The organism is Stenotrophomonas maltophilia group sp. SKK55, from assembly GCF_057179845.1.
This window is the reverse complement of the sequence record NZ_JBXUHP010000048.1, coordinates 1-57211: the sequence shown is the minus strand read 5'-3', so window position 1 is coordinate 57211 and position 57211 is coordinate 1. Positions and strand designations below refer to the sequence as shown.

The window sequence follows — 57211 nt, the reverse complement described above, 5'->3', positions numbered from 1 at the left end:
CCGGTGCCGGCGATGCGATCGCGCGCTACGCCGGGCGCGGCATGGACGGTGCTGCGTTCGAACGCACCAGTTATGCCGCGCGCTTCGAGAAGCGCAACCTGCCCGGTGCGTGGGATACGTTGCAGGCCAACGTGTACTACAACGAAGCCGACCACGTGATGGACAACTACACGCTGCGCACGCCGAACCCGCACAGCATGATGCCGATGCCGATGGCCTCGAACGTGGACCGCCGTACCCAGGGCGGCCGGGTCAGTTCCGAGTGGCGCTGGCAGGACGTGCAGCTGGTGGCCGGTGTGGATGGCGAAGACAGCCGCCATCGTGGCCGCATGGGCATGGGCCGCGACACCTACCGCCAGGCCGCCTGGGAGACCGATGCCAACTTCCGCCGCTATGGCGTGTTCACCGAGTTGACCCTCGGCGCCGGCACCGACCAGCGCTGGATCAGTGGCCTGCGCATCGACCGTGCCAGCGCCCGCGATGAGCGGCAATCGATCCGCGGCATGATGGGCAACCGGCCCAATCCCAGCGCCGGGCAGACGCGCAAGGAATGGCTCGGCAGCGGTTTCCTGCGTTACGAGCAGGACCTGGCCGATGGCCTGACCTGGTACGCCGGGCTCGGTCACAGTGAGCGCATGCCCGACTACTGGGAGCTGTTCTCGCCCAACCATGGCCCGGCCGGTGCAGTGAACGCGTTCACCGGCGTGCAGCCCGAGCGCACCACCCAGCTCGACGTCGGCCTGCAGTACAAGGGACCGCGCGTGCAGGCCTGGGTCTCGGCCTATGCCGGGCAGATCCAGGACTACATCCTGTTCACCTACCACGGCAGCGGCATGATGGGCATGAGCCAGGCCAGCAACGTCGAGGCGCGCATTGCCGGTGCCGAGGCCGGGTTGGAAGTGAGCCTGACCGAGCAGTGGAGGCTGGGCGGCACGCTGGCCTATGCCTGGGGAGAGAACCGCGACCAGCAGCGTCCGCTGCCGCAGATGCCGCCGCTGGAAGCGCGCCTGAGTGCGAACTGGGAGGGCCAGCGCTGGAGCGCCGGTGCGCTGCTGCGTGCGGTGACCCATCAGCATCGTGTCGCAGATGGACAGGGCAACGTGGTCGCGCAGGACCTCGGGCCGAGCGCTGGATTTGCCACCTTCGCGCTCAATGCGGCGTACCGTTTCAGTTCGCAGCTGCAGCTCAGCGCCGGCGTCGACAACCTGTTCGACCGCGCCTACAGCGAGCACCTGAACCTGGCCGGCAGCGCCGACTTCGGCTTCCCGGCCGACCCGGTGCGCTTCAACGAGCCGGGGCGCAGCGTGTGGATGAAGTTGAACTACCGGTATTGATCCGCCGAGGATAAAAAAACGGGGCCGGATCCCCGCCAGGATCCGGCCCCGCCCGACGCCCTCGGTCGGGCAGGTTCGACTCTACGATGACGGCCGCGGTGGTGCACCACTGGATACACCCCGACACACGCCGACACTGCCCACGGCAGCCTTGCACGGAACGGGTTCAAGGCGCTATCGCAGCCTTGGTTCCACGCCGGTAAACGCTTGGCACATACCGCTTTTATGGGCACTTGCCTACACTCGGCGGCCGTGGATCAATCAGGACCGTTCATGTTGGCTCGTATCGCTTCGACCCTGGCCCTCGGCCTCAGCCTGGCCGTGCTGGCCGGGTGCGCAGGCAAACAGGAGGCCGCCGCACGTCGGCAGGGCGAAGCGGTGCCGGTCACCGCGCAGGTCGTGCAGCCCACGCAGTGGAACGACACCCTGCAGGCACTGGGCACGGCCAAGGCGCGCGAGTCGATCAGCGTCACTGCCAAAGTCAGCGAGATCGTCGAGAAAGTGCACTTCGAGAGCGGCCAGCACATTGCTGCCGGTGCGCCGATCGTGACGCTGCGCGGGCAGGCCCAGGAAGCCGCACTGGTGCAGGCGCAGGCCACCTTCCATGAAGCCGATCAGCTGTACAAGCGCCAGCGCGAACTGGCCGCCCAGCGTCTGGTCTCCAGCGCCACGCTGGATACGCAGAAGTCGATCCGCGACGCCGCCGAGGCACGCGTGATGCAGATGCAGGCAGACATTGGTGACCGACGCGTGCGCGCGCCCTTTGCCGGTGTGCTCGGCATCCGCCAGGTCAGCCCGGGATCGCTGCTGACCCCGACCACGGTCATCACCACGCTCGACGACATCGAGCACATGCATGTCGATTTCCAGGTGCCGGAAGTGGAGCTGGCTGCGCTGGGTGTTGGTGACAAGGTCAGTGCCACCAGCGTGGCCTGGCCGGGCCGCACCTTCGAGGGCGTGGTCAGCACCATCGATGCGCGCATCGATCCGGCCACCCGTGCAGTGACCGTGCGCGCCGATTTCGCCAATGGCGACCATGCATTGCGCCCGGGCATGCTGCTGGACGTGCGCCTGTTCCGCCCCGAGCGCCCGGCGCTGGTGGTCCCGGAAATCGCCGTGGTACAGGTTGGCCGCGATACCTTCGTGTACCGCATCAAGGCCGACGACAGTGTCGAGCGGGTGGACGTGGCCACCGGCGCGCGCCGTGCCGGCGTGGTCGAGATCCGGCAGGGCCTGGAAGCGGGCCAGCGCATCGTGGTCGATGGCACCGGCAAGCTGCGCCCGGGCCTGAAGGTTGCTGCGAAGGACGCCGCACCGGCCTCCGGCGCCAAACCGGCTGACGCGCCGGCGCCGGTCGCGGCCGAGGGCCACGGCGGATGAAGCTGTCCGACATCTCCATCCAGCGGCCGGTGTTCGCCGTGGTGATGAGCCTGTTGCTTCTGGTGCTGGGCGTGATGTCCTTCACCCGCCTGACCCTGCGCGAGCTGCCCGCCATCGACCCTCCGATCGTCTCGGTGTCGGTGGACTACACCGGCGCGTCGGCGGCGGTCATCGAAAGCCGCATCACCCAGGTGCTGGAAGATGCGCTGGCCGGCATCGAAGGCATCGATACGATCAACGCGCGCAGCACCAACGGCCGCTCGCAGGTCAGCATCGAGTTCACCTCCAACCGTGATATCGAAGCGGCGGCCAACGACGTGCGCGATGCGGTCAGCCGTGTCGCCGACCGCATGCCGGAAGAGGCGCGGCCACCAGAGATTGCCAAGGTCGAGAGCGATGCCGACCCGATCATCTGGTTCAACATGGTGTCCTCGACCATGGACACGCTGGAGCTGAGCGACTACGCCGACCGCTACGTGGTCGATCGTTTCTCCAGCCTCGATGGCGTGGCCCAGGTCCGCATCGGCGGCCGCCAGCGCTATGCGATGCGGATCTGGCTGGACCGTGACCAGCTGGCCGCGCGCGGGCTGACCACCGGCGACGTGGAAACCGCGCTGCGCAACGAGAACGTGGAGCTGCCGGCCGGCCGCATCGAGTCGACCGACCGCGATTTCACCCTGCGCGTGGAACGCAACTACATCAAGCCCGAGGATTTCGCGACCATCCCGCTGGGCAAGGGCCGCGACGGCTACGTGGTGCGCATGGGCGACGTGGCGAAGATCGAGCTGGCCTCGGCCGAACGCCGCGCGTACTACCGCAGCAACGGCGAGCCCGGCATCGGCCTGGGCATCGTCAAGACCTCCACCGCCAACTCGCTGGACGTGGCACGCACGGCGCGCGCCGAGGCCGAGCGGGTGGCGCTGACCCTGCCCAAGGGCACGCAGATCTTCGTCGCCTTCGACAACACCACCTTCATCGAAGCTGCAGTGGACCGCGTCTACGCCACCCTGGTGGAAGCGATGATCCTGGTGCTGGCGGTGATCTGGCTGTTCCTCGGCAGCTTCCGCGCCGCGTTGATTCCGGCGGTGACGGTGCCGGTCTGCCTGGTGGCGGCGTTCATCGCGTTGTATGCGTTCGACTTCTCGATCAACCTGCTGACCCTGCTGGCGCTGGTGCTGTGCATCGGCCTGGTGGTGGACGATGCGATCGTGGTGGTGGAAAACGTGCAGCGCCGCATCGACCTGGGCGAGCCACCGCTGGTGGCCTCCAAGCGCGGCACCGCGCAGGTCGCCTTCGCGGTGATCGCCACCACCGCTGTACTGGTGGCGGTGTTCCTGCCGGTCGGCTTCCTGGAAGGCAACACCGGGCGCCTGTTCCGCGAACTGGCCGTGGCGCTGGCCGCTGCCGTAGCGTTGTCCGCGTTCGTTGCGCTCACACTGACGCCGATGATGGCCTCCAAGCTGCTCAAGCCGCACACCGGGCAGGCCCCGCGAGGCCTGCACGGCTTCATCAACCGCAACCTGGAACGCCTTGCGGGTGCCTATGGGCGGGTGCTCGATCACCATGTCGATCGCACCTGGATCTACCTGCTGGTGATGGTGGCCGCACTGGCTGCCAGCTGGGGCCTGCTCAAGCTGCTGCCGTCGGAACTGGCGCCGGCCGAAGACCGCGGTTCGTTCCAGATCATGATCGACGGCCCGGAAGGCGCCGGCTACGACTACACCGTGCAGCAGGTGCAGCAGGTGGAATCGCTGCTGGCGCCGCATGTCGGCCCGGACAAGCCGATCGTGCGTGCCAACCCCCGCGTGCCGGGCGGCTGGGGCGCCAGCGAGGAAATGCATACCGGCCGCGTCAGCATCTTCCTGCAGCCGTGGCGCCAGCGCAGCGAGGGTACGCCCGAAGTCGCCAACGAACTGCAGAAGGAACTGGATACCATCCGCGGCGTGCGCGTACGCACGCAGGTGGGTGGTGGCCTGGTGCGCAGCGGCGGCCAACCGTTCCAGATCGTGCTGGGCGGTCCGGAATATGCCGAGATCGCGCAGTGGCGCGACCGCATCCTGCTGCGCATGGCCGACAATCCCGGCCTGGTCGGCCCCGATTCCGATTACAAGGAAACCCGGCCGCAGATGCGGGTGAACATTGACCGCCAGCGTGCGGCCGATCTCGGCGTGCCGGTCACCGCGATCGGTTCGGCGCTGGAAACCATGATGGGCTCACGTCGCGTCACCACCTTCGTCGACAACGGCGAGGAGTACGACGTGCTGGTGCAGGCCGGTCGCGATGGTCGCGCCAGCCCGGCCGACCTGGCCGCGATCCGCGTGCGCGCCAACTCCGGCGAGCTGGTGCCGCTGTCCAACCTGGTCACGCTGAGTGAAGTGGCCGAGGCCGGCACCCTGAACCGCTTCAACCGACTGCGCTCGATCACCATCAGTGCCGGCCTGGCGCCGGGCTATCCGCTGGGCGAAGCCATCGCCTGGGCACAGAACGTAGCCCAGGAAGAGCTGCCGCAGTACGCACAGGTGAACTGGAAGGGCGAATCGCGCGAGTACCAGAGCGCCGGCGGCGCGGTGTTATTGACCTTCGCGATGGCGCTGCTGGTGGTGTACCTAGTGCTGGCGGCGCAGTTCGAGAGCTTCATCCATCCGCTCACCATCATGCTGACCGTGCCGCTGGGCGTACTCGGCGCGCTGGTCGGGTTGTGGGTGAGTGGCGGTACGGTGAACCTGTTCAGCCAGATCGGCATCGTGATGCTGGTCGGCCTTGCCGCGAAGAACGGCATCCTCATCGTCGAATTCGCCAACCAGCTGCGCGACGATGGGCGCAGTGTGCGCGAGGCGATCATCGAGTCGGCGATGGTGCGCCTGCGCCCGATCCTGATGACCTCGATCGCCACCGTGGTCGGCGCGATCCCGCTGGTGGTCGCCGGTGGTCCTGGTTCGGCCAGCCGTGGCACGATCGGCATCGTGATCATTTTCGGCGTGACTCTTTCGACGTTCCTGTCGCTGTTCGTGGTGCCGGCGTTCTACGCGCGGCTGGCGCCGTACACCCGTTCGCCGGAAGCGGTGAAGCGCGAACTGGAGAAGCAGGAAGCGGAATCGCCGTCGGTGGGCGGGCATGCCTGACCCGCGCGCCGACGGGGGCGGCCCAGGGGGCGGATCCCTTTCCGGAACGGAAAGGGCTCTGACCCCGCCACTACAGGGTGACGGTTTCCAGCTGCGCCCCTGGCGCCCGGATGACCTGGACTCCCTGCTGCGCCACGCCAACGACGCCGAGGTATCGCGCGGTCTGCGCGACCGCTTCCCTTACCCGTACACGCGCGGGGATGGCGAGGCCTTCCTCGCCGGCCGCGTGCTGGCTCCCGGCACCCTGAACCTGGCCATCGAGATCGACGGCCAGGCCTGCGGCAGCGTCGGTGCCCAACAGGGCGTGGCCGAGCGTGGGCATACCGCCGAACTGGGTTACTGGCTGGGCCGGGCCTATTGGGGGCAGGGCCTGATGACCCGCGTGGTCGGCCTGTTCGCCCCGTGGGTGATGGATGAGCTGCGCCTGTTCAGGCTGCAGGCGACCGTGGTCGACTTCAACCTCGGCTCGGCCCGGGTGCTGGAGAAGAACGGCTTCCAGGAAGAAGGCGTGGAGCGTTGCGCGGTCTACAAGCGCGGCGTGTTGCACGACCTGCGCCGTTTCGCCCGGGTGCGCACGCAGCTGCCCTGAACGCGCGGGCGGGCCGCTGTAGCGCCGAGCCCATGCTCGGCTGCCCTCGGGGGGGCCAAGCCGAGCATGGGCTCGGCTCTACAAGACAGCGCTACCGCAGCGGCCTGCGATCAGGGAGAATCGACCGGTCCCCTCCAGCCGACGGGACGTCCTTACAACCCGCCGACTGGAGAGAGCGCGCGTGGAAGCAACCGTACACTTCATCAACAGCATCATCTGGAGCAAGGCATTGATCTTCGTGTGCCTGGGCGCCGGCCTGTTCTTCAGCCTGCGCACCCGCTTCATGCAGATCCGTGGCTTCTTCGAGATGTGCCGCCTCACCGTCAGGGGTGAGAAATCCGACGCCGGTGTGTCCTCGTTCCAGGCGCTGGCCATGTCGATGGCCGGCCGCATGGGCATCGGCAACATCGCTGGCGTGGCCACCGCCATCGCCTTCGGCGGTCCCGGTGCGATCTTCTGGATGTGGGTGATGGGCTTCCTTGGCGCATCCACCTCGTACGTCGAATGCACCCTGGCGCAGATCTACAAGACCAAGGACGCCGAAGGCCGCTACCGCGGTGGCCCGGCGTACTACATCGAAAAGGCCATGGGCCTGAAGTGGTATGCGCTGGCCTTCGCCGTCGCCACGATCATCGCCGCAGGCTTCCTGATGCCGGGCGTGCAGGCCAACGCCATCGCCGACAGCATCATCAACGCCTGCCGTGGCACCGCGCTGTGCGGTCCGCTCGATGGCCAGGCTTTCGGCATGGAATCGGTGCAGGCGCTGAAGCTGGGGATCGGCATCGTGGTGGCGCTGCTGCTGGGCGTGGTCATCTTCGGTGGCGTCAAGCGCATCGCCAACTTCGCCGAAGTGGTGGTGCCGTTCATGGCCGCCGGTTTCATCCTGATGGCCATCATCATCATGATCATCAACTACGACCGCGTGCCGGAAATGTTCGGCATCATCTTCAAGAGTGCCTTCGGTACGCATGCCGCATTCGGCGCCATGATGGGCCTGGCGGTGGAGTGGGGCATCAAGCGCGGCATCTACGCGAACGAAGCCGGCCAGGGCTCGGGCCCGCACGCTGCGGCTGCCTCGGAAGTCTCGCACCCGGCCAAGCAGGGCTATGTGCAGGCCTTCGCGATCTACTTCGACACCATGATGGTGTGCACCGCCACCGCGTTCCTGATCCTGGCCAGCGGCACCTACAACGTGTACTCGCCGGTGGAGGGCGCCGCGCCGATCTTCCAGGGCCTGGCCGGCATTCCGGAAGGCGCCGGTTACGCGCAGGCCGGCGTGGAAGCGGTGCTGCCGGGCTGGGGTTCGGCGTTCGTATCGGTGGCCATCTTCTTCTTCGCCTTCACCACCATCATGGCGTACTACTACATGGCCGAGACCAACCTCAGCTATGTCAACCACAACAGGAAGCGGCCGCTGACCGTGCTGCTGCTGCGCCTGGGCATCATCGGCATGGTGGTGTTCGGCGCGTTCCACAATGCCACCCTGGCCTGGGCGCTGGGCGACATCGGCGTCGGCCTGATGGCCTGGCTGAACATCATCGCCATCCTCATCATCCAGAAGCCGGCGATGCTGGCCCTGCGTGACTACGAACGACAGAAGAAGCTGGGCCTGGATCCGGTGTTCGACCCTGATGCCCTGGGCATCAAGAACGCCGATTTCTGGCGCCAGCGCAAGCAGGAGAGTGTGTAAGTGAACAACCCTTGGAACAACCGCCGCCCGTCCGCCCGTCCGCCGCGCGCAACGCCGTTGCCGCGCCCGGAGGTGCCGGCCACGGGCGGTGGTGGGCGCGGTGGCAGCGATGAGCTGCGTCTGTACGGCCTGAATGCCGTGCTGGCTGCGTTCGAAGCGCGGCCGCAGGCGCTGCGCAAGCTGTACCTGCTGGAAGCACGCATTCCGCGCCTGCAGCCACTGTTGAAGTGGTGCGTGGCCAACCGCGTGGGCTACCGAGTGGTTGAAGACGGCGATCTGAACAAGCTGGCCGGCACCACCCACCACGAAGGCGTGGTGGCCGACGTGCTGCGCGCCCCGGCGCTGCCGCTGGCGCAGTGGCTGCAGCAGGTCGGTGACGGCCCGGCGCTGGCGCTGTGGCTGGATGGTGTGGGCAACCCGCACAACCTCGGCGCGATCCTGCGCTCGGCCGCGCACTTCGGTGCCAAGGCGCTGCTGTTGCCGGCTGGCAGCACGCTGGCCCTGTCCGGCGCCGCCGCGCGCGTGGCCGAAGGCGGTGCCGAAGCGGTGCCGCTGGTGCAGCTGCCGGAGACCGCTCAGGCAATGGCGCAACTGCGCGCAGCCGGTTTCGGCCTGGCCGCGACCCTGGTCGAGGGCGGGGATGACGTGTTCCGCGCGTCCCTGCCGGAGCGGCTGGTGTACGTGATGGGCGCCGAAGGCGAGGGCATGGACCGCAGCCTGGCGGGTGCGTGCGACCTGCAGGTCTCGATTCCCGGCAGCGGCGCGGTGGAGAGCCTGAACGTAGCCTCGGCTACGGCGGTACTGCTGGCGCAATGGGCCAGTCGCCGCGATTGAACCCTCTGGGCGGGGTCAGAGCCCTCGCCCCGCGAGGACTCTGACGCTGCCGGATTCCGGTCCAGAACCCGCCGTGGTGGGTGCGAACCTTGGGTCGCACCGCTCCTGCCGCTGCGCTCGCCGGGCATGGCCCGACGCTACAGCATCATTCGTTCGGCGGCGTGGTCGCCTTGGCCTCGCTACCGAAACTGCCATCGGCTTCCGCCGCCAGATACGCGAACACGGTGTACGCGGCCACGTTCTGCGCCAGGGCCTTCGGGTCGATCTTGTCCAGCGTGTCGTCGGCGGTGTGGTGCAGGTGGAAGTAGTCCGAGCCATCCTGCGCCAGCCACGCCCACGCACCGCCCTTGGCGGCCAGTGGGCCGACGTCCGGGCCCGGGCCACCCTTGTCGGCCTGGTACTCGATGCCCAGCGGCTTCATCACTTCGGCAATCTGCTTCGTCGCTTCGCGCGAGCCTTCCGGATTCGGCGAACCGGTATTGAAGGCGTAGATGCGGCCTGCGCCGAAATCGCTCTCGGCGGCCAGCTGGTGCAGGGCCACGTCCTTCGCGTGCGCTTCGGCATAGGCCTTGCCGCCATACAGCCCCTGTTCCTCATTGGCGAAGGCGATCACGCGGATGGTGCGCTTCGGTGCCTGCTTGAGCTGGCCGATCAGGTGGCCGGCGGCCATGGTGATGCCCACGCCCGCGCCGTCATCCACCGCGCCGGTGCCCAGGTCCCACGAATCCAGGTGACCACCGATCACCACCACTTCCTTCGGCAGGCTGCGGCCGGTGATCTCGCCGATCACGTTGTAGGAGGTGGCGGTGCCGTCCCAACCGCAATCCAGTGCCACCTTCACCGTGGTGCTGCCACGCGCCAGCAGGCGGGCCAGCTGGTCGGCATCGGGCACCGACAGCGCGGCCGACGGCACCGGGGTCAGGCCGTCATCGAAACGGGTGATGCCGGTGTGCGGCACGCGGTGCGAGTCGGTACCGGCCGAGCGCATCAGGAAACCGACCGCGCCCTTGCGGATCGCTTCGGACGGCCCCTTGCTGCGGATCGCTCCGCCGCGGCCGTAATCGCGGCCATCGCGGAAGGGCAGCATCTGGTAATCGACGAAGGCGATCTTGCCCTTCAGCGAACCCGCCGGTGCGGCCTGCAGCGCAGCCAGGTCGGCAAAGCGCACCACTTCGGCTTCCACGGTGCCACCCGGGCTGCCGCCCAGTGCGGTGATCTGCAGCGGCTGCGGGTTGCTGCCGGTCACGGCGGCGTGTTCACTGCGGCGTTCCCACTTCGGGAACGTCACCGGCTCCTTCCACACCTTGTCGAAGCCCAGGGCCTTGAACTTGGCTTCGGCCCAGGCCACGGCGCGGGCATCGGCTTCGCCGCCGGCAATGCGCGGGCCGATCTCGGTGGTGAGCGACTCGACCACCTTCCAGCCGGTGTCATCGGCCAGCGCCTGGTCGCGCAGCTGTGCGGCGGTGGCCAGCGACGCCGGGGGCAGGGTAGTGGTGTGCGGCGCCGCGAAGGCCGGGGCGGCCAGCAGGGCGAGGGAGGATGCGATGGCAAGGACGCGGCGACGCATGGACAACTCCGGGAAGGGACCTAAGCCTTGGAGCTTAACAGTCGTTCAGCCCGGCGCATGGGCGGGAGGTCATGGCAGGCGCGGATGCTGTTTTCCGCCAGATGCAGCAAAGCGAAAGCCCCGCCGGGGCGGGGCTTTCGCCTGCTTCTGTAGAGCCGAGCCAATGCTCGGCTGCCTTTTGCAGATCAGCCGAGCGTGGGCTCGGCTCTACAGGTGGGAGGGGCGCCCATAGGCGCCCGATACCTTACTTCTTCAGGCTGTCGCGGATCTCGCGCAGCAGCACCACTTCTTCGGCCGGCGCCGCCGGGGCAGCTTCCTTCTTGCGAGACAGCCGGTTGATCGCCTTGACCACGATGAAGATCGCGAAAGCCACGATCACGAACTGGATGACGGTGTTGATGAAGTCGCCGTAGCCAACCACCACCGCCGGGATCTCCTTGCCATCCGGTCCGAGCCGGGCTGGCGACAACGTCCAGGCCAGGCTGGAGAAATCCACGCGCCCGATCAGGTAGCCCAGCGGCGGCATGATGATCTTCTCGACCAGCGCCGTCACGATCTTCCCGAAGGCCGCGCCGATCACCACGCCGACGGCGAGGTCGATGACGTTGCCGCGCATGGCGAATTCCTTGAACTCGGTGAGCATTCCCATTGTTGTTTTTCTCCGGTGGGGAAGTGGACAGCGCGCAGGGTAGCGCAGGTGATGTCAGCCGGCGATCACGCCGTGGCGCTCGGCCACGTTTTCCAAGCGGGCACTGAAGCGGTCGCCGGGCTTCAGTGCGGCCACACCGGACGGGGTGCCCATGAACACCAGGTCGCCGGCACGCAGCTGCCACAGCTTGGACAGCTCATGCAGGATCTCCGGCACGTTCCAGATCATCTGGTCGAGCAGTGCCTGCTGGCGGACTTCGCCGTTGACCTCCAGCGACAGGTTCAGCGCGGCCAGGTCGCCGACTTCCTCGGCGTGGACGATTTCGCTGATCGGCGCGGAGGCGTCGAAGCCCTTGGCCGCGTCCCACGGGTGGCCCTTGTCCTTGGCCGCGGCCTGCAGGTCGCGGCGGGTCAGGTCCAGGCCGACGGCGTAACCATAGACCAGCGCATCGGCGTCGGCCACGGCCAGCTCGCCTGCGGGCGCGTCGCGGCCGATCGCCACCACCAGTTCCACTTCGTGGTGCAGGTTGGCGGTTGCCGGCGGATAGGGTATGGCATCGTCGTGGCCGACCACGATGGCGTCAGCCGGCTTGCTGAAGAACATCGGGCGGCCGCGGTCATCGGCCGCCGGCACCGCCGCGCCCATTTCGCGGGCGTGGTCGGCGAAATTGCGGCCGACGCAGTAGATGCGGTGCACGGGGAAGCTGCCGCCACCGGCTACCGGTACACGCGGCAGGGCTACGGCAGGGATCACATCGGAGACATCGGACATGCGGGCATCCAGGAAGGGCGTGCCCGCAGTCTAGAACGCATGGCGCCCGCCGTCAGCGGGCGCGGAAGGCCTGGATCAGCGCGAGGCCGGCAACACCGGCTTGCGCACCACGCGGTACTCGCCTTCAACCACGGTCGGGTCAACCGGACGCGCAACGCCCGGCTTGCGCGAAGCCAGCAGCTTCCACGCCAGGCCGACCAGGATCATCGCCGCGCCAACGAACACACCGATGAACACCATCGCGGCCAGGATCGCCAGGCCGAGCAGGCCCACGGCGACGCGCACCAGCGGGTGACGCGGCTTGCGCGGCGCGAACAGGGTGCGGAACTGGTTGAAGGCGGATGCGCGATTGAACATGGCGGCTCGATAGGCTGGGATCAGCGAAACCAAAGTATCGGGACGCGCCACTGTCATTGAGTGAAAAACTCGTTAAATATAGCCTGTGCTTATTACGGATCAATGACTTGTGTTCATGTCGCAGCCAGTCACCTGAGCAGGCATGCGACAATTCCGGTTTACCGTCCGAGCCTTCGCCATGACTATCGCTGCTGCCCTGATCGCCCTTGATGCCATTGCCGATGGCGCGTTTGCCGAGGTCGAAGCGCTGGTCGATGGCGATGCCGAGTCGCTGCTGCTGTATCGCGACGGCGAGCAGGTGCGCGCGTTCCTGAACATCTGCCCGCACGCTGGTCGCCGCCTGGACTGGGCGCCGGGACAGTTCCTCAAGAGCCGCGAGGGCCACCTGGTATGCGCCGCGCACGGCGCCTCGTTCACGCTGGACAGCGGCGACTGCATCGCCGGTCCCTGCAAGGGCGACCGCCTGCGCGCAGTGCCGGTGGACGTGCGCGACGGGCAGGTTTACCTGGCCTGAGGCCGGAAGCAGTCGAGCACGGCTCGACTCTACAAAAGCCGTGCCGACCAACGGTCGGCACCCACCATCAGCCGCGTGAAACTGTCGAAGGCGGGGTGGGTCCGGTTGCGGGGGGCGTGAGCCGCATGGATGCGGCGACCGAGCTTACAGGGACGTACTTGCAGCGGCCCCCGCAACCGGACCCACCCCGCCATCCCACAGGAAGCCAGCTGTTGCTTCGGCTTCTGCGGGTGCAGGGCGCAGCCCTGCCAACAAACCCAACCCTCAGAACATCAGGTTGATCATCAGCACCACCACGCAGGTATAGATCAGCGACAGTGGGCCGCCGACCCGCCACATCTCGCGCGGGGTGTAGCTGGCCGGGCCAGTGATCATCGAGATCACCGGGTTGGAGGCCGTCATCAGGTTGTTGGACGCCGACAGCGCCACGATCAGCGCGAACGCGGTCGGGTTGCCCCCCGCTGCCAGTGCCAGGTTCACCGCGATCGGCACCATCACGATGGTCGCACCCACATGGCTGATCACCAGCGAGAACGCCGTGGTCAGCAGCGCCAGCGCCACCTCCAGCACCCACACCGGAATGCCGGTCGGCAGCTTGTCGATGGTATGGCCGGCCACCCATGCGGCCGCGCCGCTGGAGTCCATCGCCCAGCCAAGCGGAATCAGCCCGGCCATCATGAACACCGTCTTCCAGTTGATCGAGGCATACGCCTCGTCCATGCGCAGCACGCCGGTCAGCAGCATGCCGGCCACGCCGGTCATCAGCGTCAGCGCCACCGGCAGCTTGCTGGTCAGCGCGATCAGGATGGTCAGCGCGAAGATCGCCATCGCAATCTTGAACTTGTGCGGGCGCTGCTCGCCGGTCGGGTAGTCGGTCACCACCACGAAGTCGCGGCTGCGCGCGGCCTGCGCCAGGTCGGTCCAGATGCTGTGGAACACCAGCATGTCGCCCGCGCGCAGCTGCACGTCGCGCACGTCCTCGCGGATCACCTGCTTGTCGCGGTTGATCGCCAGCAGGCTGATGCCGCGCTCCTTGCGCAGGCGCAGATCGGCCGCACTCTTGCCGATCACGTTCGAGGTCGGTGGCACCACTGCCTCGGAAATGCCGGCGCGGCTGGGGTTGAACAGGTCACCCAGGTGCTTCAGGCGCGAGGACATGCGCAGGAACTGGTTCTGCGCGAAGTCGCTGATCTGCTGGCGCGGTCCCATCGCACCAAGCACGCTGCCGACCCAGATGCGCATCTCCGCCGGCGGCGCCAGGCGGGTGTCGTTGCCGGTCTTCAGCGCCAGCAGCAGCGGCGCATCGTGCAGGGTCTCTGCCTCGCCCAGGGTCATGCCCACCAGCGGGCTCTCGGCGGTCACCACCAGCTCGAACACATCGCCTTCGATGCCATAGGTCTTGGCGAAGTAGCTCTCGGTGCGCGCCGGGGTGACCCCGTCATTGACCAGGCTTTCCTCTTCGATCAGCTTGCGGTCACCGTAGTAGCGGAAGTACAGCAACGAAGCGATCAGCAACGCCACGCCAATCGGCAGCGGCGCGAACATGCGCAGCGGCTCGATGGTGGCCAGGCCGGAAGGCAGGTTGTTGTTGGCCGAGGCCAGCAGATCGTTCAGCAGGATCAGTGGCGAATTGCCGACCATGGTCAGCGCGCCGCCCATCACGATCGCCGCCGAGATCGGCAGCAGCAGGCGCTGCATCGTCAGCCCGGTGCGCGCCGCCAGTCGCGAGGCGACCGGCAGATACAACGCCATCACCGACGGGTTCTGCATGAAGGACGAGTTCAGGCCGGCGATGGCGGTGGTCATCATCAGCAGCCGTTGCTCGACGCCGTGGCCGCGCCGCAGCAGCCAGGCCGCCAGCCGGTTCAGCGCCCCGGTGCGGTCCAGGCCCGCACCGAGGATGGTGGTGGCGATGATGCTCATCACCGCGTTACCGGAGAAACCGCCGAAGATCTCCTCCGGTGCGATCAGGCCGGTGACACCGAGCACCACCAGCACCACCAGCGCGACCACGTCGGCGCGGATGCGCTCGAACAGGAACATCGCCATCGTGAAGCCGACCAGCCCGAGCACGAGCTTCATGTCGTTGGTCAGCGTCAGCGCGGTATCCATGTGGGGCGCGGCGTCCTCAGGCGATCGTCAGGTGCGGTCGTACAGCAGGTCCCAGACGCCGTGGCCGAGCTTCTGGCCGCGGGTCTCGAAGTGCGTCTGCGGGCGCCAGTCCGGGCGCGGCACGCTGCCTCGCGGGCCGGCGCGGTTGACCAGCCCGGCGGTGGCGTCGAGCACGTCCCACATCTGCTCGGCGTAGTCTTCCCAGTCGGTCGCGCAGTGCAGGCGGCCCCCCGGGCGCAGCTTGCGCACCAGCAGTTCGGCGAATGCCGGCTGCAGCAGGCGGCGCTTGTTGTGGCGCTTCTTGTGCCACGGGTCCGGGAAGTAGATGCGCACTTCATCGAGCGCGCCGTCGGCGATCTCGTTCTGCAGCACTTCCACCGCGTCGTGGTGGTACAGGCGCACGTGGTCGGCATTGTCCTCGGCCAGCGCGTTCAGCAGCCGGCCCACGCCCGGGGCGTGCACCTCGATGCCGATATAGTCGCGCGATGGGTCGTGCTGGGCCGCGAAGCGCAGCGCGGCACCATTGCCGAAGCCGATCTCCAGCACCTTGTGTGCCGGGCGGCCGAAGGTGGCGTCCAGGTCACGCGGCTGGCCGTTGTAATCGATGCCGAAGCGCGGCCAGCGTTCGTCGAATGCGCGCTGCTGGGCGGGAGTGAAACGGCCCTGGCGCAACACGAAGCTGCGCACCTCGCGGCGGCCCTCGCTCACGGTGAAGGGCTTGGGCGGGGCCTTGGAACCTGCGCTGTCAAAAGGATTGGTCATCAGCCGATCAGCCCGTCCACCGGCGAGGAGGCGCTGGCGTAGCGCTTGCGCGGGATGCGCCCGGCCAGGAAGGCCTCGCGGCCGGCCTCGACCGCCTTGCGCATCGCGCTGGCCATCAGCACCGGGCTGCGCGCACCGGCAATGGCGGTGTTCATCAGCACGCCGTCGCAGCCCAGCTCCATCGCGATCGCCGCGTCCGACGCGGTACCCACGCCGGCATCAACGATGATCGGCACCTTGGCGTCTTCGATGATCTGCAGCAGGTTGTACTTGTTCTGGATGCCCAGGCCCGAACCGATCGGCGCGGCCAGCGGCATCACCGCAGCGCAGCCGATCTCTTCCAGGCGCTTGGCCAGGATCGGGTCGTCGGAGGTATAGACCATCACCTCGAAACCGTCCTTGACCAGCTGCTCGGCGGCCTTGAGGGTCTGCATCACGTCCGGGTACAGGGTCTTCTGGTCGCCCAGCACTTCCAGCTTGGTCAGGTTGTGGCCGTCCAGCAGCTCACGGGCCAGGCGGCACGTACGCACCGCGTCCTCGGCGGTGTAGCAGCCGGCGGTGTTGGGCAGGATGGTGAAGCGCTCCGGCGGCAGCACGTCCAGCAGGTTCGGCTCGCCCGGGTTCTGCCCGATGTTGGTGCGGCGGATGGCCACGGTGACGATCTGGGCGCCAGCGGCCTCGGTGGCCAGGCGGGTTTCTTCCAGGTCCTTGAACTTGCCGGTGCCGGTCAGCAGCCGCGAGCCATAGGTCTTGCCGGCGATCACCAGCGAATCGGGGGAGACATGAACGTTCATGGCGCGATTATCGCTTATCCGCCTGAAGATGGGGTCACGTAGAGGGCGGGGTCGAGCGTGGGGTCAGATCCCTTTGCCACCGGCAAAGGGATCTGACCCCTGAACACCCGCGCAGGTCTCAGCCCCCACCCAGCGCGTGCACGATCTCCACCACGTCGCCTTCGGCCAGCACGTGCTCGCCGTGGCGGCTGCGGCTGACGATTTCGCCGTTGACCTCGACCGCGACCCGGCGTTGCAGCAACTGCTCGGCCTGCAGCAGATCGTGGAGGGTCGCCGAGGCGGGCAGGGTACGGGGTTCGCCGTTGAGCTGGATGTTCATCGCCGCATTGTCGCCTATGGCCTTCGCGGATCGGAACCCTTGCAAATTGCCTCGGCCGCCAGCCCCGGCACAGCGTTGTCCGACGCTGCCGGGCGACAATCCATGCGGCGGCGCAGCGTGAGCAATACGCGGCGCAGTGAAACCATTCACCGTGCGCCGGCGTACGTCCGCCGGGTCCTCAACGATATCCCCACAGGAGTTTCTTACATGCTGCTCAGCAAACGCCCGATCCGCTCCCTGATGGCGGCCGCGATCGCGCTGGCCGCGGTTCCGGCCATGGCAGGCGAATCCCCGTATTCCAAGGCCGTGTTCTTCGGCGACAGCCTGACCGACGCCGGCTATTTCCGCCCGCTGCTGCCGGCCGATGTGCGTCCGGTCACCGGCCAGTTCACCACCAACCCCGGTTGGGTGTGGGCGCAGCAGGTCGCCAACTACTATGGCCTCAATGGCGCCGCCAACGGCAACGGCCAGAGCGGTGACAACTATGCAGTCGGCGGTGCCCGCGTGTCGGTGGACGAGGCCGGTGGCCTGGGCGTGATTCCGTCGCTGAAGTCGCAAGCAACCCGCTACCTTGCCGCGAACGGTGGCAAGGCTGACGGCAACGCCCTGTACACCGTATGGGGAGGTGCCAATGATCTGTTCGCGGCCACCCGTGCGGCGGCAGGTGGCGCTTCGCAGGCCCAGGTGCAGGGCATCATCGGCGCAGCGGTCACCGACCAGATCGCGCTGGTGGGTGCGCTGAAGCAGGCCGGCGCCCAGTACGTGCTGGTACCGAACCTGCCGGATGTGGGCATCACCCCACAGTTCCGCGGCCCCAATGCCGCCGCCGCCACCGCACTGTCGGCCGGCTACAACAAGGCCCTGTACGGTGGCCTGAAGCAGGCGGGCATCGAGTTCATTCCGCTCGATACCTTCAGCATCCTGCGTGAAGTGACCGCCAACCCGGGCATGTACGGTTTCACCAACGTCACCAGCACCGCCTGCAAGATCGATCCGGCCAACTCGACGCAGAGCATCCTGACCTGCAACCCGACCAGCTACGTCAGCCCGGATGCGGCCAACACCTACCTGTTCGCCGATGGCGTGCACCCGACCACCGCCGGCCATCAGCTGCTGGGCCAGTACGCGGTCTCGGTGCTGGAAGCGCCGCGCCTGCAGCAGGTGCTGAGCCACTCGGCGCAGACCATCGGCCGCTCGCGCGCCGACCAGGTCAGCATGCACCTGGGCGGTCGTCCGGCTGACGGCCTGTCCTGGTGGGGTGGCGTGCGGGGCGACCTGCAGCGCTACGACCACGCCGACCTGTACGACGGGCTGGCCCCGGCCGGTCTGTTCGGTATCGACTGGGCACGCGACGGCATGGTGTTCGGCGGCTTCGCCGGTTTCGGTCGCCTCAACGCCGACTTCGGCAACAACCGCGGCGACTTCACGCAGAAGGACACCACGGCCGGTCTGTTCGCTGGCTGGTACGGCGACCGCATCTGGGTGAACGGTCAGGTCAGCTACACCTGGCTGTCCTATGACGTGAACCGCAAGGTCCAGCTGGGCCCGGCCACCCGTGAGCACGGTGGTTCGCCGGACGGCAGCAACCTGACCGCCGCCCTGAACGCCGGTTACGAGTTCGGCACTGAAGGCGGCTTCCGCCACGGCCCGATCGCTTCGGTGATCTGGCAGAAGGTGAAGATCGACGGTTACACCGAAAGCGCCGCGGCCGGCACCCTGGCCACTGCACTGGGCTATGACCGCCAGAACGTCGATTCGACCGTCGGCCGCATTGGCTGGCAGGCCCGCTTCGATGGCGGCACCCTCAAGCCGTATGCGCAGGTGACTTACGATCACGAGTTCGAGGACACCAAGCAGGCCAGCGCCTGGCTGCAGACCCTGCCGGAACTGGGCAGCTACCGCGTGCCGGGCCTGAAGTTCGACAAGAACTACGCCACCGTCGTGCTGGGTGCCCGCACCGAACTGTTCGGCCTGCAGAGCAACTTCGGCCTGAGCGCGTCGACCGGCCAGAAGCGCGCGCAGGACGCCACCCTGTTCGCCAACTTCAGCGGCACGTTCTAAGCAGCAACCGCCGGGGTCGGATCCCTTTCCGCAAGGAAAGGGCTCTGACCCCTCGCGGATGCGGTGGCCACCATTGCGCTCTACCGGCCCAACCGCATAGACTTTCACCGCGCACTGCGGGCGTAGCTCAATGGTAGAGCTGTAGCTTCCCAAGCTACTGACGTGGGTTCGATTCCCATCGCCCGCTCCATCCTTCAAGACCGCGCCGCGTTTCCGCCGCGCAGGTTCCTTCAGACCGCCTCAGTACGCCGCGAACACCGCGGCCAACGCGTCCGCGTCCAGCACGCGTCCCTGGGCGCGATCATGCGTGTGCAGGTACCAGACCTCGTCCGGCTCCAAGTGCCGTGTCAGGTGCCACTGGTTTTCCCGGGCCAGAATATCCACCCGTCCCTGGCAGCCGAAGCAGAAGCGGGCCAGAGGCTTGATCGCGGCGGCCTTGCCATTGACGTTCAGGGTCAGTGCGGGGGCCGCGTAGGTTTTCAGTTCCCCGGATGACGGATTCTCGGTGATGGTGACCGTGTCCCGACGCAGCGTGGCCACCTCCGCCTGCACCAACGGTTGCAGCCACCGTTCGAGGGTGTCGAACAACACATGCAGCGATTGGATCCAGTCCTGGTACTGCTTTTCGACAGCGGCGGCCCTGGCCTGCTCCGCGTGTGCGGACTGCTGCAGCTTCTGTGCAAGTTGCTCCATTTTCGACATCGGGATTTCCGCTTTGGGAGGAGCTTCCATGGTGATCGGCACGCTCGCCTGCTTCCAGCCGAAAGCGACATTTTCGTAGAAGTCCTAGAGGCGCTGCGGAGGGGCGCGTAACGCTTCAAACTTTTCCCATGGGCAGGCCGGCGCTGAGCAGCTAGCGTGAGCGGATACTGATCAGGAGCTGCCTTCCATGAACTGCCGGAACGACGTCGTCGAGCGCATCCATCGGATCTTTCTTTCAGCCGGCGTCGGCTCGAACAAGCAGCTTGAGGCCGTGCGCGCGCTCGGGCGTGCCGGTGGTCCCAAGGCCGCGAAACTGCTCGAGCAGATCTACCAGCAGGCGTTCAGCAATTCTGCCCTGCAGATGGCCTGCGTGGCGGCGCTGGGCGAAGCGGCCCGTGGCTTCCAGGCCAGTGCTGAACGGGACAGCTGAAGCTTCATCCACAACGTTCGAGATCGTCGGCGACGGGCATCATCCGCCCGCCACACGCCCGCGCTATGCTTCGCGCCTGCCGACCGATCCCGCCGCGATGAAGCTCGCCATCCTGTCCCGCAACAGCTCCCTGTATTCCACCCGTCGGCTGGTCGAGGCGGCGCGCGCGCGCGGCCATACCGTGCGCATCCTCGACCCGTTGCGCTGCTACATGCGCATCGCCGCCGATGGCTTTTCCATGCACTACAAGGGCCGGCCGATGACCGGCGTGGACATGGTCATTCCGCGCATCGGCGCCTCGATCACCCGCTACGGCACCGCCGTGCTGCGCCAGTTCGAACTGATGGGCGCACGCACGCCCAATCCGTCCGATGCCATCCTGCGTTCGCGCGACAAGCTGCGCGCGCACCAGCTGCTGGCGGCCAAGGGCATCGACATGCCAGTCACCGTGTTCGGCGACAACCCCGATGACACCGTCGACCTGCTGTCCATGCTCGGTCCGCCGCCGCATGTGGTGAAGCTCAACGAAGGTACCCAGGGGCGCGGCGTGATCCTGACCGAGAAGGCCAGTGCCTCGCGCGGCATCGTCGAAGCGCTGCGCGGCCTGTACGCCAACTTCCTGATGCAGGAATTCATCGGCGAGGCCAAGGGCGCCGACTTGCGCTGCTTTGTGGTGGGCGACCAGGTGGTGGCGTCGATGCAGCGGCAGGCACCGGAGGGTGATTTCCGCTCCAACCTGCACGCTGGCGGCACCGCCGTGGCGGCCAAGGCCAGCCGCGCCGAGCAGCAGGTGGCGGTGCGTTCGGCCAAGGCGTTGGGCCTGTCGGTGTGCGGCGTGGACCTGATCCGCTCCGCGCGCGGCCCGCTGGTGCTGGAGGTCAACTCCACGCCCGGTTTGGAAGGCATCGAAGCGGCCTGCGGGGTCGACGTGGCCACACGCATCATCGAACACGTAGAGAAGATCAAAAAGCCCTGATTATTCATGGGGTTGAGATTCTCATGGGTGAATGAGCCAAGGCTTTAACGAGGCTTTAATCGGCGTCGGCGTAGGCTTCAGCGAACCGCAGCTCTGCCTCTCAGCAGGATCGGTATCGGGATACGACTTCAGGCCCAGGCGGGTGCACCGTCTGGGCCTTTTTTATGCCTGTCGGCTCTGTGCCCAAGGTCTCTTGTGGAGGCCGCGTGACGGTCGTAGAGTTGGCCCTTCGTTCCGGGATGGATCGGGAGGTTGGCGATGTACCGCATCATGACGATCGCGTTGCTGCTGGGCCTGTCTGGCGCTGTTGCCGCCAAGCCGGAGAAGGTCGCCGTACAGATGGAGCGGCAGGGCTCGGTCGCCGAGCAGATGCGCCAGGTGGAAGCCGCGCTGGCCGCCCCCGACTACGCCGAGCTGTCTGCCGAGGATCGCGGCCAGGTGCAGCAGTCGCTGTCGCGTATCCGCCAGCACCTGGGCGAACGCCAGACCGTGCAGGAGCTGCCGCCGCAGCTGCAGGCCGAGGTCTTCAACGAGCAGGAACGCATCAACACCCTGATGGCGCGTGGCCATGACGACAGCCGGCAGATCTGCAGGTACGAACGCACCACCGGCAGCAACATGCCCAGGAGCCGCTGCCTGACCGTGGCCGAACGGCGCCGGATCGAAGAGAAAGGCAAGGCGCTGATCAACGACCAGCGCAGCTACAACACGCTCAGCCCACCGCCCGCTGGGCGTTGACCGCACCGCCTTTCGGTCCACCGGGGTGCCGTAACGGCGTATCGGTGGCACCGCAGGGCCGATGTTCCACTCATGGAAGAACCTGGAGGTAACGATGCAGCGCATGACCCCCTTCGCCCTGATGCTGGGCCTGGCACTGGCCACCACCGCGCACGCCAAGCCCGAGAAAGGGCAGGTAAAGTTCGACGCCAACGCACCGGTGGCCGAACAGATCCGCAACGTTGAGACGGCGATCAACACCGAGGACTACAGCGAGATCGGGCTGGAAGACAAAAGCCGCGTGCAGCAGGCACTGGGCCGCATCAAGATCAAGATGGGCGACCACGAACGGGTGGAGCAGTTGAGCCCGCAGGACCGCACCGAGATCTTCAACGACCAGGAAGTGATCAACACGATCATGACCCGCGCCCATGCCGACAGCCGCATGGTCTGCCGCCGCGAGCGCACCACCGGCAGCAACATGCCGCAGAGCGTCTGCCTGACCGTGGCCCAGCGCCGCAAGGCGCAGGAAGACAGCCGCAAGACGCTCAACGACAACCAGCGCTTCAACAACTACAAGCCGTAACCGTGGTTGGGCCGGTCGCAGGCCGCCATCGGTCACCCTGCCGTGCGTCCCTTGTGGACGCATCGGCGCAACCGTAAAGTCGAGACCCTATTCATGGACGAACATGGAGCTCGTCATGTACCGCAACACTACGCTCGCCCTGATGCTGTCGCTCGGCCTGGTGGCCACCGTGCAGGCCAAGGCGCAGAAGGACACCGTGCAGATGGATGCCTTCACCCCCGTATCCGAACAGATCCGCCGCGTTGAAACGGCCATGGGCAGCGAGGACTACAGCGAGATCGGGCTGGAGGACAAGAGCCGCGTGCAGCAGGCGCTGAACCGGATCCGGATCAAGATGAATGGCCGTGAGAAGGTGGATGAGTGGCCCCGCAGGAGCGCAACGACCTGTTCAACGAGCAGGAGATCGTCAACACCATCATGACCCGCGCCCAGGCCGACAGCCGCATGATCTGCCGCCGCGAGCGCCTGACCGGCAGCAACATGCCGACCAGTGTCTGCTTGACCGTGGCCCAGCGTCGCAAGGCCCAGGAAGACAGCCGCCAGGCGCTGACCGACCAGCAGCGCATCAGCCGCTGACCCGCCGACGCAGGGGCCTTGCCCGGTGTCGCCCCGTCGGTACGAAATGTTAAGAATGGAACCTGTATCGTTCAGCAGGTAGACGTCGCGTCCACCCGCACAGGGGCATCCTGAGCGGGTGGGCCTGGCCCCCCGACGACCCTTCAAGAACCAGAGGTCCCAGTGCGCATTCTCGTAATCGAAGACAACAGCGACATCGCCGCCAACCTTGGCGACTACCTTGAGGATCGTGGCCACACCGTGGACTTCGCCGCCGACGGCGTGACCGGCCTGCACCTGGCCGTGGTCCACGAGTTCGACGCCATCGTGCTGGACCTGAACCTGCCGGGCATGGATGGCATCGAAGTGTGCCGCAAGCTGCGCAACGAGGCGCGCAAGCAGACCCCGGTGCTGATGCTGACCGCCCGCGACTCGCTGGACAACAAGCTGGCCGGTTTCGATTCCGGCGCCGACGACTACCTGATCAAGCCGTTCGCGCTGCAGGAAGTGGAAGTGCGCTTGAACGCGCTGTCGCGCCGCGGCAAGGGCGTGCAGACCCGCGTGCTGGAAACCGGCGATCTGGAATACAACCTGGACACGCTGGAGGTGCGTCGCCAGGGCAAGCTGCTGCAGCTCAACCCGACCGCGCTGAAGATCCTGCAGGCCCTGATGGAGGCCGCGCCGGCCGTGGTTACCCGCCAGGAACTGGAGACCCGCGTCTGGGGCGAAGAGCTGCCCGATTCGGATTCGCTGCGTGTCCACATCCACGGCCTGCGTGCGGTGGTCGACAAGCCGTTTGAAGTGCCGCTGATCCAGACCCGCCATGGCATCGGATACCGCATCGCCACCCCGGAAGCCTGATTCCGTGGCAACCAAGGGGGAGCGCCGGCGTTCGCCGTATCGGCGGCGCCTGCGCAGCCGCATCATCGTCTCGTTCGTGTTGTTGGGCTTCTGCCTGACGACACTGTTCGCGTTCGCCACCAACTGGGCCCGCATGCGCGTGGAAAACCAGCTGGTCGAAGACGTGATGAACCGCAACATCAACGAATATGTGCGGCGGTTCTACGAGAGCCCGGATCGCAACCCCGACCTGCCCGTGCAGCAGATGCGTGCGCGCCTCGTCAAACCCGACAAGTTCGAGGCGTTGCGCGAGGAAGAGCCGGACTGGGCCGCGCTGCCCGATGGCAACCACAACATCTCCGGGGTGGACGAGCGCGGGCAACCTTATGCGTACAAGCTGGCCGTGCGCAAGACGCCCGACGCCTGGGCATTCCTGGCCTACGACATGACCGACAGCGTGCGCGGCGGGCAGCAGCTCAACCGCGCGCTGGTACTGTCGGTGCTGGTGTTCAGCCTGTTGTCGCTGGTGCTGGGCTGGTGGTCGGCCTCGAAGGTGATGAAGCCGGTTTCGGACCTGGCCGCGCGGCTGCGTGCCTATCGCGGCGGCACGAGCGAGCCCGAGCCGCTGGCGCCACGTTTCCCCGATGACGAAGTGGGGCAGCTGGCGCAGGCGCTGGATGACTATTCGTCGCGGCTGACCGAAGTGGTGCAGCGCGACCGTGAGTTCAATGCCGACGTCAGCCACGAGTTGCGCACGCCGCTGGCGGTGATCCGTGGCGCCACCGAACTGCTGCTGACCCGGCCCGGCCTGGATGAGAAGGTGCTGCAGCGTCTGCAGCGCATCCAGCGTGCCGAACAGCAGTGCAGCGACCTGATCGGCGCGCTGCTGCTGCTGTCGCGCAATGAACGCGGGCAGGGCACCAGCAACGTCGCGCGCGTAGCCGAACAGCTGCTGGACGCCCACCGCGCCCAGTTGGGTGGCAAGCCGTTGGAGCTGGCGCTGGAAGGCGAGCGCAACCTGGTGATCGATGCGCCGGAGGCGGCGTTGTCGGTGGCGCTGGGCAACCTGATCGGCAACGCGGTGAAGTACTCGCAGGATGGCGAAGTGCGCGTCTTTGTCGGCAGCAATTCGGTGTCGGTGACCGACAGCGGACCGGGCCTGAGCGAAGAGGATGCCGCCAAGCTGTTCCAGCGCGGCTATCGCGGCACGCACGCCGGCCATTCGCAGGGCGGTGGCATCGGCCTGTCGATTGTCAGCCGCCTGTGCGATCTGTACGGCTGGCAGGTGAGCGTGCGCCCCGGTGGCGAGCGCGGCGTGATCGCCACCCTGACATTCTCGCCGAAGCCGTTGTAAGGGCCCCTGCTTTGGTGGGTTCTCCACTTTTGTAGAGCCGAGCCCGCGCTCGGCTGCGGTGGCTTCCCGGAGCCGAGCATTGGCTCGGCTCTACACCGGTTTCGTGTTGCGCCCTGTGTCGCTTGTGCCATCGAATTAACTTCGTAGACGTGATGGGCCAGAAGCCCAACACGACATCACCGTGATCGCCGCCACGCCGCGCGCGTGTCCGCATGCACGCATTCGTGCACCCAACTGCGGCTTGAGAATTTCCTTACAGATCACAGCGCTGCGTGATGGCCAGATGGGGCGGCCGGGGCAGGTGCCCTGGCCGGGATTGGCGTCCTGAAAAAAATCCAACATTCAGCAATCTTCGACTGACCCTCGGTCAGTCGTCGAAAATGCACCGCGTGCCTTGCTTCGGCGGGCGGTGCGTGGGGATTCATCAGAATCCGCTGGAGTCTTTTTGCTGAATGTCGGACCTCCGGTACGCCAACCCGCACCGTCCGCCACCTCGCATCCGCAGGTGGCCCGCCGACTGCGAGGAGATTCACCATGTCCGCACGCCCCTTGTTTCCCCAGCTGCACGCCCTGATCGGCGAAGCCGCCGACCTGCTGCCCGCCGACGTCGCCGAGCGCATCGAAACCCTGCTCGATGATCCCAGGGATCTGCTGCCCGCGCTACTGGCCCGCATGGACGGGCGCGATGCAGCCGACGGCCGACGGCTGGAGGCCGAGGGTCTCAGCCCGGCCCAGGCGGCCACCATGGCCGGCCTCAGTCGCACCCTGGCCGGCTTGAATGCACTCATGCAGGTCTTGCACGCCGCCGAAGCCGCCCGCGAACAGGGCGGTGCCCACCAGCAGCTCAGCCCGGATGTCGTCGATGGATTGCTGCTCGGCGCCCGGGAACTGGCTCGCTACGCCCGCCTGCAGCTGGAGTAGGTCCACGCCACGCGTGGATGCAGAACACTTTGTAGAGCCGAGCCCATGCTCGGCCTGATGATCGCAGCCGAGCATGGGCTCGGCTCTACAGCAGTTCCACGCTGGCGCCCGGTAGATCACCGCCGTGCGTGGAGTCGCTCCGGTAGTGCCGGCCGCTGGCCGGCAACCCGGCCTCAACTCCCAGCCAACCTCAGGTACCGCTCATGCAGCGCTTCCACCTGCGCCTGCAGGTCTTCCGGGTGGCCATCGTTGACCACCACATCATCGGCCAGTGCCAACCGCTGCGTGCGGCTGGCTTGGGCGGCGATCATCTTGTCGGCCAGTGCGGCGTCGATGCCGTCGCGCTGCATCAGCCGGGCGTGCTGCACGGCTTCGGGGGCATCCACCAGCAGCACCCGGTCCAGCCACGGGTAGGCGGTCCGCCCACCGACCTCGGTCAGTAGCGGAATGGCGGCAATCGCGTAGGGGCTGGTGGCCTGCTCGCACTGCTGTTGCATCAGAAGGCGGATGGCCGGATGGGTGATCGCTTCCAGCGCGGTCCGTTCGGCCGGATCGGCGAATACGTGGGCACGCAAGCGCGCCCGGTCAAGGCTGCCGTCCGTCAGCAGCATGTCGGCGCCGAAGCGCTCGGCGATGCGGCCCAAGGCAGGGCTGCCGGCAGCAACCACCGCGCGGGCGGCCAGATCGGCGTCGGCCACCACGATGCCCAGCGCCTCGAAGCGCCGGGTCACCTCGCTCTTGCCGGCGGCAATGCCGCCGGTCAGGCCCACCACATACCGGCTCATGGGGATTCCCCTCAGCGCAGTCCGCTCATCACCAGGTACTGCTCGACCACGGGCGCGCCCCACATGAAATACAGCCAGCCTGCGATGGCCAGGTAGGGGCCGAACGGGATGGGCGTGGCGCGGTCACGGCCCCGGGTGTACAGCCAGATCGAGCCGATGATGGCACCCAGCACCGACGACAGCAGGATGATCGGCAGGATGCCCTTCAGCCCGCACCAGGCGCCGAGGGCGGCCAGCAGCTTGAAATCGCCGTGGCCCATGCCTTCCTTGCCGGTCAGCTGCTTGAACAGCCACCAGACCATCCACAGCGACAGATAGCCCACCGCCGCGCCGACCAAGGCGGGCTTGGCCGGCATGTACAGGTTGTCGATGTTGCCTATCAGGCCCAGCCACATCAGGGGCAGGGTCAACTGGTCGGGTAGCAGCTGGGTGCGCAGGTCGATGCCGGACAGGGCGATCAGGAAGCAGGTCAGCACGATGGCGCCGAAGCCCTGCCAGCCGAAGCCGAACTGCCAGACGCAGGCCAGCACGAGCACCGAGGTCAGGGCCTCGACCAGCGGATACTGCAGCGAGATCGGCGCCTTGCAGTGGCGGCACTTGCCGCCCTGGATGAGCCAGCTGAACAGCGGGATGTTCTCGTACCAGCTCAGCTTGTGCTTGCAGTGCGGGCAGTGCGAGGGCTCGACCACGATCCCCGGTGGTGGGGGCTCGTAGAAGTCCGGTTCCTCCAGGACCTCGCGCGCATCACGCTTCCACTGCCATTCCAGCCGCTTTGGCAGGCGCAGGATGACGACGTTCAGGAAACTGCCCAGCAGCAGTCCAAAGGCGGCCGCGGCGGGGTAGCCGAGGCCGGGATGCTGGTCGAGAAAAGCCATGTATGTGTTATCCGACGACGGCGCCGAGTTTGAAGATGGGAAGGTACATGCCGATGACCATACCGCCAACGACGACGCCGATGAAGACCATGATCATCGGTTCAAGCAGGCTGCTCAGGGCATCCACGGCGTTGTTGACTTCCTGCTCATAGTACTCGGCCACCTTGAACAACATGGCATCAAGAGCGCCGGCCTCTTCGCCGATGCCCGTCATCTGGATGACCATGTGCGGGAACAGTGCGGTCTGTTTCATGGCCATGTTGACCGGATAGCCCACCGAAACATCGTCGCGCATCCGTAGAACGGCCTCTTCGTAGATCTTGTTGCCAGTGGCGCCTGCCACGATACCCAGCGCCTCCACCAGCGGTACGCCGGCTTTGAAGGTCACCGCTGTGGTGCGGGCGAAGCGGGCGATCGAGCTGTTGTGCATGATCTGGCCGATCACCGGCACCTTCAGGATCAGCCGGTCCATGGTGTGCTGCATCTTTGGCGATCGCTTATAGGCCATGGTGAATCCAACCCCAGTGCCTATTACGATGATTGCCATCAACCACCACCAAGAAACCATGAATCGCGAAAGGCCGACGATCATTTGAGTGAAGGCTGGCAAGTCTGCGCCGAAGCCGCGAAATACTTCCTCGAACTGCGGTACCACAAAGATGAGCATGATGGCGCTAACCAGTAGTGCTACAACAACTACCATCGCCGGATAGAACAACGCCTTCTTGATCTTGCCTTTGAGGCCTTCGATGTTCTCTTTATAGGTGGCAACGGTGTCCAGCACCGTTTCCAGCACGCCGGCCCCTTCGCCAGCGCGTACAAGATTTCGATAGAGTTCGTCGAATTGGACCGGATGCTTGCTCACGGCCTCGTACAGCGAGGAGCCGCCCTCGATATCGGTCCGGATGCCATCGACCATCTTTTTCATACGCGGGTTCTTGTGCCCGCTACCGATGATGTCCAGTGCCGAGACAATCGGCACGCCGGACTTCATCATGGTCGCCATTTGCCGGCTGAAGAAGGCGATGTCCTTGGCGCCTACCGCTTTGCCGGCGGCCCCGAACAATGGCTTTGGCTTGGGCTTCACCTGTCCGGGATTGATTCCCTGGCGGCGCAGCTCAGCGCGCAGCAGATTGGCATTCTTCGCCAGCTGCTCACCCTTCATTTTAACGCCCCGCTTGTCGGTCCCCTCCCAGACAAACGGTTGCAACTCCATGGTGGCGCGAGCCACCGGCTCCTTCTTGACCGCACTGCGACTGACAGACATGTTGGCTCCCCAAGGCCCGCCATCCCCAGGCGGGCGTCTAACCGCCGATGGTAGCGGGTTCAGGGCCGTCTGGGCAGTTGGTGGACAGCACAATGCGCAAATCCGTGCCGGGCGCCGACCAAAGGTGACGCACTGCGTCACATTGCCGGGTCCATCGCAGATTCGCACACGGGGGGTTCCCATCCGTGAAATTGATGCCATCATGGGCATGGGGAAATTCAAGGGGAGGCGTGCCGGGGTTGGCACGCAACCTGCGTTGATCCACCCGCAGGGCACAGGACCCGCTCACCCGGCCTACGGGCCGGAAGATCCTGATGCGCTGATCATCAACCATCACTATCTTGGGGATGTACCAAATGAAGAACCAGAAGGGCTTCACCCTTATCGAACTGATGATCGTCGTTGCGATCATCGCCATCCTGGCGGCCATCGCGATTCCGCAGTACAACGATTACACGGCGCGCGCCCAAATGTCGGAGGCGTATACGTTGGCCAGCGGTCTGAAGACTCCGATTGCCGAAGCTTTCGCTCAGGATTCCGATCCGGCTGCCTCTTGTGTGGTTCCGGCGAACGCTGTGGAAACCGGCAAGTATGTTGCTTCGGTCGAAGCCGGCGGTAACAGCCCGTGCACTATCATCGCCACCATGAAGGACGACGGCGTGAATGCGAAGGCTGCCGGCAAGACTGTCACTCTGACCTTCACTCCGGGTACTGGCGCTTGGGCGTGCTCTACCAATGCCGCCTCTGAAGTGCAGCCTAAGGCTTGCGCCACTGCTCCGTAAGCTGGGGCTTCGCAGCCAAAAAAGCCCCGGCGCTGCCGGGGCTTTTTTTTGGGGTAGGGTCGATCCAAACATTTGATCTGCGCATTGGGGAGCGCCATGAACAAGCAGACCGGTTTCACGTTGATTGAGTTGATGGTCGTAGTCGCCGTTATAGCCGTTCTTTCGGCAATCGCAATTCCGCAATACAACGACTACACCGCTCGTACTCAATTGTCTGAGGCTGTAGTCCTGTTGGGCGGGCTTAAAACACCCGTCGCCGAACAATTTGCCAACAATAATGGCGCAAATTCCTGCGTTCTGCCTGATAGCGCGGTCTTGGCGGGCAAATATGTTGAAGGCATAGAGGCGGTAGATGGCGTCCCGTGCGTGATTATTGCGACCATGAAGGCTGTAGGCGTTAACAGCAAGGTGGAATCAGCGACAGTGACTATCATCTACGCCGCTGACACCGGCACGTGGGCTTGTACAACCAGCGCGCCAGTTGAGGTCGCGCCGAAAGGCTGCCCGCATGGTTGAAGCATCCAATGGTTCCGGCCTACCTATGGTTGGGGTAGTCTGCCGAGGAGTAGGAGCGCACCCATGAACGCCGTAACCACCGCCAATCTCGTCGGCATCACCGGCCTGGCCCGTCGCCTTGTCCAGGATGGTGCGCTGGACGAGGCTTCCGCCCGCGACGCCATGGCCAAGGCCGCTGCGGCCCGGCAGCCGCTGCCCACCTGGTTCGCGCAGAACAAGGTGGTTGGGGCGGCCCAGCTGGCGGCCGCCAATGCGGTCGAGTTCGGCATGCCGCTGTTCGACGTGTCCACGTTCGACGCCAGCCAGAACGCGATGAGCTTGGTCAGCGAGGAGCTGCTGCGCAAGCACAACGTGCTGCCGCTGTTCAAGCGCGGCGGCAAGCTGTTCGTGGGTACCAGCAACCCGACCCATTCGCTGGACGAGATCAAGTTCCACACCAATCTGGTGGTGGAACCGATCCTGGTCGATGAAGACCAGATCCGCCGCACGCTCGAGCAATGGCATGCCAGCCATGACACGCTGGGCGACGCGCTGGGCGGTGACGACGATGGCATTGGTAACCTGGATGTGTCCGGCGGTGACGAGGACATTTCCGGGGGCGGCGACGCCGGCATCGATGCCAAGGGCGATGACACCCCGGTGGTGAAGTTCGTCAACAAGGTGCTGGTGGACGCGATCCGCAAGGGCGCCTCGGACATCCACTTCGAGCCCTATGAAGACGACTACCGCGTGCGCCTGCGCATCGACGGGTTGCTGAAGATGGTGGCGCGCGCGCCGGTGAAGTTGAACCAGCGCATTGCCGCGCGCCTGAAGGTGATGGCGCAGCTGGACATCGCCGAGAAGCGCGTGCCGCAGGACGGACGCATCAAGCTCAATCTGTCCAAGACCAAGCAGATCGACTTCCGCGTGAGCACGCTGCCGACCCTGTTCGGCGAGAAGGTGGTGCTGCGTATCCTGGATGGCAGCGCGGCCAAGCTGGGCATCGACAAGCTGGGTTACGAACCGGACCAGCAGAAGCTGTTCCTGGACGCCATCCACAAGCCGTACGGCATGGTGCTGGTGACCGGCCCGACCGGTTCGGGCAAGACGGTGTCGCTGTACACCGCGCTGGGTATCCTCAACGACGAGACGCGCAACATCTCCACCGCCGAAGACCCGGTGGAAATCCGCCTGCCCGGCGTCAACCAGGTGCAGCAGAACAACAAGCGCGGCATGACCTTCGCCGCGGCCCTGCGCTCGTTCCTGCGACAGGATCCAGACATCATCATGGTCGGCGAAATCCGCGACCTTGAGACGGCCGAGATCGCCATCAAGGCTGCGCAGACCGGCCACATGGTGCTGTCCACGCTGCACACCAACGATGCGCCGCAGACCATCGCGCGCCTGATGAACATGGGCATCGCGCCGTACAACATCACCAGCTCGGTGACGCTGGTGATCGCCCAGCGCCTGGCGCGCCGGCTGTGCAACAACTGCAAGCGCCCGGCCAATCTGCCCGAGCATGCGCTGCTGGCCGAAGGCTTCACCCAGGCACAGCTGGACGCGGGTATCGAGCTGTACGAGGCGGTCGGCTGCGATGAGTGCACCGAGGGCTACAAGGGCCGTACGGGTATCTACCAGGTGATGCCGATGACCGACGAGATCGCCACGATCGTGCTGGCTGGCGGCAATGCGTTGCAGATTGCCGAGGCCGCACAGCAGATCGGGGTGAACGATCTGCGCCAGTCGGCGTTGAAGAAGGCGGCGGCGGGCATTACCAGCCTGGCCGAGATCAACCGCGTTACCAAGGACTGAGGTAGAGCCGAGCCCATGCTCGGCTGAGGTACCGAAGAGCAGCCGAGCGTGGGCTCGGCTCTACAGTAGATCCACGCCATGCGTGGATGGCGCGGTCCCGACCACCGCGCAGCCGGGCATGGGCTCGGCTCTACTCCATCCCCAGCTTCTTCAGCTTGTAGCGCAGCGCGCGGAAGGTGATGCCCAGCTGCGCGGCGGTGCGGGTCTTGTTCCAGCGGTTTTCTTCCAGCGCGCGCTGGATGGCACTGCGCTCGAGCTGTTCGATGTACGAGGGCAGGGCGGCGCTGCCGGGCTGCAGGTCCACCACGGCTTCGGCGTGTGCTGCGCTGCCGGGCGTGCGCGGGGCATGCTGCGGCAGGCGCAGGTCGTCGGCGCCGATGCGGTCATCTTCGGCTAGGGCCAGCGCGCGTTCCAGGATGTTCTCCAGTTCGCGCACGTTGCCGGGGAAGGCGTACTGGGCCAGTGCATCCAATGCCGACGGCGCCAGCAAAGGCGTCGGGCGGCCGTGGCTGCGGGCCAGCCGTGCCAGCACCGACGCGGCCAGTCCCGGCAGATCCTGGCGACGCTCGCGCAGCGGCGGCACCTTCAGTTCGATCACGTTGATGCGGTAGTACAGGTCGTGGCGGAAGCGCCCGTCCTCGACCAGCTCGGCCAGGTCCTTGTGGGTGGCCGAGAGGATGCGCACGTCCACCGGCTCCTCGTTGGCGGCGCCGACCGCGCGCACCGACTTTTCCTGGATCGCGCGCAGCAGCTTCACCTGCATCTGCAGGGGCAGCTCGGCCACTTCGTCCAGGAACAGGGTGCCGCCATGCGCGGCCTGGAACAGCCCGGGCTTGTCGGCGTGGGCGCCGCTGAAGCTGCCCTTGCGGTGGCCGAAGAATTCGCTCTCCATCAGCTCGCCGGGAATGGCGCCGCAGTTGACCGGCACGAACGGGCCGGCCGCGCGGGCGCCCTGGGCGTGGATGGTGCGTGCGACCAGCTCCTTGCCCACGCCGGATTCACCGAGGATGTAGACCGGCGCCTGGCTGCGCGCGACCTTGCCGATGGTGGTGCGCAGCACGTCCATGGCCGGCGAGTCGCCGAGCAGTCGCGCCCCTTGTTCGGCGGCAGGGCCGGGCACGGGCCGCTCGGTGTTGTTGAGTTCCAGCGCGTGCTTGACCAGGCCACGCAGCACGGCGATGTCCACCGGCTTGCTGACGAAATCGAAGGCGCCGGCCTTCAGCGCTTCCACCGCCAGGTCCATGCTGCCAAAGGCAGTGATCATCGCCACCGGCGTGCGCGGGTAGTGCTGGGCGATCTCGCTGACCAGCTCGATGCCGTTGCCGTCGGGCAGGCGCATGTCGGTGATGCACAGGTCGTACGGATTGCTGGCCAGCAGTTCGCGCGCTTCGGCAAGGTTGGCTGCGGTACTGATGCGCAGCCCCATGCGGCCGAGCGTCAGTACCAGCAGTTCGCGGATGTCGCGTTCGTCGTCGACGACGAGGGCGCTGCGGGTTTCGTTCATGGGCGTGAAAGATAAACGAGGGGGCTGGAAGCGACAAATGTTTGACGCACAGAATGGAGATCAGGTGGGCAACAGCGTGTGCGGGCCGGGCAACACCAGGCGGAAGCAGGAGCCGCCGGCGGGTACCGGGATGTAGTCCAGCCGTGCCTGGTTGGCTCGGCACAGCTCGCGGGCGATGTACAGACCCAGCCCGGTGCCGTGCTCGGACGTGGTGAAGAACGGCCGGAACAACTGCGCGGCCACGCTCTCTGGGATGCCGGGGCCACGATCCATCACGTCGATGACCGCACTGCGCTCGTGCTGCGCCACGCGCAGGCGCACCCGCGCCGGTTGCTGGCCGATGCGGCCATACTTGAGCGCGTTGTGCACCAGCACGGTCAGCACCTGGTAGAGGTGCTTGCTGTCGACCTGGGCCAGCACCGAGGTGTCGTTGATGATCGGTTCGATGCTGTCGGTCTCCAGCGTCTGCCCCTGCTTGTACTCCAGCACGAAGCGGCGCACGAAGGCGGCCAGGTCGACGTTTTCGGGCGTGGCGCGCTCGCGCCGGGCCAGGCCCAGCACGCTTTCGACGATGCCGTTGGTGCGCTGGCACTGCTGGCGGATGATCTGCAGCAGGCGGCGGTCGCTTTCGTTGAAGCCGGTGCCTTCTTCCAGCAGCTGCACCGCGTAGTTGATCGCGGCCAGCGGGTTGCGGATCTCGTGGGCGAGGCTGGCCGAGAAGCGCCCCATTGCTGACAGGGTGAGCGATTCGGCACGGCGCGAGACCACGCTGGAGTCGTCCAGGAACACCAGGGCCAGCTCGCTGCCGGCCAGCAGGCGCGCAAAGCGGGGCTGCACTTCGGGCTGGTCGGGGTTGAGCTGCAGCGGCAGTTCGTCCTGGGCCCAGCCGTTGCGCCAGCGCTGCAGGCGACGGGCGAGTTCCGGGGCGGCGCTGGCCAGGTCCAGGCGGCCGCTTTCGCCGCTGCCGTCGCTGTCACCGAGCAGCATCGAGGCGGCCTCGTTGGCCAGGGTGACACGGTTGTCGGCGTCGACCACCAGCACGCCGGTGCGCATGCGGCGGATGATCAGCTCGTTGATCTGGAACAGGTTGGCTACTTCGTCGCCGCGCTGGTTGGCCAGCTGCTGGTTGCGGCGCGCGCGGCTGCCGACCTGGTAACTGATGAAGGCCAGCGCCAGGTAGCTGGTGGCGAACATCGCCAGTTCGGCCAGGGTGCGGGTGGGGTCGCCGCCTTCCAGCAGCTTCCAGGTGTATTCGACGCCGGTGGCGAGGCTGGCGGCCAGTGCCAGGCCCAGCCCCAGGCTGAGCGGCAGCAGGGTGGCGGCAGCGGCGATGTTGAACAGCAGCGACATCGAGATGCCGGCGCTGGCACCGGGCAGGGCATGCGACAGCAGGGTGGCGGCGACGATGTCTACCAGCACGCCGCTGACCACGATCGGGCGCAGCCAGCGTTCGTTGCGGCCGATCACCAGCGCCAGCAGCGACAGCACCAGGTAGATGGCAGCGACGGTGTCGGCCAGCCGCGGGTGGTGGGCTTCGCCGACCATCGCCGACAGCGGGCTGTAGAGCAGGGCGGCGATGACCGAGGCGATCAGCACCCGGTACAGCGCGAAGAAATACAGCTCACGCCGCGGAATCGATTCGATGCGGTCGATCAATGAAGCGCTGGGTGACACGCCGGAACTCCCCTTCTGGCTGCCTGGGTCTGGAATCTGCGGCGGGCCTGCCCGGCGTCCCCTGAGGCCGGGCGGTACGTCGCTTCGATGTGGCCTGCGGTGGAAGCCGTCGAGCACCCCCGACGCTGCACACCCTGGTTGACCAGTATAGGGCCCCCGGCAGGCGCCCGCCGGTGCGGCCCGGATCGCGCATTTGGCCTGGGATGGATACCGCTGGCCAGCCGGCCCCCGGGCGCAACTGCCTGAATGACGGCGAAAATCTGGCCGGGTCTGGCGTTTTGTACAGACTTCTTTGCGCCCCGGCGCCGGCTCGGCCACAATAGTGGGCCCGCCGCGGTCCGTGCCGGTGCCTCTTTGAGGGGGCCCTGAGGAATTGCGTGCGGTCGTTCCTATTCCCACGGTGACGCATGAATTTCCACGAATACCAGGCAAAACAACTGCTTGCCGAATACGGCATCCCGGTCCCGGCCGGCAAGGTCGCGGCGACCCCGGACGAGGCGGTTGAAGTCGCCCAGTCGCTGGGCCAGGGCCCCTGGATGGTCAAGGCGCAGATCCACGCTGGCGGCCGCGGCAAGGCTGGCGGCGTCAAGTTCTGCAAGACCGTCGACGACGTGAAGGCCGCAGCGGCCAAGATGCTCGGCACCAAGATGGCCACCTACCAGACCGCCGGCGTCGAGCTGCCGATCAACCTGGTGCTGGTGACCACCGCCGGTGAGATCGTCAAGGAGCTGTACCTGTCGGTCCTGGTGGATCGCGGCACCCGCACCATCAGCTACATCGCCTCTTCCGAAGGCGGCATGGAAATCGAGCAGGTCGCTGCCGAGACCCCGGACAAGATCCACACCCTGAACGTGGACTTCGTCGAGGGCGTGCAGGGTTACCACGGCCGTGACATCGGCTTCAAGATGGGCCTGACCGCCAAGCAGGCCGGCCAGTTCGCCAACATCATGGTGAACCTGTACCGCATCTTCAACGAGAAGGACCTGGCGCTGGTTGAGATCAACCCGCTGGCGATCCTGGACGACGGCAACCTGTACGCGCTGGACGGCAAGTTCAACAGCGACGACAACGCCAACTTCCGCCACAAGGAACTGGTCGCGATGCGCGACAAGTCCCAGGAAGATGAAACCGAAGTGACCGCTTCGGAGCTGGACATCAACTACGTCACCATGGACGGCAACATCGGCTGCATGGTGAACGGTGCCGGCCTGGCCATGGCCACCATGGACGTCATCAAGCTCAACGGCGGCGAGCCGGCGAACTTCCTGGACGTGGGCGGCGGTGCGAACAAGCAGCGCGTCATCGAAGCGTTCAAGCTGATCCTGTCCTCGGACAAGGTTGAAGGCATCTTCGTCAACATCTTCGGCGGCATCGTCCGCTGCGACATGATTGCCGAAGGCATCATCGCCGCCGTGAAGGAAGTGGGCGTCAAGGTTCCGGTCGTGGTGCGCCTGGAAGGCACCAACGTGGAAGAGGGCAAGCAGCTGCTGCGTGACAGCGGCATGGCCATCATCCCGGCTGACAACATCAACGACGGCGCCAAGAAGGTCGTTGAAGCGGTCAAGAACGCCGCCTGATCCACGACACCGAAGGAAATTCCCATGTCTGTTTTGATTAACAAGAACACCAAGGTGATCGTGCAGGGCTTCACCGGCCAGCAGGGCACCTTCCACGCCACTCAGATGATCGAGTACGGCACCCAGGTTGTTGGCGGCGTGACCCCGGGCAAGGGTGGCACCACCCACATCGACCTGCCGGTCTTCAACACCGTTGCCGACGCCGTGCAGAGCACCGGCGCCAACGCTTCGGTCATCTACGTGCCGCCGCCGTTCGCGGCCGACGCGATCCTGGAAGCTGCGGCTGCCGGCATCAAGGTCATCGTCTGCATCACCGAAGGCATCCCGGTGCTGGACATGCTGCGCGTCAAGAACGTGCTGACCCGTTCCTACCCGGACACCGTGCTGATCGGGCCGAACTGCCCGGGCGTCATCACCCCGGGCGAGTGCAAGATCGGCATCATGCCGGGCCACATCCACAAGCCGGGCAAGATCGGCATCGTGTCGCGTTCGGGCACCCTGACCTATGAAGCGGTCAAGCAGACCACCGAAGTCGGCCTGGGCCAGTCCACCTGCATCGGCATCGGCGGTGACCCGATCAACGGCCTGAACTTCGTCGACTGCCTGAAGCTGTTCAACGAAGACCCGCAGACCGAAGGCATCATCATGGTCGGCGAAATCGGCGGTGACGCCGAAGAAGCCGGCGCCGAGTACATCAAGAACCACGTGAAGAAGCCGGTCGTCGGTTTCATCGCCGGTGCGTCGGCTCCGGCCGGCAAGCGCATGGGCCACGCGGGCGCGATCGCCTCGGGCGGCAAGGGCACCGCGGAAGGCAAGTTCGCCGCGATGGAAGCCGCTGGCGTGGTCACCGTCCGCTCGCCGGGCGACCTGGGCGCTGCCATCGCCAAGCTGGTGAAATAAGATCGGCTGCCTCTGGCAGCCGATTCTGTAGAGCCGAGCCCACGCTCGGCTTGCTTTGGAAAAGCCGCCCTCGGGCGGCTTTTCTGCGTCTGTCGCCCCGGCCATCCCGGCAACCCCATCCACGCATGGCGTGGATCTACTGAGCCAGGGCTGTCCACGCAGTGAGCGCGCCCGGCGTGCGCATGGCGCAGCGCTACAATGGCGGCATTGCAACCACAGGCTGGATTCCCATGGCTTCGATCCGCATCGCGATGGCGCAGTTCGACTTCCCGGTCGGCGACGTCGCCGGCAACACCGAGCGCATCATCGAGATGATCGGCCAGGCGCGCGATGAGTACGGCGCCGAGCTGGTGATGTTCCCCGAGCTGGCGGTGAGCGGCTACCCGCCGGAGGACCTGCTGCTGCGCCCGGGTTTCCTGTACGAGTGCGAGCAGGCGTTGACCCGCATCGCCACCGCCTGCCGTGGCATCACCGCCGTGGTCGGCTGGCCACAGGCGGCTGGCGCGGTGGTCTACAACGCTGCCAGCGTACTGCGTGACGGCCTGGTCGAGCAGACCTACCGCAAGCGCGAACTGCCCAACTACGCGGTGTTCGACGAGCGCCGCTACTTCGACGTCGATCCGGATGGTGGCAGCTGCGTGTTCGAGGTCAATGGCATTCCGGTCGGCCTGCTGATCTGCGAGGACCTGTGGTTTGCCGAGCCGCTGGCCGACACCATGCGCGCGGGTGCGCAGCTGGTGGTGGTGCCGAATGCTTCGCCCTACGAGCGTGGCAAGCACGCCCAGCGCGACGCCGTGCTGGCCGCGCGTACCCGCGAGAGCGGGGCGGCCATCGCTTACCTCAACGTGGTGGGCGGCCAGGATGCGCTGGTGTTCGACGGTGCTTCGGTGGTGGCGGATGGTGATGGCACGGTGCACCCGGCCGCTGCTGCCTTCGTCGACCAGTGGCTGGTGGTGGAGTATGACGGTGAGACCCGCCGCTTCATGCCGCATGTGTGGATGGACGACGGCGACGAGAGCATGGACGCGCTGGCCTGGCGCGCGGTGACCCGTGGCATCCAGGACTACTGCCGCAAGAACGGTTTCAGGAAGGTGTGGCTGGGCCTGTCCGGTGGCATCGACTCGGCCCTGGTGCTGGCATTGGCCGTGGATGCGATGGGCGCGGAGAACGTGACCGCCGTGCGCCTGCCGTCGCGCTACACCGCCGGCCTGTCCAACGACCTGGCCGCCGAGCAGTGCCGGGCGCTGGGGGTGAAGCTTGAGGCTGTGTCGATCGAGCCGGCGTTCAAGGGCCTGATGGAATCGCTGGCGCCGATGTTCGAAGGCACCGCGCCGGACGTGACCGAAGAGAACCTGCAGTCGCGCAGCCGCGGCGTGATCCTGATGGCGCTGGCCAACAAGTTCGGCGGCCTGCTGCTGACCACCGGCAACAAGAGCGAGTACGCGGTCGGCTACGCCACCATCTACGGCGACATGTGCGGTGGCTACGCGCCGCTGAAGGACCTGTACAAGACCGAAGTATTCGGCCTGTCCAAGTGGCGCAATACCGTGGGCGGCGCACCGGTGATCCCGCCGGCGGTGATCAGCCGCCCGCCGTCGGCCGAGCTGCGCGAGAACCAGCTGGACCAGGACTCGCTGCCGGCCTATGACGTGCTGGACGGCATCCTCTACCGCTACATCGACCAGGAGCAGTCGCGCGGCGAGATCGTGGCCGCCGGCTACGACGCAGCCGTGGTCGACCGCGTGCTGCGCCTGGTGCGCATCAGCGAGTGGAAGCGGCACCAGGCCGCGCCGGGGCCGAAGGTCTCGCGCCGCGCGTTCGGCCGCGAGCGGCGCTACCCGATCAGCAACGGCTACAAGGGCTGAGGCAGCGCTTGGCGGGTCGTGCCGGCCGCTGGCCGGCAACCCGTTGGCCCCTCCCCGGTGGGTGCGGAGCTTGGTCCGCACGATGGTCGAAGATCATCCACGCTTGGCGTGGATCTACCGGACTCCGTCGAGCAACTGTTCGAGGCCGGCGGTTTCCGCAGCGTCGTTGAAGGGATCGTCCCCCAGTCGCGCACGTACGAACCCCACGCCATCGACCGCCGCTGCGTCCAGCGTGCCCCGGTGGTCGACGGGGTAGCGCCGGAACGCGACCGGCTCGCCTCGCAGGGCCAGCCCAGCGGCGTACAGCAGGGTGGTCAGGTAGGGCACATCGCGGTCCTGGCTGCCATGGCCCAACATCAGCGGTTGGCTGAAGCCGCGGCGCGGTACGCCGAGATAGTCGTACAGCACCGCCCAGATGCCCGGCACGCTGGCCAGCGGCGCAGTGGACATGCTGCCGGTGTCGGCGCCGTCCAGCGTGGTGGCCAGTTCGCCCAGGCACTGCTCGCGTGCCAGGGCCACACGGGCGCGGCCGGCGTCGCTGAGGACGCGGTCGATCTGTGGCGCGACCTGCAGCAGGCCATCGAGCAGATACGCGTGATACGCGTTGAGCGCGCCCGGATTGGCGGCGCGGTTGTCCGGCTTCATCACCAACGCGGTCAGTTCGACTGCGGTGGGCGTGCCGGTGGTGAAGCTGCCGCGGTACTGCAGTGACGGTCCACCATAGGTGGGGGCCATGTGGCCCGCCGTGAGCGCGGCGGCACCGCCCTGCGAATGGCCGACCGACACCCAGCGCGGCGACAGCGTCCCGTTGCCGAGGTACTGGCGGCTGGCCTTGATCATGTCGATGGCGTTGCGCGCGGCAGTGCGCACATGCAGATAGGCATGGTCGCCTGAGCTTCCGAGGCCCTGGTAATCCGCGGCGACCACGGCATAGCCCTGCGCCAGGAACCGATCGAGAAAGCGCCCGTCGCGTTCGGGTTGGTAGGGGCCGGAGACCGAGGGCGCACAACGATCCGCAATGCCCTGGGTGCCATGCGCCCACGACACCACCGGCCAACCACCGATGGGCGGCGTGCCGGCGGGCAGGTACAGCAGGCCGGTGCCTTCGGCCAGCTGCCCGCGGTGGTCAGGAGTGCGGTAGTGCAGTTTGTAGGCCTGGGCGGCCTGGGACGGCACCCAGGTGGCGCGATAGGGGGCTGCGGACAGCAGATCGCCCGGTGCGCCCTGTGCGGCGGCCGGCGGCGCCGAGGCCAGCGCCAGCAGCGCGATGGCGAGGAGGCAGGACAGAGGGCGGATACTGCGGGGCAGTGAGGCCATGGGGCGCTCCGTGATGGCCGGTGTGGCCGTGGCGCTGCAGTGTGGATGGCCGTGCCCGGGCGGGCTGCGACCGGCGTCGCATCCGCCGTGGATTCGTAGCATTCCTAGGTGCCGCCCCGGCGCGGGGAGGCGGACGAGGAAAGCAGTCGAGCATGGCTCGACTCTACAAAGAAGAAGGGCCCCTTTCGGGGCCCTCGCTTACTTCTTTTCCAGTCGCGCGTTGCGCTGGCCGGTGCTGGCGGACTTCTCGCCGGCGAACGGGTTCAGCTTGCGGATCATCCACGGGTACTTCGGCCACTTGCCTTCCAGCCACGGGTGGTCCGGCTGGTTCAGCTGCAGGACGCGGCGGGCGTCGTCGGCCAGGGTCTTGTTGCCCAGGTGGGTGTAGGAATCGGCCAGCACGGCCACGGCGTCGTACTGGAAGGCGCTCTGCGGGTAGGTTTCCAGCAGGTAGTTGGCGCGGCCCACGGCTGACACCCAAGCGCCGCGGCGCATGTAGTACAGCGCGTTGTCCAGCTCGTGCTGGGCGAACACGTCACGCAGCTCCAGCATGCGCTGGCGCGCATCGGCGGCGTAGCGGCTGTTCGGATAACGATCAACCACGATGTTGAAGTCCGAGTACGCCTGGTGCGGCGTGGACAGGTCGCGGCGGCTGGCATCCAGCGACCATACGCGGCGCAGAAAAACCGTACTGCGGTTGGAGTTGGCCAGGCCGCGCAGGTAGTACAGATAGGCAATGTTGCGGTGGGTCGGGTAGGTACGGATGAAGCGGTCGATGCTGGACACCGCGTCATCGTGCTTGCCGGCCTTGTACTGGGCGTAGGCGGTTTCGATCATCGCCTGCTCGGTGTACGGACCGTACGGATACTGGGCCACCAGGCGGCGGAAGCTGGCTTCGGCGCCGCTCCAGTTGCCGCCCTGCATCAGCTTGTGGCTTTTCTCGTACAGCTGTTCGACCGGCACGCCTTCATCGGGGCGATCACCCTTCTTGGCGCCGCGATGGCAGCCGGTTGCGGCGATGACCAGCACCAGCAGCAGGGCGGTGAGGCGGACGGGCGCGGAGAGCATGGCGGAGCGTCGGATCATGGGGTCGAGGCGGGACGCGGCTGGAATACGAAGGGTCGATGATAGCCTAGTGTCCTGTCCAGCGACTGAAACCGGCCGCCGGGACCCCAAAATTTCAAAGAATGCCCCCTGCCATGTCTGAACAACCCTCTGAATCGGCCCGCCAGGCCATTGTCCCCGACACCGCTGCCGGCCGTCGTTTCGACGCGGTCGTGGCCGAACTGTTCCCCGAATACTCGCGCTCGCGGTTGACCGAGTGGATCAAGGCCGGTGAGGTCCTGCTGGACGGTGCCCAGGTGCGCCCGCGCGATCCGCTGCGTGGCGGCGAGGTGGTGACCCTCAACGCGGTGCTGGAAACCCAGACCGACGCCCAGCCGGAGGACATCCCGCTGGACGTGCTGTTCGAGGACGAGCACCTGCTGGTGATCAACAAGCCGGTGGGCCTGGTGGTCCATCCGGGTGCCGGCAACCACAGCGGCACCCTGGTCAACGCGCTGCTGTTCCGCGATCCGTCGGTGGCGGTGCTGCCGCGCGCCGGCATCGTGCACCGCCTGGACAAGGACACCAGCGGCGTGATGGTGGTGGCCAAGACCCTGGAAGCGCAGACCGCGCTGGTCGAGCAGCTGGCGGCACGTGACGTGCACCGTCAGTACCTGGCCATCGTGATGGGCGCGCTGGTGGCCGGTGGTACTGCCGATGCCCCGATCGACCGCCACCCGCGCGATCGCCTGAAGATGGCGGTGCGTGAGGACGGCAAGGAAGCGGTGACCCACTACCGCCTGCGCGAGCGCTTCCGGGCACACACCGCGCTGGAGTGCCGCCTGGAAACCGGCCGTACCCACCAGATCCGCGTGCACATGGCGCACGTGCGCCATCCGATCATCGGCGACCCGCTGTATGGCGGCGCGCTGAAGCTGCCCAAGGGCGCCAGCGACGAGCTGGTGGCCGCGCTGCGCGGCTTCAAGCGCCAGGCCCTGCACGCCGAGACCCTGGAGTTCACGCACCCGATCACCGGTGAACCGGTGCGCAACACCGCGCCGGTGCCGGAGGACATGCTGCACCTGCTGAAGGTGCTGCGCGAAGACAGCGAAGCCTTCGCCGCCCGCGAGCGGGACCGCTGGTGATGGCGGCCGCGCTGCCGTTGCTGCAGGCCGACTGGCCGGCGCCCGCAGGCGTCCATGCGCTGACAACGCGCCGGCACGGCGCGGGCATCTCGCCGGCGCCGTTCGCGCAGTTCAACCTGGGCAACCGGCACGCGGCCGATGGTGATACCCCGGCCAACGTTGAGCACAACCGTCAGCTGCTGCAGCAGGGGCTGGCGCTGCCGTCGGCGCCGCACTGGCTGCGCCAGGTGCACAGCAGCACCGTGCTGCGCTTCGATGCACCGCCGGTGCCCGGCGCGAGCGAGCCGGTGGCCGACGCGGCGGTGACCTCGGTGCCGGGCGTGGTGCTGGCGATCCTGACCGCCGACTGCCTGCCGGTGGTGTTCGCCGCCGCCGACGGCAGCGAGGTGGGCGCGGCCCATGCCGGCTGGCGGGGGCTGGCCGACGGCATGCTGGAGGCCACGGTAGCCGCCCTGCAGACGCCGCCGGCGCAGCTGCGGGCCTGGTTGGGCCCGGCCGCCGGGCCGTCCGACTATGAGATCGGCGAGGAGGTCTATCACGCCTTCGTCGGCCATGATCCCGCTGCTGAGCGGGCGTTCGTCGCGACCCGTCCCGGACACTGGAAAGTGGACCTGTTCGCGCTGGCGCGGCAGCGCCTGCAGTCTGCGGGGATGGACCCGGCACAGGTGTATGGCGGCACGGTGTCGACGATGGCCGACCCGGACCTGTATTCGCATCGGCGCGATCGTCGCACCGGGCGCATGGCGACCCTGGCCTGGATCGCGCCCTGACTCCGCCGCTGTTCGCGCGTGTGCTGGGGCCGGCCTTCGCGACCCTGGCAGGACCGGTGCAGGCGCTGCATGCCGCGCCGTTGCCGTGCCGCTACGCAGGGCAGGCCCGCATCGTGAGGGGGCGGCACTGGCTGGTGCCGCTGCTGGCTGCGTTGGCGCGGTTGCCACAGGACGGTGACGCGCTGCCCACCGAGGTGGCGTTCAACCGCTACCGGCAGGGCGAGCAGTGGGCGCGGCGGTTCGGGTGCTGGCCAATGGTGTCGCGGCTGTGGGCGCACGACGGGCATCTGCGCGAGCAGCTGGGCGCGGTGCGCTTCGAGTTCGCGCTGCGGGCCCGCGACGGTGGTATCGACTGGTCGGTGCGCCGGGTCTGGGCGTTCGGGCTGCTGCCGCTGCCGACGCGTTGGTTCGGCGGTGTGCGCTGCCGTGAAGCCTGGCAGGGTGAGCGCTACACTTTCCTGGTCGATGTGACGCTGCCCTGGGCCGGAGCCCTGATCCGCTATGAAGGTTGGCTCGAACCGCAGTGACGCTGCCGCCGAGGCTGGCAGCGCGGTGATCGTGTTCGATGGCGTGTGCGCACTGTGCAATCGCTGGGTGCGGTTCCTGCTGCGTTTCGACCGCAGGGGGCGCTACCGCTTTGCAGCGATGCAGGGGCAGAAGGGCAGCGCGATGCTGCGCGCGCACGGGCTGGATCCGCAGGACCCGATGTCGTTCCTGCTGCTGGACGCACAGGGTGCCTGGACCGATACCGATGCGATCCTGCGCGTACTTGCGGGGCTGGGTGGCGCCTGGCGCCTGGCCGGCGTGCTGCGGCTCGTGCCGCGCGGCTGGCGTGATGCGGCGTATCGCGCGCTGGCACGCAACCGTTACCGCTGGTTCGGTCGGCATGACACCTGCCATCTACCCGCACCGGAACAGGCCGCGCGGTTCCTGGATTGACGAAAAAGGGGACGGAGGGGATTAAGTCGTTTGTGCACAAACGACTTAATCCCCTCCGTCCCCTTTTTCTTCAGCCTTCGAGTGCGTCGAGGTAGCTGCGGCGCCAGTGGTTGATGTCGTAGGTGCGCAGATGTTCCATCATCGCGTGCCAGCGTTCCTTGCGCCTGCTCAGCGACATCGTCGCTGCGGTGGCGATCGCATCGGCCACGCCGTCCAGATCATGCGGGTTCACCAGCAGTGCCTGCTTCAGTTCGTCGGCGGCGCCAGCCAGCAGTGACAGCACCAGCACGCCGGGATCCTCCGGGTCCTGCGAGGCCACGTATTCCTTGGCCACCAGGTTCATGCCATCGCGCAGCGGCGTGACCAGGCCGACCGCCGCCGCCCGGTAGAAGCCGGTGAGCGTGGCATGGGTGAAGTTCTGGTTGACGTAGCGCAGCGGCGTCCAGTCCGGCTCGGCGTGGCCACCGTTGATGTGGCCGGCGATCTGTTCCAGTTGGCTGCGCAGCTGCCGGTACTCGGTGACGTCGCCGCGCGAGACCGGCGCGATCTGCAGGTAGGTGAGCGAGCCGCGCTGGTCCGGGTGGCGCTGCAGGTAGCGCTCGAAGCCGAGGAAGCGTTCGGGCAGTCCCTTGGAGTAATCCAGGCGATCCACGCCGATCGCCAGCTGGCGGTCCCGCAGGCTGCTGCGAAGGTTCTTCACTGCGGTCTTGGTCGCGGCGGTGCCGGCCTGGCGTGCGATCAGGTCGGTGTCGATGCCGATCGGGAAGGCCGCCGCGCGGAATCGGCGCCCACCGGGTGCTTCCAGCTCACCGTTGTCGAGCACGCGGCCACCACCGAACAGGCGCAGGTAGGTCTGGAAGCGATCGGCATCGCGCTGGGTCTGGAAGCCGACCAGGTCGTAGGCGTACAGCGCGGAGAACAACCGCAGATGATCGGGCATGGCCTGCAGCAGGTCGGCCGACGGCATCGGGATGTGCAGGAAGAAGCCGATGCGGCAGCCGATGCCGCGCTCGCGCAGCAGTGCGCCGAGCGGGATCAGGTGGTAGTCGTGGATCCAGACGATGTCGTCCTCGCGCAGCAATGGCGCGAGCTTGTCGGCGAACAGCGCATTGACCTTGTGGTAGGTCTCGCGGGTGCCGCGGTCGTAGTCGACCAGGTCCAGCCGGAAGTGCAGCAATGGCCACAGCGTGCGGTTGGCGAAACCATTGTAGTAGCCATCGACCTCGCGCTTGCTCAGGTCCATGGTGACGTAGTCGATGTCACCGTCCTTCTGCCGGTGCAGCGTGCCGCTGCCTTCCTTTACGGTCTTGCCGCTCCAGCCGAACCACAGGCCGCCGCGCTCCTTCAGGGCGGCCAGCAGGCCGACCGCCAGGCCGCCTGCGCGGTTCTCGCCGGGCACGGCCACACGATTTGATACCACGACCAGACGACTCACGATGCCTCCTGCCAGGACCGCGACAGGCGCATCGCGGCGGTGATCAGGCCGACATGCGAATAGGTCTGCGGGAAGTTGCCCCAGGCCTCGCCGGTGTCGAAGGCCAGATCCTCCGACAGCAGGCCCAGGTGATTGCGCTGCTTCAGCAGCAGCTCGAACATCTCGCGCGCCTCGTCCAGGCGCCCGATCGCCGCCAGCGCATCGATGTACCAGAACGTGCAGATGGTGAAGCTGGTTTCCGGTTCACCGAAGTCATCCGGAGCGACATAGCGGTACAGCGAATTGCCATGCTTGAGGTCACGGCCGATGGCTTCGACGGTGGCGATGAAGCGGGCGTCCATCGCGTCGATGAAGCCGATGTCGGCCAGCAGCAGCAGCGAGGCGTCCAGGCGATGGCCACCGAAGGTATCGGTGAAGTGGCCCAGCTCTTCGCTCCAGGATTCGGCCATGATGCGCGCGTGGATGGTGTCGGCACGTGTGCGCCAGTAGTGGGCGCGGTCGTCGCGCTTCAGCCGTACGGCGATCTTGCACAGGCGGTCACAGGCGGCCCAGCACATCGCGCTGGTGTAGGTGTGCACCTCGGTGCGGCCGCGGAACTCCCACAGGCCGGCATCGGGTACGTCGTGCAGGGCGAAAGCCTGCTCGCCGAGGGGTTCGAGGCGGGCGAAGGTGTGCGCATCACCCGGGTCCTGCAGGCGCCGGTCAAAGAACAGCTGCGTGGACGCCAGCACGACGCTGCCGTAGACATCGTGCTGGCGCTGCACCCAGGCCAGATTGCCGCGCCGTACCGGGCCCATGCCGCGGTAGCCGGACAGGCTGGGGACCTCATCTTCGTCCAGCTTGGCTTCGAAGCCGATGCCGTACAGCGGCTGCAGCGTGCCGTCGGTGGTGGCCAGGTTGAAGATGTAGCCGAGGAACTGTTCCATCGTGCGCGTGGCGCCGAGGCGGTTCAGCGCCCGCACCACGAATGCCGCATCACGCAGCCAGCAGTAGCGGTAGTCCCAGTTGCGCACGCTGCCGGGGGCTTCAGGAATAGAGGTGGTCATTGCCGCGATGATCGCGCCGCTGTCCTCGTACTGGCACAGCTTCAGCGTGATCGCACTGCGGATCACCGCGTCCTGCCATTCCAGGGGAATGGACAGGTAGCGCACCCATTCGCGCCAGTAGTCGCGGGTACGCTGGAAGGCCTCCTGCACATAGCCGCTGATCGAACGGTTGAGCGATTCATCCACGCCCAGGATCAGGTGGATGGGATGGTTGAGCACGAACGGCAGGCCGTCGCGCACGAAGCGCACCGGCACGTCGGTGGTCAGCCGCAGCACGTGTTCGGGCAGCACCCAGCGCACATGGTTGCTGCCCCAGGTGGATTCCGGAACGCGCGCGCCCCAGTCCGCCAGCGGGCGTGCGCGTACGGTGATGCGCGGGCTGCCGGCCAGCGGACGCACCTGGCGGATCAGGCTGACCGGGCGGTAGAAACGGTCGTTCTGGCGCCAGCGTGGGGCGAAGTCGAGGATTTCCAGTTCGCCGCCGTGCGCGTCGCGCAGCACGGTGCGCAGGATCGCCGTGTTGGTCAGGTATTCCTGCTCGCTGCTGGCGAAGTCTTCCAGCTCGATGGCGAAGTCGCCACCGGTCTGCTGGTTGGGGCCGAGCAGCGCACAGAAGGTAGGGTCGCCGTCGAAGGTGGGCAGGCAGCTCCAGACAACGCGGGCACGTTTGTCGACCAGGGCGCCGAAGCTGCCGTTGCCGACCACGCCCAGATCAAGATCGGGTTGGGTCATCACGCGGTACATCTCGGTTGCGGCCGTGGGGGGTGGCCGGGTCAATAGGCATTCTCACGCAGCCAGGCGTGCACGCTGCGTATGTCGGGCAGCGCGAACACCGCCGCGCTGGGTTCACGTTCACCCACCAGCACGCTCCAGCCATGCTGGCCGTTGGCGGCATCGAAGCCGAACTCATCGGTCAGGTCATCGCCGAGGAACACCGGCAGGCGACCACGGAAGGGCAGGTACTGCATCATCCGAAGCACCGCACGGCCCTTGTCGGTGCCGACGGGCACGAATTCGACCACATGGTCGCCGGGCTGCAGGCGGTAGCTGGCACGGCCCCGCACGTGGCGGTCGGCGAAGGCGCGGACGTCCCTGGCTGCATGCGGCGCGCCGCGCCAGTGCAGGGCCAGGCCGACACCCTTGTCTTCCACCAGCACGCCGGGATGGCCGTGGGCGAAGCGCATCGCCTGCTGGTGCAGTGCGTGCAGCCATTCGGCGGTGTCGTCATCGTGTTCGTCGCGCAGTACGCGACCATCCTGCCCACGCAGTTCATGGCCATGCAGGCCCGCAGCAGGCAGTTGCAGCGGAGCGAACAGTTGATCCAGCTGTTCGAGCGGGCGGCCACTGACCAGTGCCACGGCACCTTCCAGGCGGTCGCTGATGCGGCCGATGGCTTCGCGCACATCCGGCAGCAGCTGCACGGCATCCGGGCGTGCAGCGAATTCGATCAGGGTGCCGTCGACATCGAGGAACAACGCGCAGGCGTCATCCAGCAATGGCGGCGGCGGACGCAGGGGGAGCGGTTCAGCCATGAAGCCCAGCTTGCCAGCGTGGGCGTGTACGTGGGGTCGAGGGCAGGCTACGGCCTTGCTTCGGTGGGTGCCGACCGTTGGTCGGCATAAAGGGTCAGCCTGCATTGAACCCGGGCAGTGCGGACCAACGGTCCGCACCCACCCAAGGCAATTACACCCAGAGCAATCAGAAGGTATAGCGGACGCGGCCGTAGTAGTACGCACCGTTGCTGCCGATCGGCGACAGCACGTCGTACGGCAGGTTGCCGAAGTAGTGGATATCGCTGTTGGATCGATCCGGATAGTTGTCGGTCAGGTTCTGCCCACCGAGGGCCACGCTCCACTGCGGGGTGATGCGGTATTCGACTTCCGCATCCAGCTGCCACTCGGCCTGGTAGGTCTGGCGCGGGATGTAGCCGTCACCGAAGTTGAACACGCGGGTGGCGCTGCCATAGCGGTTCACGCGGGTGCTCAGCGACCAGTGGTCGTTGCTCCATGCGGCCGAGAAACTGCCACGCGTGCGCGGTGTGGCATCGGTCAGCGTGTTGGTCTCTTCAATCCCGAACAGCACATAATCCGGGTCCAGCGCCTGCAGCTGGGCCGGCGTGGCCAGCACGTTCTTCAGCGTGGTCTTGGTATAGGCATAGGTGCCGGTCAGCAGCAGCTGGCCATCGCCCAGCGACTGCCGCCAGTTGGTGACCAGTTCGGCACCGCGGGTGCGGGTGTCGGCGGCGTTGACGAAGAAGCTGGCGCTCTGCAGGCCGCTGACGCCGTAGTTGGCGGCCACGTAGTCGGTCAGCGCATCGCCGGTGATGCTCTCCGACAGCGCGATGCGGTCATCGATGTCGATCTGGAAGAAGTCCAGCGACAGGTCGAAATGCTCGCCGATGCGGCTGGTGAAACCGAGCGAAGTGTTCAGCGATTTCTCTGGCTTCAGGTTCTGTGCCCCCAGGCCGCGTGCGATCGGATTGTTGACCGACAGCAGGCGGCCCTGCACCAGCTGGCCACCTGCGTTGTAGCCGGTAGAGGTGGACTCGTAGCCGACCTGCGCCAGCGACGGTGCGCGGAAGTTGTTGGAGATCGCGCCGCGCAGCGCGAACGCCGGGGTGAACTCATAGCGCAGGCCGAGCTTGCCGGTCAGCTCGCCGCCGAAGTCGTCGTTGTGCTCGTAGCGCGCGGCCAGATCGGTGGAGAACTTTTCGCCGAACTGGCTGGACAGGCTGGCATAAGCACTGGCCACATCGCGCGACAGGCGCGCCGCATCCTGCGGGGTCAGGCCGCCACCGGCCTGCGAACCGGTCGGGCGGTCGGTGTACGGACCGGCGGCATAGCTGGCCGGGTCGCCGGGGCGGGTCTGGTAGCGCTCATGGCGTGCTTCCACGCCCAGGCCCAGGGTGTGGCTGATGCTGTCGTTCTGGGTGAACACGCGGCTCAGATCGAGGTTGCCCACGGTCTGCGCATATTCGTAATCGGCGGTCTTGAAGCGGGTCGGGCTGGTCGGGCCCAGCGAGGCGTTGAGCGAATCACGCAGGCGATAGGTGAAGTCATTCTGGCCGTAGTCCAGGCTGCCGTCGTAGCTCCATTCGCTCCACTGCCCGCGCACACCGGCCACGGCCTGCACGTCGCGGTTCTCACCTTCGGAGATCGGCCGGTAGCCATTCGGATAGACCTGCTTCCAGTTGGCATCGCCATCGGGATAGCGGAAGTAGTTCGCGCCTTCGGTGTCACGCTGGTTGAAGGTACCGAACGCGTAGAACGTCGAGGTCTGGCCCACCGGAATCTCGGTGTTCAGCCACAGGTTGATGTCTTTGCTCTTGCCATCACCCAGGACATAGTTGCGCTTGTCCCGCAGTGCCAGGTTGCCCGGGGTCTGGTCCCACGGCGGAATCTGGTCGAAGCCGGCGCGGTTGGTGCCGTTGCGGTGCTTGTATTCCAGGCCGACGCGCAGGAAGCCACCGTCTTCGCCCAGCGAGGTGCCGACCTTGGCGCTGAGGTTGCCGGTCTGGCCATCGGTGAGGGTGCGGCCGATCGGCTTGAGGTCGGTGTGGTTGGCACCGTAGCTCGCCTCGATCTCGCCGCCGTCACCGCCGTTGTCGAGGATCACGTTGATCACGCCGGCCACGGCGTCCGAGCCGTACAGCGCACCTGCGCCATCGCGCAGCACTTCAATGCGCTTGATCGCACTGACCGGAATCGAATTGAAATCGACCGGGGTGGTGCCCTTGCCGATCTTGCTGTCGGTGTTGACCAGCGCGGTGTGGTGGCGGCGCTTGCCGTTGACCAGCACCAGCACCTGGTCCGGTGACAGGCCACGCAGCTGCGCGGCGCGCACATGGTCGGCGCCACCGGAGTTTGACTGGCGCGGGAAGTTGAACGACGGCAGCAGCGCCTGCAGCGCGCTGCCCAGCTCACCGTTGACCACGCCGGCCTTGCGGATGTCCTCGGCGGTGAGCACATCCACCGGCGAGGTGGATTCGAGCACGGTGCGGTCGGCGGCACGGGTGCCGGTGACGATCACCGTGTCCAGGTTGGTGGCGTCCTGGGCCAGGGCCGGGGCGGCGGCGGAGGAAAGCGCGAGGGCGATGGCGAGGCCGAGCGGCGACGCGAGCAGGCGGGCGGACATGGGGGCTCCAGCAACAACGACGACGGGGGAAGGGGAGATATTTTCACTTACATCCATCCGGATGAAGCGATATATTATCTTCGCGTGATGACTGGTGCGGATGCAAGCCCCTGCCGGTCCGGCATGAGCTGATGCCCGGTTGGCATCAGCACGCCGGGCCGGTGGCGCTGTACGCTGCCGGCTCGCCTTGCCCCCCCTCTCCGGAGCTGTACCGATGAAACACCTTGGCCTCGTCTTTGCCGTGCTGTTGGCCACCAGCGGCTGCGCCAGCCTCTCATCGCAGGCGCCCAGCGCCTATGCCACGGCCACTACCGCCGAACTGAAGGGCGACGCCGCGCGCCCGTCTTCCGCGCACGGCTGGGTGCGCAGCGAGCTGTACTTCGGCGTGGGCGAGGAGCAGGGCGCCGGCAACCGTCCGCAGGCCGACACCATCAGCGAGGCGCAGTGGCGCACCTTCCTGGACAAGGAAGTGACCCCGCGCTTCCCGGATGGCCTGACCGTGTTCGATGCCTATGGCCAGTGGCTGTTCCGCGGCGATGCCGCGCCCAACCGCCTGCGCACCAAGGTGCTGGTGGTGCTGCATGAGGACACCCCGCAGCGCCGCGCCGATATCGAAGCGATCCGCTTGGCGTGGAAGCAGCAGACCATGCATCAGTCGGTGCTGTGGTCGCGGCAGCCGGTCGAGGTATCGTTCTGAGTTGAAGGTGCCGCTGCGGTGCCGCAGGGAGCAATGATGAACTACAGGGAATGCCTGCTGGGCCTGGTGTTGGCCGGCGCGCTGGCACCGACGGCGCAGGCGGAGGACGAGGGCGAAACGCTGCGCTTCCAGGTGGCCGCGCATGTGCAGGCGCACGCCGATCCCCAGCAGGACGGCAGCATTGCAGTGCAGCTGTCGCCGTCGGGCAAGCGCCAGACGTTGGAGGACGCGGTGGATGCCGACGGCCGTTCGCGCTGGTCGCTCGAAGATGTCGATTTCGACGGTTACCCGGAACTGGTCGCACGCGCCCCGGTCGGCATGGTCAACGAAGCGGTGGCGGTGTACCGGTTCGATCCCGCCAGTGCCGGGTTCCGCGCGCTGCGGGCTGAAACCCACGGCAGGGAGAGCTGCGGCGAGCTGATGGGCCTGATGGTCGACCGCCCCAGCCGTACCCTGACCAGCAGCTGCCGCAGCGGCCCGATGTGGTACACCGACCAGTACCGGTTTGCAGGCGCGACACTCTATCTGTACCGCGCCGAGCGCGTGCTGATGCTGGGCGATACGGTAAACGCCGCGCTGCAGTGGGAACAACGCGAAGAGAACGGGCCGTTGGCGGTCTGGCGCACCTATGATCCCGCCGGCCGTGTGTTGGAAAGTGCCATTACCGATGGCCTGGGCGCACCGCCGGATGGACCGTTGCGCGACCAGCAGGCCACCGTGGTACCCGCGCGGCTGTTCCTGTTCGACCGGCCTGGTGCGTCCAGCACCAAGCGTTACCTGGTGCAGGGCGATCGGGTGGAACTGCTGGATGAACAGGAGGGTTGGCTGAAGGTGCGGTATCACAACCCGAAAAGCGGCGCGGTGGAGGGCTGGATCAACGTCAATGATTGACGAGACGTCTGCCCGCATTTTGCACATCGAGGCGACGAGCGACGCGCCCACGGGGGCATCACTTCATCAGGTCTAGCCTCGGACGTTCCCCCGTTCGAGGATGTATCCGATGAGCAAGCGCGTTGCCGAGATCGTTGTCGAGACCCTGCAGCAGGCGGGCGTCCGCCGCTGTTATGGCATCGTCGGCGACACCTTGAACCACGTCACCGATGCCCTGCACCGAAGTGACATCGACTGGGTGCACGTGCGCCATGAGGAAGTGGCAGCGTTCGCTGCCGGCGCCGATTCGCTGGTGAGCGGCGAGTTGACCGCCTGTGCGGGCTCCTGTGGTCCCGGTGGCCTGCACTTCATCAACGGCGTGTTTGAGAGCAACCGCAACCGTGCGCCGATGGTGCTGATCGCCAGCCAGGTGGTGACCAGTGAGCTGGGCATGGAATTTCCGCAGGAAGTGGATTTCAAGGCGGTCTATGGCAGCTGCACGGTGTTCTGCGAGCAGGTGCACAGCCCGGAGCAGGCGCGACGCGTGGTGGCCCTGGCCTGCCAGGCCGCGATCAGCCGCCGTGGCGTGGCGGTGGTGATCCTGCCGGCCGATATCAGCCAGGCCGAGGTGAAGCACGATGTGCCGTTCTCGGTGCATTACACCCAGCCGGTACTGCGCCCCTCCGACGCCGAACTGCAGCGCATCGCCGAGTTGCTGGGGCAGGGCAAGCGCATCGGCATCTACGCCGGTGCCGGTTGCCAGGGCGCGCACGCACAGCTGCTGGAACTGGCCCGGCGCCTGCAGGCCCCGATCGCGCACACCTCGCGCGCCAAGGACTTCGTCGAGCCGGACAACCCGTACAACATGGGCATGACCGGCATCTTCGGCATCGAGTCCGGCTTCCACGCGCTGATGGCGTGCGACACGCTGCTGCTGCTCGGCGCCGACTTCGCCTGGGGCCAGTTCTACCCGGACAAGGCCACCATCATCCAGGTCGACCGCGATGGCAGCCACCTCGGCCGCCGCCATCCGGTGAACCTCGGCGTGGTCGGTGACATCGCACCGACCCTGGACGCGCTGCTGCCGATGCTGCCGCCGCGCGAGGACAGCAGCTTCCTGGACGAGTGCATCGAGCATCGCGACAAGGCGCTGAAGAAGCGCGAACAGGAGGAGCAGCCGGGCGAAGGTGAATTGATCCATCCGCAGCACCTGACCGCGCTGCTCTCGAAGCACGCCACCGAAGATGCACTGTTCACCGCCGACGGCGGCTCGCCGATGGTGTGGGTGCTGCGCCATATCCGCGTGAACGGTCGCCGCCGCACGCTGACCAGCCTGCTGCACGGAACGATGGCCAACGCGATGCCGCAGGCGCTGGGGCTGCAGAAGGCCTTCCCCGGCCGGCAGGTGATCTCGCTGTCCGGCGATGGTGGCCTGGCGATGCTGCTGGGTGATCTGTTGACGGCGGTGCAGGAGAACCTGCCGATCAAGGTGGTGGTGTTCAACAATGGTTCGCTGAACTTCGTCGAGCTGGAGCAGAAGGTGGAAGGCCTTCTGGACAACTACACCGACCTGAAGAACCCGGACTTCGGCCGCTTGGCCGAAGTGATCGGCTTCCATGGCCGCACGGTCACCCGCAGCGAGGATCTGGAGGAAGCGGTGCAGGATTTCCTGTCGCAGCGCGGCCCGGCATTGCTGGACGTGCACACGAGTCGCGCCGAGCTGGTGATGCCGCCGCAGATCGAGGCCAAGCAGGTCGCCGGCACGGCGCTGTATGCGGCCAAGGCGGTGTTGAACGGTCGCTTCGACGACGTGAAGCATCTGCTGGTGGACAACTTCCTGAAGAAGTAGGGGGGGGGCGATGCAGGGCTGCGCCCTGCACCCGCCGAAACCACGGCAACCGCCGAAGCAAGGTCAAAAGCAGGTTTGCCGTGAGTAGGCGGGGTGGGTCCGGTTGCGGGGGACGCTGCAAGTACGTCCATGTAAGCTCGGTCGCCGCATCCATGCGGCTCACGCCCCCGCAACCGGACCCACCCCGCCTTCGACAGTCTTCCGCTGCTGTTGGTAGGCGTCGACCTTGGTCGACACGGTAGATCCACGCCATGCGTGGATGAACGAAAGAATGATCGGAATGATCTTCTGTAGAGCCGAGCCATGCTCGGCTCGGAGGTTTCGCGTACAGCAGCCGGGCATGGGCTCGGCGCTACAACGAGAGCCTGCCTTTGCCTTTGATCTTTTGATTCTCTTCCGTGGCTGGCACGCGCAGGAAACTGTGGGAGGCCGGTCGGGATGGGCTGCGCAGGACCGTTGGCGCCATGGATGGCGCCATCGAGCCCCCACGGACGGGTTTACGGCGTGTCCTGCGCAGCCCATCCCGACCGGCCCAACTCGCAATGCCAGTCGAGTAACAGTCGACTCTACCCGCGCCCAGCCATGAGGGGCCCCGCCGTTGGCTGGAACCCATCATTCCACCGCGGAATTGGCGCCCAGGCCCCGCTGGGCCTACCATCGGCGGTCCCCACCCCCACCGCCCCTTCCATGTCCGCTCCCGCTTCCGCCGCACCGCGCCGCTGGTTCGTCGCCGGCGACTTCAACGGCTTCTTCGGCCTGGTCGTCGACAACCTTTCCATCCTCGGCTTCATCGCCATGGCCCTGGTCGGGATCTTCCAGTTCCCCGCCGACGTGGTGTTCGGCCGCATGTTCCCCGGCACGGCCTTCGGCGTGCTGATAGGCAACCTGCTGTACACCCTGATGGCACGCCGGCTGGCCGCGCGCAGCGGCCGTGACGACGTCACCGCCATGCCGCTCGGCCTGGATGCCCCGACCAGCATCGGCATGGCCCTGCTGGTGCTTGGCCCGGCCTTCATCGCTTTCAAGCAGCAGGGCATGGACCCGCACGCGGCGGGCATCGCCACCTGGCAGCTGGGCATGGCGGCGCTGGTCATCATGGGCGTGCTCAAGTTCGTGCTGTCGTTCTTCGGTGAAGCAGTCACCCGCGCGCTGCCGCGTGCCGCGCTGCTGGGTTCCATCGCCGGCATCGCGCTGGTGCTGATGGGCCTGCTGCCGCTGCTGGAAACGCTGCGCTCGCCGCTGGTCGGCTTCACCACGCTGGGCCTGCTGCTGTATGTGCTGATCGCCAAGGGCAAGCTGCCGGTGCGTGGCCCGGGCGTGCTGCTGGCCTTCGTGTTCGGCACCGTGCTGTATTACGGCCTGGGCCTGGCCGGGCTGGGTGCGCCGGGATTCCATGTGCCGGAATGGGTGCCGCCGCAGGTGGTGCTGCCGCTGCCGACGCTGGGCTTCCTCGACGGCCTGCCCACTGCGATGACCTACCTGCCGCTGCTGCTGCCGTTCGGCCTGCTGATGGTGGTCGGCGGCATCAATGTGTCTGAAAGCGCGCGTGCGGCCGGCGATGACTACCGCACCCGCGACATCCTGCTGGTGGAAGCGGTGGCTACGCTGGTGGCAGGCGTCTGTGGCGGCGTCGCGCAGACCACGCCGTACATCGGGCAGCCGGCGTACAAGCACATGGGCGCGCGCAGCGGCTATACGCTGCTGACCGGCCTGTTCGTCGGCATCGGCGGCATGCTCGGCATCATCTCCGGGCTGGTGCAGTGGCTGCCGCTGGCGGTGCTGGCACCGATCATCGTATACGTGGCCATCGACATCACTACCCAGGCCTTCCAGGCCACGCCGCGCCACCATACCGGCGCGATGGTGTTCGGTTTCCTGCCTTCGGTGGCCTACCTGCTGGCGATCAAGGCACCCGGCTGGATCGCACCGGATCAGCTGCCCCAGCTGCTGACCAAGCTCGACGGCCACGGCCTGCCGGAGCTGGCGGTGATCTTCACCCTCGGCAACGGCTTCATCATCACCTCGATGCTGTGGATTTCGGCGGTGGCGGCGATGGTCGATGGCCGCCTGCGCCGTGCCTGCGGCTTCCTGCTGGTGGCGGCGGTACTGACCCTGTTCGGGCTGATCCACTCGGTGGATCCGCGCGGCGGCATCTACCTGCCGTGGGAGCTGGAAGGATTGGCGCGCATCATCAGTGTGCAGTTTGCCGGCGCCTACGTGGCCCTGGCGCTGCTGCTGGGCCTGCTGTCGCTGCAGAAGCAGCCGGTGAAGCCGCTGGGTGATCGCACCGATCATTGACCGGTGACGCCGGGCATGGCCCGGCGCTACCGCTCCTTCCACTTCTGGTGCTCTGTAGAGCCGAGCCTGCGCTCGGCTGCGCTGAGCCGAGCATGGCTCGGCTCTTATCTCTTCCGACTCTGGCACCTTAGGTGCCGAGAGCCCGGCGCGGACGACCGTTCGGCTCTAGGTCTTTTCGATCGCTCTGTAGCA

49 protein-coding genes, 1 tRNA gene and 1 pseudogene (1 of these 51 cut by a window edge) are annotated in these 57211 nt (G+C 66.8%); 31 read left to right on the top strand and 20 right to left on the bottom strand.

Annotated features, from left to right (window positions below; translation table 11 throughout):
* The 6 genes from AC2A1N_RS14795 to AC2A1N_RS14770 all read left to right on the top strand — a co-directional run.
* Window positions 1-1334: the 3' portion of a TonB-dependent copper receptor gene (locus AC2A1N_RS14795; protein WP_484372707.1), read on the top strand. The gene continues 730 nt to the left of window position 1, outside the view; 1334 of the gene's 2064 nt are visible here — the last part of the coding sequence; the start codon falls outside the window, past its left edge; the stop codon is at window positions 1332-1334.
* Between the two features lie 273 nt (window positions 1335-1607).
* Window positions 1608-2714, top strand: coding sequence for an efflux RND transporter periplasmic adaptor subunit (locus AC2A1N_RS14790; protein WP_134968096.1), 1107 nt, complete (start codon window positions 1608-1610; stop codon window positions 2712-2714).
* Complete coding sequence (locus AC2A1N_RS14785; protein WP_484372704.1) at window positions 2711-5836, top strand: efflux RND transporter permease subunit; 3126 nt, start codon at window positions 2711-2713, stop codon at window positions 5834-5836. Before AC2A1N_RS14790 ends, AC2A1N_RS14785 begins: the two co-directional genes overlap by 4 nt.
* Complete coding sequence (locus tag AC2A1N_RS14780) at window positions 5829-6425, top strand: GNAT family N-acetyltransferase (protein ID WP_154351328.1); 597 nt, start codon at window positions 5829-5831, stop codon at window positions 6423-6425. Before AC2A1N_RS14785 ends, AC2A1N_RS14780 begins: the two co-directional genes overlap by 8 nt.
* Window positions 6426-6606: 181 nt before the next feature.
* Window positions 6607-8115, top strand: a complete 1509-nt coding sequence (locus AC2A1N_RS14775) for an alanine/glycine:cation symporter family protein (RefSeq protein WP_061479307.1) — start codon at window positions 6607-6609, stop codon at window positions 8113-8115.
* Complete coding sequence (locus tag AC2A1N_RS14770; RefSeq protein ID WP_061479306.1) at window positions 8116-8949, top strand: TrmH family RNA methyltransferase; 834 nt, start codon at window positions 8116-8118, stop codon at window positions 8947-8949.
* Between the two features lie 145 nt (window positions 8950-9094).
* On the opposite strand, the gene AC2A1N_RS14765 is transcribed toward AC2A1N_RS14770, so the two are convergent.
* The 4 genes from AC2A1N_RS14765 to AC2A1N_RS14750 form a co-directional block, all read right to left on the bottom strand.
* Window positions 9095-10516 carry a M28 family peptidase gene (locus AC2A1N_RS14765; protein ID WP_484372701.1) on the bottom strand — a complete coding sequence of 474 codons (1422 nt, stop codon included), beginning with the start codon at window positions 10514-10516 and terminating at the stop codon, window positions 9095-9097.
* Window positions 10517-10760: 244 nt separating this feature from the next.
* Complete coding sequence (gene mscL, locus AC2A1N_RS14760; protein WP_005418809.1) at window positions 10761-11165, bottom strand: large-conductance mechanosensitive channel protein MscL; 405 nt, start codon at window positions 11163-11165, stop codon at window positions 10761-10763.
* 54 nt (window positions 11166-11219) lie between these two features.
* The gene (locus tag AC2A1N_RS14755; RefSeq protein ID WP_019660190.1) at window positions 11220-11936 is read right to left on the bottom strand and encodes a fumarylacetoacetate hydrolase family protein; all 717 of its coding nucleotides are present in this window, start codon (window positions 11934-11936) and stop codon (window positions 11220-11222) included.
* Between the two features lie 75 nt (window positions 11937-12011).
* A complete protein-coding gene (locus AC2A1N_RS14750; RefSeq protein WP_005410817.1) occupies window positions 12012-12293 on the bottom strand; it encodes a hypothetical protein in 282 nt (93 codons plus the stop codon).
* 178 nt (window positions 12294-12471) lie between these two features.
* On the opposite strand from AC2A1N_RS14750, the gene AC2A1N_RS14745 reads away from it, so the two are divergent.
* On the top strand, window positions 12472-12807 hold the full coding sequence (locus AC2A1N_RS14745) for a Rieske (2Fe-2S) protein (protein WP_242892003.1): 336 nt from the start codon (window positions 12472-12474) through the stop codon (window positions 12805-12807).
* Window positions 12808-13071: 264 nt separating this feature from the next.
* Here AC2A1N_RS14745 and AC2A1N_RS14740 read toward each other — a convergent pair whose 3' ends face one another.
* The 4 genes from AC2A1N_RS14740 to thiS all read right to left on the bottom strand — a co-directional run bounded on the left by AC2A1N_RS14740 (window position 13072) and on the right by thiS (window position 16794).
* Window positions 13072-14919, bottom strand: a complete 1848-nt coding sequence (locus AC2A1N_RS14740) for an SLC13 family permease (protein ID WP_242892001.1) — start codon at window positions 14917-14919, stop codon at window positions 13072-13074.
* Between the two features lie 27 nt (window positions 14920-14946).
* Entirely contained in the window at window positions 14947-15681 is a 735-nt protein-coding gene (trmB, locus tag AC2A1N_RS14735) for a tRNA (guanosine(46)-N7)-methyltransferase TrmB (protein ID WP_053501092.1), read from the bottom strand.
* Complete coding sequence (locus AC2A1N_RS14730; protein WP_005418798.1) at window positions 15681-16475, bottom strand: thiazole synthase; 795 nt, start codon at window positions 16473-16475, stop codon at window positions 15681-15683. The genes trmB and AC2A1N_RS14730 overlap by 1 nt, the downstream gene beginning before the upstream one ends.
* A 118-nt stretch (window positions 16476-16593) precedes the next feature.
* Window positions 16594-16794 carry a sulfur carrier protein ThiS gene (thiS, locus tag AC2A1N_RS14725; protein ID WP_005418796.1) on the bottom strand — a complete coding sequence of 67 codons (201 nt, stop codon included), beginning with the start codon at window positions 16792-16794 and terminating at the stop codon, window positions 16594-16596.
* A 207-nt stretch (window positions 16795-17001) separates the two neighbouring features.
* Here thiS and AC2A1N_RS14720 point away from each other — a divergent pair, with 207 nt between their 5' ends.
* Both AC2A1N_RS14720 and AC2A1N_RS14715 read left to right on the top strand, forming a co-directional pair.
* Window positions 17002-18855 (top strand): autotransporter outer membrane beta-barrel domain-containing protein, encoded by a 1854-nt coding sequence (locus AC2A1N_RS14720; protein ID WP_134968674.1) that lies wholly within the window; start codon window positions 17002-17004, stop codon window positions 18853-18855.
* Window positions 18856-18971: 116 nt separating this feature from the next.
* Window positions 18972-19045 (top strand) — tRNA-Gly (locus AC2A1N_RS14715).
* Between the two features lie 50 nt (window positions 19046-19095).
* On the opposite strand, the gene AC2A1N_RS14710 is transcribed toward AC2A1N_RS14715, so the two are convergent.
* Entirely contained in the window at window positions 19096-19599 is a 504-nt protein-coding gene (locus AC2A1N_RS14710; RefSeq protein ID WP_134968673.1) for a hypothetical protein, read from the bottom strand.
* Window positions 19600-19744: 145 nt separating this feature from the next.
* Here AC2A1N_RS14710 and AC2A1N_RS14705 point away from each other — a divergent pair, with 145 nt between their 5' ends.
* The 8 genes and pseudogenes from AC2A1N_RS14705 (at window position 19745) to AC2A1N_RS14670 (ending at window position 25936) form a co-directional block, all read left to right on the top strand.
* Window positions 19745-19987 carry a hypothetical protein gene (locus tag AC2A1N_RS14705; protein ID WP_061479300.1) on the top strand — a complete coding sequence of 81 codons (243 nt, stop codon included), beginning with the start codon at window positions 19745-19747 and terminating at the stop codon, window positions 19985-19987.
* A 97-nt stretch (window positions 19988-20084) separates the two neighbouring features.
* Window positions 20085-20963 (top strand): 30S ribosomal protein S6--L-glutamate ligase, encoded by an 879-nt coding sequence (gene rimK / locus AC2A1N_RS14700; RefSeq protein WP_005418651.1) that lies wholly within the window; start codon window positions 20085-20087, stop codon window positions 20961-20963.
* A 258-nt stretch (window positions 20964-21221) separates the two neighbouring features.
* Window positions 21222-21701: a hypothetical protein gene (locus AC2A1N_RS14695; RefSeq protein WP_242891993.1), complete on the top strand. Its 480-nt coding sequence runs from the start codon at window positions 21222-21224 to the stop codon at window positions 21699-21701.
* A 94-nt stretch (window positions 21702-21795) separates the two neighbouring features.
* Window positions 21796-22266, top strand: coding sequence for a hypothetical protein (locus AC2A1N_RS14690; protein WP_111202060.1), 471 nt, complete (start codon window positions 21796-21798; stop codon window positions 22264-22266).
* A 115-nt stretch (window positions 22267-22381) separates the two neighbouring features.
* Window positions 22382-22842 (top strand): annotated as a pseudogene (locus AC2A1N_RS14685) (hypothetical protein).
* Window positions 22843-23004: 162 nt separating this feature from the next.
* Window positions 23005-23682, top strand: a complete 678-nt coding sequence (locus tag AC2A1N_RS14680; protein WP_005410804.1) for a response regulator transcription factor — start codon at window positions 23005-23007, stop codon at window positions 23680-23682.
* The gene (locus AC2A1N_RS14675; RefSeq protein ID WP_061479297.1) at window positions 23645-25015 is read left to right on the top strand and encodes a sensor histidine kinase; all 1371 of its coding nucleotides are present in this window, start codon (window positions 23645-23647) and stop codon (window positions 25013-25015) included. The genes AC2A1N_RS14680 and AC2A1N_RS14675 overlap by 38 nt, the downstream gene beginning before the upstream one ends.
* Window positions 25016-25549: 534 nt before the next feature.
* Entirely contained in the window at window positions 25550-25936 is a 387-nt protein-coding gene (locus AC2A1N_RS14670) for a hypothetical protein (protein ID WP_053499205.1), read from the top strand.
* A 173-nt stretch (window positions 25937-26109) separates the two neighbouring features.
* Here the strand turns inward: AC2A1N_RS14670 and coaE are convergent, their stop codons facing one another.
* The 3 genes from coaE to AC2A1N_RS14655 are packed head-to-tail and all read right to left on the bottom strand — an operon-like array spanning window position 26110 to window position 28863.
* Window positions 26110-26721 (bottom strand): dephospho-CoA kinase, encoded by a 612-nt coding sequence (gene coaE, locus AC2A1N_RS14665; RefSeq protein WP_242891991.1) that lies wholly within the window; start codon window positions 26719-26721, stop codon window positions 26110-26112.
* An 11-nt stretch (window positions 26722-26732) separates the two neighbouring features.
* Entirely contained in the window at window positions 26733-27596 is an 864-nt protein-coding gene (locus tag AC2A1N_RS14660; RefSeq protein ID WP_242891989.1) for a prepilin peptidase, read from the bottom strand.
* A gap of 7 nt (window positions 27597-27603) precedes the next feature.
* A complete protein-coding gene (locus AC2A1N_RS14655; protein ID WP_242891986.1) occupies window positions 27604-28863 on the bottom strand; it encodes a type II secretion system F family protein in 1260 nt (419 codons plus the stop codon).
* 356 nt (window positions 28864-29219) lie between these two features.
* On the opposite strand from AC2A1N_RS14655, the gene AC2A1N_RS14650 reads away from it, so the two are divergent.
* The 3 genes from AC2A1N_RS14650 (at window position 29220) to pilB (ending at window position 31955) form a co-directional block, all read left to right on the top strand.
* Entirely contained in the window at window positions 29220-29645 is a 426-nt protein-coding gene (locus AC2A1N_RS14650) for a pilin (RefSeq protein WP_242891984.1), read from the top strand.
* Between the two features lie 96 nt (window positions 29646-29741).
* Entirely contained in the window at window positions 29742-30161 is a 420-nt protein-coding gene (locus tag AC2A1N_RS14645; RefSeq protein ID WP_242891981.1) for a pilin, read from the top strand.
* A 63-nt stretch (window positions 30162-30224) separates the two neighbouring features.
* Entirely contained in the window at window positions 30225-31955 is a 1731-nt protein-coding gene (gene pilB / locus AC2A1N_RS14640) for a type IV-A pilus assembly ATPase PilB (protein ID WP_242891979.1), read from the top strand.
* A gap of 130 nt (window positions 31956-32085) precedes the next feature.
* Here the strand turns inward: pilB and AC2A1N_RS14635 are convergent, their stop codons facing one another.
* Together AC2A1N_RS14635 and AC2A1N_RS14630 are read right to left on the bottom strand one after the other, a co-directional pair.
* Complete coding sequence (locus AC2A1N_RS14635; protein ID WP_242891976.1) at window positions 32086-33459, bottom strand: sigma-54-dependent transcriptional regulator; 1374 nt, start codon at window positions 33457-33459, stop codon at window positions 32086-32088.
* A 60-nt stretch (window positions 33460-33519) separates the two neighbouring features.
* A complete protein-coding gene (locus tag AC2A1N_RS14630; protein ID WP_061480577.1) occupies window positions 33520-35133 on the bottom strand; it encodes a sensor histidine kinase in 1614 nt (537 codons plus the stop codon).
* Window positions 35134-35540: 407 nt separating this feature from the next.
* Between AC2A1N_RS14630 and sucC the strand changes: the two genes are divergently transcribed.
* The 3 genes from sucC to AC2A1N_RS14615 all read left to right on the top strand — a co-directional run bounded on the left by sucC (window position 35541) and on the right by AC2A1N_RS14615 (window position 39475).
* Window positions 35541-36710 (top strand): ADP-forming succinate--CoA ligase subunit beta, encoded by a 1170-nt coding sequence (gene sucC, locus AC2A1N_RS14625; RefSeq protein WP_005418614.1) that lies wholly within the window; start codon window positions 35541-35543, stop codon window positions 36708-36710.
* Window positions 36711-36734: 24 nt separating this feature from the next.
* On the top strand, window positions 36735-37610 hold the full coding sequence (gene sucD / locus AC2A1N_RS14620; RefSeq protein WP_005418610.1) for a succinate--CoA ligase subunit alpha: 876 nt from the start codon (window positions 36735-36737) through the stop codon (window positions 37608-37610).
* Window positions 37611-37840: 230 nt separating this feature from the next.
* Window positions 37841-39475, top strand: a complete 1635-nt coding sequence (locus tag AC2A1N_RS14615) for an NAD+ synthase (protein ID WP_065178926.1) — start codon at window positions 37841-37843, stop codon at window positions 39473-39475.
* Between the two features lie 114 nt (window positions 39476-39589).
* On the opposite strand, the gene AC2A1N_RS14610 is transcribed toward AC2A1N_RS14615, so the two are convergent.
* A complete protein-coding gene (locus AC2A1N_RS14610) occupies window positions 39590-40792 on the bottom strand; it encodes a lipase family protein (protein WP_484372692.1) in 1203 nt (400 codons plus the stop codon).
* Window positions 40793-40990: 198 nt separating this feature from the next.
* On the bottom strand, window positions 40991-41878 hold the full coding sequence (locus AC2A1N_RS14605) for an outer membrane protein assembly factor BamD (RefSeq protein ID WP_032960726.1): 888 nt from the start codon (window positions 41876-41878) through the stop codon (window positions 40991-40993).
* A 113-nt stretch (window positions 41879-41991) separates the two neighbouring features.
* On the opposite strand from AC2A1N_RS14605, the gene rluD reads away from it, so the two are divergent.
* From rluD to AC2A1N_RS14585, 4 genes are read left to right on the top strand one after another with little or no spacing between them, the layout of a single operon-like run.
* Window positions 41992-42981, top strand: coding sequence for a 23S rRNA pseudouridine(1911/1915/1917) synthase RluD (gene rluD / locus AC2A1N_RS14600; RefSeq protein WP_080376926.1), 990 nt, complete (start codon window positions 41992-41994; stop codon window positions 42979-42981).
* Window positions 42981-43751, top strand: coding sequence for a peptidoglycan editing factor PgeF (gene pgeF, locus AC2A1N_RS14595; protein WP_061480570.1), 771 nt, complete (start codon window positions 42981-42983; stop codon window positions 43749-43751). Before rluD ends, pgeF begins: the two co-directional genes overlap by 1 nt.
* A gap of 20 nt (window positions 43752-43771) precedes the next feature.
* Complete coding sequence (locus AC2A1N_RS14590) at window positions 43772-44278, top strand: DUF4166 domain-containing protein (protein WP_242891972.1); 507 nt, start codon at window positions 43772-43774, stop codon at window positions 44276-44278.
* Window positions 44253-44690 (top strand): thiol-disulfide oxidoreductase DCC family protein, encoded by a 438-nt coding sequence (locus AC2A1N_RS14585; protein ID WP_154351292.1) that lies wholly within the window; start codon window positions 44253-44255, stop codon window positions 44688-44690. The genes AC2A1N_RS14590 and AC2A1N_RS14585 overlap by 26 nt, the downstream gene beginning before the upstream one ends.
* A 70-nt stretch (window positions 44691-44760) precedes the next feature.
* On the opposite strand, the gene otsA is transcribed toward AC2A1N_RS14585, so the two are convergent.
* The 4 genes from otsA to AC2A1N_RS14565 all read right to left on the bottom strand — a co-directional run bounded on the left by otsA (window position 44761) and on the right by AC2A1N_RS14565 (window position 51305).
* A complete protein-coding gene (gene otsA, locus AC2A1N_RS14580; RefSeq protein WP_134969526.1) occupies window positions 44761-46125 on the bottom strand; it encodes an alpha,alpha-trehalose-phosphate synthase (UDP-forming) in 1365 nt (454 codons plus the stop codon).
* The gene (locus tag AC2A1N_RS14575; protein ID WP_188239675.1) at window positions 46122-47903 is read right to left on the bottom strand and encodes a glycoside hydrolase family 15 protein; all 1782 of its coding nucleotides are present in this window, start codon (window positions 47901-47903) and stop codon (window positions 46122-46124) included. Before AC2A1N_RS14575 ends, otsA begins: the two co-directional genes overlap by 4 nt.
* A 41-nt stretch (window positions 47904-47944) precedes the next feature.
* On the bottom strand, window positions 47945-48703 hold the full coding sequence (gene otsB / locus AC2A1N_RS14570) for a trehalose-phosphatase (RefSeq protein WP_061480563.1): 759 nt from the start codon (window positions 48701-48703) through the stop codon (window positions 47945-47947).
* Window positions 48704-48869: 166 nt separating this feature from the next.
* Window positions 48870-51305 (bottom strand): TonB-dependent receptor plug domain-containing protein, encoded by a 2436-nt coding sequence (locus AC2A1N_RS14565; protein ID WP_242894375.1) that lies wholly within the window; start codon window positions 51303-51305, stop codon window positions 48870-48872.
* Between the two features lie 214 nt (window positions 51306-51519).
* On the opposite strand from AC2A1N_RS14565, the gene AC2A1N_RS14560 reads away from it, so the two are divergent.
* The 4 genes from AC2A1N_RS14560 (at window position 51520) to AC2A1N_RS14545 (ending at window position 57019) form a co-directional block, all read left to right on the top strand.
* Complete coding sequence (locus AC2A1N_RS14560) at window positions 51520-52002, top strand: DUF3574 domain-containing protein (protein ID WP_242894379.1); 483 nt, start codon at window positions 51520-51522, stop codon at window positions 52000-52002.
* A 36-nt stretch (window positions 52003-52038) separates the two neighbouring features.
* Window positions 52039-52893 carry an SH3 domain-containing protein gene (locus tag AC2A1N_RS14555; RefSeq protein WP_242894382.1) on the top strand — a complete coding sequence of 285 codons (855 nt, stop codon included), beginning with the start codon at window positions 52039-52041 and terminating at the stop codon, window positions 52891-52893.
* Between the two features lie 109 nt (window positions 52894-53002).
* Window positions 53003-54721 carry a thiamine pyrophosphate-dependent enzyme gene (locus AC2A1N_RS14550; protein WP_242894387.1) on the top strand — a complete coding sequence of 573 codons (1719 nt, stop codon included), beginning with the start codon at window positions 53003-53005 and terminating at the stop codon, window positions 54719-54721.
* A 687-nt stretch (window positions 54722-55408) separates the two neighbouring features.
* On the top strand, window positions 55409-57019 hold the full coding sequence (locus tag AC2A1N_RS14545; RefSeq protein WP_061480773.1) for a SulP family inorganic anion transporter: 1611 nt from the start codon (window positions 55409-55411) through the stop codon (window positions 57017-57019).
* Window positions 57020-57211 lie beyond the last annotated feature (192 nt).

Coding starts and splice junctions, on each gene's coding strand:
- AC2A1N_RS14790 (WP_134968096.1), top strand. CDS start 1,608: ATGTTGGCTCGTATCGCTTCGACCCTGGCCCTCGGCCTCAGCCTGGCC.
- AC2A1N_RS14785 (WP_484372704.1), top strand. CDS start 2,711: ATGAAGCTGTCCGACATCTCCATCCAGCGGCCGGTGTTCGCCGTGGTG.
- AC2A1N_RS14780 (WP_154351328.1), top strand. CDS start 5,829: ATGCCTGACCCGCGCGCCGACGGGGGCGGCCCAGGGGGCGGATCCCTT.
- AC2A1N_RS14765 (WP_484372701.1), bottom strand. CDS start 10,516: ATGCGTCGCCGCGTCCTTGCCATCGCATCCTCCCTCGCCCTGCTGGCC.
- mscL (WP_005418809.1), bottom strand. CDS start 11,165: ATGGGAATGCTCACCGAGTTCAAGGAATTCGCCATGCGCGGCAACGTC.
- AC2A1N_RS14755 (WP_019660190.1), bottom strand. CDS start 11,936: ATGTCCGATGTCTCCGATGTGATCCCTGCCGTAGCCCTGCCGCGTGTA.
- AC2A1N_RS14750 (WP_005410817.1), bottom strand. CDS start 12,293: ATGTTCAATCGCGCATCCGCCTTCAACCAGTTCCGCACCCTGTTCGCG.
- AC2A1N_RS14745 (WP_242892003.1), top strand. CDS start 12,472: ATGACTATCGCTGCTGCCCTGATCGCCCTTGATGCCATTGCCGATGGC.
- AC2A1N_RS14740 (WP_242892001.1), bottom strand. CDS start 14,919: ATGGATACCGCGCTGACGCTGACCAACGACATGAAGCTCGTGCTCGGG.
- trmB (WP_053501092.1), bottom strand. CDS start 15,681: ATGACCAATCCTTTTGACAGCGCAGGTTCCAAGGCCCCGCCCAAGCCC.
- AC2A1N_RS14730 (WP_005418798.1), bottom strand. CDS start 16,475: ATGAACGTTCATGTCTCCCCCGATTCGCTGGTGATCGCCGGCAAGACC.
- thiS (WP_005418796.1), bottom strand. CDS start 16,794: ATGAACATCCAGCTCAACGGCGAACCCCGTACCCTGCCCGCCTCGGCG.
- AC2A1N_RS14720 (WP_134968674.1), top strand. CDS start 17,002: ATGCTGCTCAGCAAACGCCCGATCCGCTCCCTGATGGCGGCCGCGATC.
- AC2A1N_RS14705 (WP_061479300.1), top strand. CDS start 19,745: ATGAACTGCCGGAACGACGTCGTCGAGCGCATCCATCGGATCTTTCTT.
- rimK (WP_005418651.1), top strand. CDS start 20,085: ATGAAGCTCGCCATCCTGTCCCGCAACAGCTCCCTGTATTCCACCCGT.
- AC2A1N_RS14695 (WP_242891993.1), top strand. CDS start 21,222: ATGTACCGCATCATGACGATCGCGTTGCTGCTGGGCCTGTCTGGCGCT.
- AC2A1N_RS14690 (WP_111202060.1), top strand. CDS start 21,796: ATGCAGCGCATGACCCCCTTCGCCCTGATGCTGGGCCTGGCACTGGCC.
- AC2A1N_RS14675 (WP_061479297.1), top strand. CDS start 23,645: ATGGCATCGGATACCGCATCGCCACCCCGGAAGCCTGATTCCGTGGCA.
- AC2A1N_RS14670 (WP_053499205.1), top strand. CDS start 25,550: ATGTCCGCACGCCCCTTGTTTCCCCAGCTGCACGCCCTGATCGGCGAA.
- coaE (WP_242891991.1), bottom strand. CDS start 26,721: ATGAGCCGGTATGTGGTGGGCCTGACCGGCGGCATTGCCGCCGGCAAG.
- AC2A1N_RS14660 (WP_242891989.1), bottom strand. CDS start 27,596: ATGGCTTTTCTCGACCAGCATCCCGGCCTCGGCTACCCCGCCGCGGCC.
- AC2A1N_RS14655 (WP_242891986.1), bottom strand. CDS start 28,863: ATGTCTGTCAGTCGCAGTGCGGTCAAGAAGGAGCCGGTGGCTCGCGCC.
- AC2A1N_RS14650 (WP_242891984.1), top strand. CDS start 29,220: ATGAAGAACCAGAAGGGCTTCACCCTTATCGAACTGATGATCGTCGTT.
- AC2A1N_RS14645 (WP_242891981.1), top strand. CDS start 29,742: ATGAACAAGCAGACCGGTTTCACGTTGATTGAGTTGATGGTCGTAGTC.
- pilB (WP_242891979.1), top strand. CDS start 30,225: ATGAACGCCGTAACCACCGCCAATCTCGTCGGCATCACCGGCCTGGCC.
- AC2A1N_RS14635 (WP_242891976.1), bottom strand. CDS start 33,459: ATGAACGAAACCCGCAGCGCCCTCGTCGTCGACGACGAACGCGACATC.
- sucC (WP_005418614.1), top strand. CDS start 35,541: ATGAATTTCCACGAATACCAGGCAAAACAACTGCTTGCCGAATACGGC.
- sucD (WP_005418610.1), top strand. CDS start 36,735: ATGTCTGTTTTGATTAACAAGAACACCAAGGTGATCGTGCAGGGCTTC.
- AC2A1N_RS14615 (WP_065178926.1), top strand. CDS start 37,841: ATGGCTTCGATCCGCATCGCGATGGCGCAGTTCGACTTCCCGGTCGGC.
- AC2A1N_RS14610 (WP_484372692.1), bottom strand. CDS start 40,792: ATGGCCTCACTGCCCCGCAGTATCCGCCCTCTGTCCTGCCTCCTCGCC.
- AC2A1N_RS14605 (WP_032960726.1), bottom strand. CDS start 41,878: ATGATCCGACGCTCCGCCATGCTCTCCGCGCCCGTCCGCCTCACCGCC.
- rluD (WP_080376926.1), top strand. CDS start 41,992: ATGTCTGAACAACCCTCTGAATCGGCCCGCCAGGCCATTGTCCCCGAC.
- pgeF (WP_061480570.1), top strand. CDS start 42,981: ATGGCGGCCGCGCTGCCGTTGCTGCAGGCCGACTGGCCGGCGCCCGCA.
- AC2A1N_RS14585 (WP_154351292.1), top strand. CDS start 44,253: ATGAAGGTTGGCTCGAACCGCAGTGACGCTGCCGCCGAGGCTGGCAGC.
- AC2A1N_RS14575 (WP_188239675.1), bottom strand. CDS start 47,903: ATGACCCAACCCGATCTTGATCTGGGCGTGGTCGGCAACGGCAGCTTC.
- otsB (WP_061480563.1), bottom strand. CDS start 48,703: ATGGCTGAACCGCTCCCCCTGCGTCCGCCGCCGCCATTGCTGGATGAC.
- AC2A1N_RS14565 (WP_242894375.1), bottom strand. CDS start 51,305: ATGTCCGCCCGCCTGCTCGCGTCGCCGCTCGGCCTCGCCATCGCCCTC.
- AC2A1N_RS14560 (WP_242894379.1), top strand. CDS start 51,520: ATGAAACACCTTGGCCTCGTCTTTGCCGTGCTGTTGGCCACCAGCGGC.
- AC2A1N_RS14555 (WP_242894382.1), top strand. CDS start 52,039: ATGAACTACAGGGAATGCCTGCTGGGCCTGGTGTTGGCCGGCGCGCTG.
- AC2A1N_RS14550 (WP_242894387.1), top strand. CDS start 53,003: ATGAGCAAGCGCGTTGCCGAGATCGTTGTCGAGACCCTGCAGCAGGCG.
- AC2A1N_RS14545 (WP_061480773.1), top strand. CDS start 55,409: ATGTCCGCTCCCGCTTCCGCCGCACCGCGCCGCTGGTTCGTCGCCGGC.